Annotated in this window: 35 protein-coding genes; 15 read left to right on the forward strand and 20 right to left on the reverse strand. The window is 66.5% G+C overall.

All coding sequences use genetic code 11. From position 1 onward, the window contains the following. Positions 1-314: 314 nt before the first annotated feature. The gene (locus AACH00_RS12275; RefSeq protein WP_341399426.1) at positions 315-2,102 is read left to right on the forward strand and encodes a diguanylate cyclase; all 1,788 of its coding nucleotides are present in this window, start codon (positions 315-317) and stop codon (positions 2,100-2,102) included. A gap of 10 nt (positions 2,103-2,112) precedes the next feature. Here the strand turns inward: AACH00_RS12275 and AACH00_RS12280 are convergent, their stop codons facing one another. Both AACH00_RS12280 and AACH00_RS12285 read right to left on the reverse strand, forming a co-directional pair. Then, positions 2,113-2,946: a thymidylate synthase gene (locus AACH00_RS12280; protein ID WP_341399469.1), complete on the reverse strand. Its 834-nt coding sequence runs from the start codon at positions 2,944-2,946 to the stop codon at positions 2,113-2,115. Positions 2,947-3,004: 58 nt separating this feature from the next. Continuing rightward, on the reverse strand, positions 3,005-4,828 hold the full coding sequence (locus tag AACH00_RS12285) for an ABC transporter transmembrane domain-containing protein (RefSeq protein ID WP_341399427.1): 1,824 nt from the start codon (positions 4,826-4,828) through the stop codon (positions 3,005-3,007). Positions 4,829-4,973: 145 nt separating this feature from the next. Here AACH00_RS12285 and AACH00_RS12290 point away from each other — a divergent pair, with 145 nt between their 5' ends. From AACH00_RS12290 to AACH00_RS12305, 4 genes are read left to right on the forward strand one after another with little or no spacing between them, the layout of a single operon-like run. Further along, complete coding sequence (locus AACH00_RS12290) at positions 4,974-5,477, forward strand: MarR family winged helix-turn-helix transcriptional regulator (protein ID WP_341399428.1); 504 nt, start codon at positions 4,974-4,976, stop codon at positions 5,475-5,477. Further along, on the forward strand, positions 5,474-6,919 hold the full coding sequence (locus AACH00_RS12295) for an efflux transporter outer membrane subunit (RefSeq protein WP_341399429.1): 1,446 nt from the start codon (positions 5,474-5,476) through the stop codon (positions 6,917-6,919). The genes AACH00_RS12290 and AACH00_RS12295 overlap by 4 nt, the downstream gene beginning before the upstream one ends. 59 nt (positions 6,920-6,978) lie before the next feature. Continuing rightward, positions 6,979-8,232, forward strand: coding sequence for an HlyD family secretion protein (locus AACH00_RS12300; RefSeq protein WP_341399430.1), 1,254 nt, complete (start codon positions 6,979-6,981; stop codon positions 8,230-8,232). Positions 8,233-8,244: 12 nt separating this feature from the next. Beyond that, a complete protein-coding gene (locus AACH00_RS12305; protein WP_423221927.1) occupies positions 8,245-9,873 on the forward strand; it encodes a DHA2 family efflux MFS transporter permease subunit in 1,629 nt (542 codons plus the stop codon). A gap of 41 nt (positions 9,874-9,914) precedes the next feature. Here the strand turns inward: AACH00_RS12305 and AACH00_RS12310 are convergent, their stop codons facing one another. From AACH00_RS12310 to AACH00_RS12325, 4 genes are all read right to left on the reverse strand, one after another. Beyond that, positions 9,915-10,130 carry a type II toxin-antitoxin system antitoxin gene (locus AACH00_RS12310; protein ID WP_341399432.1) on the reverse strand — a complete coding sequence of 72 codons (216 nt, stop codon included), beginning with the start codon at positions 10,128-10,130 and terminating at the stop codon, positions 9,915-9,917. Positions 10,131-10,134: 4 nt separating this feature from the next. Further along, positions 10,135-10,638, reverse strand: coding sequence for a hypothetical protein (locus tag AACH00_RS12315; RefSeq protein ID WP_341399433.1), 504 nt, complete (start codon positions 10,636-10,638; stop codon positions 10,135-10,137). A gap of 28 nt (positions 10,639-10,666) precedes the next feature. After that, entirely contained in the window at positions 10,667-11,548 is an 882-nt protein-coding gene (locus AACH00_RS12320; protein ID WP_341399434.1) for an SPFH domain-containing protein, read from the reverse strand. Positions 11,549-11,632: 84 nt separating this feature from the next. After that, entirely contained in the window at positions 11,633-13,768 is a 2,136-nt protein-coding gene (locus AACH00_RS12325) for an acetyl-CoA hydrolase/transferase C-terminal domain-containing protein (RefSeq protein WP_341399435.1), read from the reverse strand. A gap of 217 nt (positions 13,769-13,985) precedes the next feature. On the opposite strand from AACH00_RS12325, the gene AACH00_RS12330 reads away from it, so the two are divergent. After that, the gene (locus AACH00_RS12330; RefSeq protein ID WP_341399436.1) at positions 13,986-14,789 is read left to right on the forward strand and encodes a GGDEF domain-containing protein; all 804 of its coding nucleotides are present in this window, start codon (positions 13,986-13,988) and stop codon (positions 14,787-14,789) included. Between the two features lie 16 nt (positions 14,790-14,805). Here AACH00_RS12330 and AACH00_RS12335 read toward each other — a convergent pair whose 3' ends face one another. The 5 genes from AACH00_RS12335 to mutL all read right to left on the reverse strand — a co-directional run bounded on the left by AACH00_RS12335 (position 14,806) and on the right by mutL (position 21,513). Then, positions 14,806-15,576: an oxygen-binding di-iron domain-containing protein gene (locus AACH00_RS12335; RefSeq protein ID WP_341399437.1), complete on the reverse strand. Its 771-nt coding sequence runs from the start codon at positions 15,574-15,576 to the stop codon at positions 14,806-14,808. Between the two features lie 43 nt (positions 15,577-15,619). Continuing rightward, positions 15,620-16,591, reverse strand: a complete 972-nt coding sequence (gene miaA / locus AACH00_RS12340; protein WP_341399438.1) for a tRNA (adenosine(37)-N6)-dimethylallyltransferase MiaA — start codon at positions 16,589-16,591, stop codon at positions 15,620-15,622. Then, entirely contained in the window at positions 16,575-17,822 is a 1,248-nt protein-coding gene (locus AACH00_RS12345) for a Bcr/CflA family efflux MFS transporter (RefSeq protein ID WP_341399439.1), read from the reverse strand. The genes miaA and AACH00_RS12345 overlap by 17 nt, the downstream gene beginning before the upstream one ends. A 2-nt stretch (positions 17,823-17,824) precedes the next feature. Beyond that, on the reverse strand, positions 17,825-19,384 hold the full coding sequence (locus AACH00_RS12350) for a pseudouridine synthase (protein ID WP_341399440.1): 1,560 nt from the start codon (positions 19,382-19,384) through the stop codon (positions 17,825-17,827). Positions 19,385-19,545: 161 nt separating this feature from the next. Continuing rightward, the gene (gene mutL / locus AACH00_RS12355; protein WP_341399441.1) at positions 19,546-21,513 is read right to left on the reverse strand and encodes a DNA mismatch repair endonuclease MutL; all 1,968 of its coding nucleotides are present in this window, start codon (positions 21,511-21,513) and stop codon (positions 19,546-19,548) included. 59 nt (positions 21,514-21,572) lie between these two features. On the opposite strand from mutL, the gene AACH00_RS12360 reads away from it, so the two are divergent. Then, complete coding sequence (locus tag AACH00_RS12360; protein ID WP_341399442.1) at positions 21,573-22,217, forward strand: DedA family protein; 645 nt, start codon at positions 21,573-21,575, stop codon at positions 22,215-22,217. A gap of 12 nt (positions 22,218-22,229) precedes the next feature. Here AACH00_RS12360 and AACH00_RS12365 read toward each other — a convergent pair whose 3' ends face one another. Next, positions 22,230-23,582: a hypothetical protein gene (locus tag AACH00_RS12365; protein ID WP_423221929.1), complete on the reverse strand. Its 1,353-nt coding sequence runs from the start codon at positions 23,580-23,582 to the stop codon at positions 22,230-22,232. A 223-nt stretch (positions 23,583-23,805) separates the two neighbouring features. On the opposite strand from AACH00_RS12365, the gene AACH00_RS12370 reads away from it, so the two are divergent. Continuing rightward, complete coding sequence (locus AACH00_RS12370; protein ID WP_341399444.1) at positions 23,806-25,791, forward strand: chorismate-binding protein; 1,986 nt, start codon at positions 23,806-23,808, stop codon at positions 25,789-25,791. A 42-nt stretch (positions 25,792-25,833) separates the two neighbouring features. Here the strand turns inward: AACH00_RS12370 and AACH00_RS12375 are convergent, their stop codons facing one another. Both AACH00_RS12375 and tsaE read right to left on the reverse strand, forming a co-directional pair. Then, positions 25,834-27,249 (reverse strand): N-acetylmuramoyl-L-alanine amidase, encoded by a 1,416-nt coding sequence (locus AACH00_RS12375; protein ID WP_341399445.1) that lies wholly within the window; start codon positions 27,247-27,249, stop codon positions 25,834-25,836. Then, positions 27,246-27,743 carry a tRNA (adenosine(37)-N6)-threonylcarbamoyltransferase complex ATPase subunit type 1 TsaE gene (gene tsaE, locus AACH00_RS12380; protein ID WP_423221930.1) on the reverse strand — a complete coding sequence of 166 codons (498 nt, stop codon included), beginning with the start codon at positions 27,741-27,743 and terminating at the stop codon, positions 27,246-27,248. The genes AACH00_RS12375 and tsaE overlap by 4 nt, the downstream gene beginning before the upstream one ends. Here tsaE and queG point away from each other — a divergent pair. Continuing rightward, positions 27,729-28,838: a tRNA epoxyqueuosine(34) reductase QueG gene (gene queG, locus AACH00_RS12385; protein ID WP_341399447.1), complete on the forward strand. Its 1,110-nt coding sequence runs from the start codon at positions 27,729-27,731 to the stop codon at positions 28,836-28,838. The two genes, tsaE and queG, sit on opposite strands and share 15 nt — an antisense overlap. A 26-nt stretch (positions 28,839-28,864) precedes the next feature. Here the strand turns inward: queG and AACH00_RS12390 are convergent, their stop codons facing one another. Continuing rightward, the gene (locus tag AACH00_RS12390; RefSeq protein ID WP_341399448.1) at positions 28,865-29,767 is read right to left on the reverse strand and encodes an AEC family transporter; all 903 of its coding nucleotides are present in this window, start codon (positions 29,765-29,767) and stop codon (positions 28,865-28,867) included. Positions 29,768-29,905: 138 nt separating this feature from the next. Between AACH00_RS12390 and AACH00_RS12395 the strand changes: the two genes are divergently transcribed. Beyond that, entirely contained in the window at positions 29,906-30,856 is a 951-nt protein-coding gene (locus tag AACH00_RS12395) for a tripartite tricarboxylate transporter substrate binding protein BugE (RefSeq protein ID WP_341399471.1), read from the forward strand. A gap of 65 nt (positions 30,857-30,921) precedes the next feature. Then, positions 30,922-31,818: a site-specific tyrosine recombinase XerD gene (gene xerD / locus AACH00_RS12400; RefSeq protein WP_423221928.1), complete on the forward strand. Its 897-nt coding sequence runs from the start codon at positions 30,922-30,924 to the stop codon at positions 31,816-31,818. Between the two features lie 90 nt (positions 31,819-31,908). Here the strand turns inward: xerD and AACH00_RS12405 are convergent, their stop codons facing one another. Next, positions 31,909-32,862 (reverse strand): porin, encoded by a 954-nt coding sequence (locus AACH00_RS12405; RefSeq protein WP_341399449.1) that lies wholly within the window; start codon positions 32,860-32,862, stop codon positions 31,909-31,911. 228 nt (positions 32,863-33,090) lie between these two features. On the opposite strand from AACH00_RS12405, the gene AACH00_RS12410 reads away from it, so the two are divergent. Further along, positions 33,091-33,690, forward strand: coding sequence for a MarC family protein (locus tag AACH00_RS12410; RefSeq protein WP_341399450.1), 600 nt, complete (start codon positions 33,091-33,093; stop codon positions 33,688-33,690). A 3-nt stretch (positions 33,691-33,693) separates the two neighbouring features. Here AACH00_RS12410 and AACH00_RS12415 read toward each other — a convergent pair whose 3' ends face one another. From AACH00_RS12415 to AACH00_RS12425, 3 genes are all read right to left on the reverse strand, one after another. Beyond that, positions 33,694-35,013, reverse strand: a complete 1,320-nt coding sequence (locus AACH00_RS12415) for a L,D-transpeptidase family protein (protein WP_341399451.1) — start codon at positions 35,011-35,013, stop codon at positions 33,694-33,696. A gap of 40 nt (positions 35,014-35,053) precedes the next feature. Beyond that, positions 35,054-36,232, reverse strand: a complete 1,179-nt coding sequence (locus tag AACH00_RS12420) for a nuclear transport factor 2 family protein (protein WP_341399452.1) — start codon at positions 36,230-36,232, stop codon at positions 35,054-35,056. 148 nt (positions 36,233-36,380) lie between these two features. After that, positions 36,381-38,231, reverse strand: a complete 1,851-nt coding sequence (locus AACH00_RS12425) for a TolC family outer membrane protein (protein ID WP_341399453.1) — start codon at positions 38,229-38,231, stop codon at positions 36,381-36,383. A 204-nt stretch (positions 38,232-38,435) separates the two neighbouring features. On the opposite strand from AACH00_RS12425, the gene AACH00_RS12430 reads away from it, so the two are divergent. Genes AACH00_RS12430 through AACH00_RS12440 form a run of 3 tightly spaced genes read left to right on the forward strand, consistent with a single transcriptional unit; the run spans position 38,436 to position 42,113 of the window. Next, complete coding sequence (locus AACH00_RS12430) at positions 38,436-39,152, forward strand: transglutaminase-like cysteine peptidase (protein ID WP_341399454.1); 717 nt, start codon at positions 38,436-38,438, stop codon at positions 39,150-39,152. 58 nt (positions 39,153-39,210) lie between these two features. After that, a complete protein-coding gene (locus tag AACH00_RS12435) occupies positions 39,211-41,115 on the forward strand; it encodes a bifunctional diguanylate cyclase/phosphodiesterase (protein WP_341399455.1) in 1,905 nt (634 codons plus the stop codon). Beyond that, positions 41,112-42,113 (forward strand): hypothetical protein, encoded by a 1,002-nt coding sequence (locus tag AACH00_RS12440; RefSeq protein ID WP_341399456.1) that lies wholly within the window; start codon positions 41,112-41,114, stop codon positions 42,111-42,113. The genes AACH00_RS12435 and AACH00_RS12440 overlap by 4 nt, the downstream gene beginning before the upstream one ends. Before the next feature lie 90 nt (positions 42,114-42,203). On the opposite strand, the gene AACH00_RS12445 is transcribed toward AACH00_RS12440, so the two are convergent. Beyond that, the coding region (locus tag AACH00_RS12445) for a type I secretion C-terminal target domain-containing protein (RefSeq protein ID WP_341399457.1) at positions 42,204-44,630 on the reverse strand (2,427 nt) is incomplete at its 5' end.

Below are 44,630 nucleotides of genomic sequence, written 5' to 3' on the forward strand. Positions count from 1 at the left end.
AGAACGTTTCTTTCACGCAACTTTGCTGTCCGCTGTAAGGAAACCGATCATCCAACGACCAAGACCTTCACGGGGCCGCCTGCGGTGGTCCGGTTCACGAGGGGCCAGAGGTGCACATGCAGCGGACCGAAAGTGTTTGGCCATTGGCCGGGGCTGGCATCGCCGAGATGGCGGTGCGGTGTCTGGCCAGTGCGCAACAAGTGGTCGCGCAACGAGTGCTTGTGCGAGGCGCGCTTTGCCGGTGGCCCGCAATGCTTGCCGCCCTGTTGCTTTTGAACCTGGTTCAGCCCGCGGCGGCTGACACCCGACAAGCAATGGATGAAGCCCTGCAGCGTTCACTGACCAGCGCTTCGGCGGCGGTGGTTGATGCACGCCGGCAGGCGCGCAGCCCTGCCGCGCAGGTGCGCGCCGAGCAGGCCGCCTCTGAGCAGATCCTGCTTTATGGCGACCTGCGCGATGTGTCTGAACTGCTGTCGCGGTGGGATGTGCAGCCCGAGCTGAAGAACGACCCTGTGCTCGGCGTAGAGCGCAAGCTGCTGCAGGCCGCCAAGGCCGCGGCAGAAGGGCAGCATTTCGCCGCTGCGCGCTTGCTGTTGCCGCTGCAGAAGGGCTTGCCGGCGGCCGCGGACGATGTGCTGCGGTGGCGCGTCAAGCTGGTTGCGGCGACGAACGCCAGTGAACTTGGCCAGAGTGAGGAGGCTACCCGCGCCCTCACCGAGGCGATACAAGAGGCGGCTCGGATGGGGTGGGCTGATCGCGAGGCTTTGGCCTGGGTGGCGCTGGGCAAGTTGCAGGAGCTCCTGCGCGATTACGCCGAGGCCCTGCGCTGCCACCAGCAAGCCCTGAAGGTGGTGCCGGCATGGGCCGTGCAGACCAAGGCCTATGCCCTGCTCGGCGAAGCGCAGATGCGCAATGCGCTGGGCCAGCGCAAAGAGGCGCTGGCGCTGCTCGCCCAACCCGAAGCCTTGTTCGCCGACAGCGGCCATGACAAGGGGACGGCTGACCTGCTGCTGATCAAGGGCTATGTGCTGCGCATGCTGGATCGCCACAAGGAAGCCATCGCGCCACTGAATCAAGCGTTCGAGATCCGGGCGAGGCTCGGGCGTCTCGCAGATCAAGTCAACAGCTTGACGCACCTCGCCAGTGTGACGCGCGACATGAAAGACTTTGAGCCGGCCACCGCTTACGCGCGTCGCGCGGTTGCGCTCGCCGAGGCGACTGACAACCGATTCCTGTTGTGGGACGCCAGCTATTGCCTGGCTACCTCGCTGTCAGGGCTGGGGCAGCATGCGGCAGCCTATGACGCCATGTTGAAGGCATCACGGGCCTTGAAGGAAGCCTCCAAGTTCGAGCAGATCCACCAGTCTGCCCTGATCCGTGAGCGCTTCGAAACCGACCGGCAGACGCTGGAGAACGCGCACCTTCAAGACCGGCTCGCCTGGGAGCAGGGCGAGCAGCAGCGCCTGTCCGGCCTGATCTGTGCGATGGCCGCCTTGCTGATGCTGCTGGTCTTGAGCGTGGCCGCGCTGGTGTATCTCTACCGCCATACACGGCGCCATGCGCGCACCGATGGGTTGACCGGCCTCTACAACCGCCTGCACACGCTGGAGCGCTGCGAAGCCGAAGTGGCACGCGCTCACCGACATGCCTTGCCGTTGGCCGTGCTGATGTTCGACCTGGACCTGTTCAAGCGCATCAACGACGAACATGGCCACGCCACCGGGGACCGGGTGCTGCAGGAGGTGGCCCGGCATGTGCGCGGCGCGCTGCGCGTGGCGGACACCGCAGGCCGCGTGGGCGGCGAGGAGTTCTTGCTGGTGCTGCCGCACACCGGGGCGCAAGCCGCCTGGCAATTGGCGGAGCGCTTGCGTGTGCTGCTGGCTGCCCAGGTGCAGGTGGTGCCGGGCTGGCCAGTCACAGCCAGCTTCGGCGTGGCATTGCTGCAGCCGGGGCAGGGTGCTGCGGCCTTGATGCAGCAGGCCGATCAGGCGCTTTACCGCGCCAAGGCCCGGGGGCGCAATCGCGCTGAAATGGCGGAGGGCTCGCTCGATGGCCCGGCGCTGGGGGCGGCGGATGGCCCGCTGATGCCTGCGGGCGCTTGAGCCGCTCGGTTCAGACGGCCACCGGCGCCTTGATCGGCGCGTGGTGCTGGTACTCGAGCACTTCGAAGTCCTCGTAGACGTAGTCAAAGATCGAGTCCGGCTTGCGCTTGATGTTCAGCACCGGGTAGGGGTGCGGGGCGCGCGCCAGCTGGGTTTCAACCTGCTCGAAGTGGTTGTTGTAGAGGTGGCAGTCGCCGCCCGTCCAGATGAAATCGCCGACGTCCAGATTGCATTGCTGGGCCAGCATGTGGGTCAGCAGCGCGTAGCTGGCGATATTGAAGGGCACGCCCAGGAAGATGTCAGCGCTGCGCTGGTAGAGCTGGCAACTCAGCTTGCCACGGCCACCGGCCTCGGTGGGCGGCGCCACATAGAACTGGAAGAAGGCGTGGCAGGGCATCAGCGCCATCTGGTCGAGCTCGGCCACGTTCCAGGCGCTGACGATGATGCGGCGCGAATCCGGGTTGGTCTTGAGCTGCCTCACGACCTCGCTGATCTGGTCGATATGGCCGCCGTCGGGCTTGGGCCAGTTGCGCCACTGCACGCCGTACACCGGCCCCAGGCTGCCGTCTTCACGGGCCCATTCGTCCCAGATGGTGCAGCCGTTGTCCTGCAGCCATTTCACGTTGGAATCGCCACGCAGGAACCACAGCAGTTCCACGATCACGGCCTTCAGGAAGACCTTCTTGGTCGTGACGAGGGGGAAGCCTTCGTTCAGATCGAAGCGCATCTGGTGGCCGAACACGCTGCGCGTGCCGGTGCCGGTGCGGTCACCCTTGGCCACGCCATGCTCGTAGACATGGCGCATGAAGTCTTCGTATTGCGAGCGTACTGGGCGGGTCACGATAGGCGGCTGGGTTGGGTCTGGAAGGCGGGGCAGCGGCGCTGCCTCCGGAGGTTCGCAATTATCCCTGCGTTGGAGCACTGGTGATGGCCGGCATGGGCAGGCCGGTCTGGAACTGCATCGCGGCCAGACGGGCATACAGCCCGCCTCGGGCCACGAGTTCGGCGTGTGTACCTTCCTCCACGATGCGGCCCTGGTCAAGCACCACGATGCGGTCGGCGCGCTGCACCGTGGCCAGCCGGTGGGCAATGACCAGGGTCGTGCGGTCCTTCATCGCGGTTTCCAGCGCGGCCTGCACCATGTGTTCACTCTCTGCGTCGAGTGCGCTGGTGGCTTCGTCGAGCAAGAGCAGCGGCGGGTTCTTCAGCATGGCGCGGGCAATGCTGATGCGCTGGCGCTGGCCACCGGACAGCCGCACGCCACGCTCGCCCAGGAAGCTGTCGTAGCCGCCGGGCAGGGCCAGGATGAAGTCGTGCGCATAGGCGGCCTTGGCGGCGGCGATGACTTCGGCGTCGGACGCTTCGGGGCGGCCGTAGCGGATGTTCTCCAGCGCGCTCGCCGAGAAAATCACGCTGTCCTGCGGCACGATGCCGATGCGCTGCCGCAGGGCGTGCATGTCGGCCTGGCGCACATCCACGCCGTCGACCGTGATCTGGCCATGTTGGGTGTCATAGAGGCGCAGCAGCAGTTGCAGCACGGTGGACTTGCCGGCGCCGCTCGGGCCCACCAGCGCCACCGTTTCACCAGCCTTGATGTTCAGCGACAGCGACTGCAAGGCCGGCTGACCGGGGCGCGACGGGTAGGTGAAGTTCACTTCCGACAGGCTCACCTCGGAGCCACCGCTGGCAGGCGGCAGCGCCACCGGGTGCGTCGGGTTGGTCACCGGTGATTCGGCATGCAGCAATTCCATCAGGCGCTCGGTGGCGCCTGCGGCGCGCAGCAGGTCGCCATAGACCTCGGAGAGGACGGCCACCGAACTCACCAGCACGGCCACGTACAACACGGTCTGGCCCAGGTGGCCTGCGGTGATGTCCCCACTCAGCACGGCCTGCGTGCCCTGATACAGGCCCCACAGCAGCGCGCCAAAGGTGGCCGTGATGATGAAGGCCACCAGCACCGCACGGATGCGGGTGCGCTTGCGGGCGGTGTCGAAGGCGCTTTCGGTGCTGGCATCGAAGCGGCGGGCCTCAGCGCCTTCCTGGGTGTAGCTCTGCACCACGGGCACGGCGTTCAGCACTTCGCTGGCGATGGCGCTGGCGTCGGCCACGCGGTCCTGGCTGGCGCGGCTGAGCTTGCGCACCCGGCGCCCGAAATACACGGCCGGCAGCACCACCAGCACCAGCATGCCCAGCACCTGCAGCATCACGCGCGGGTTCGTGATCACCAGCATCAACAGCGCACCCGAGCCCATGACGGCATTGCGCAGGCCCATGCTGAGTGATGAGCCAACGACGGTCTGCACCAGCGTCGTGTCGGTGGTCAGGCGGCTCAGCACTTCGCCGGTGGCGGTGGTTTCGAAGAACTCGGGGCTCTGGCGGATGACGTGGGCGTACACGGCGTTGCGCAGGTCGGCGGTGACCCGCTCACCCAGCCAGCTGACCATGTAGAACCGCGACGCCGAAAACACGCCCAGCGCAGCGCCCACCGCAAACAGGGCACCGAAATGCTCGCGCAGGCCCATGACACGCTGACCGGGGTCAGCAGCCACCAGGCCCTGGTCGATCAGGCTCTTGAGCGCCGCCGGCAACACCAGCGTGGCCACGGCGGCCAGCACCATGAACAGCACGGCCAGGGCGATGCGCCCGCGATAGGGCCGCAGGAACGGCGACAAGCCGGACAGCGAGCGTGGCGTGGCAGCGGCGGGCCGCTCAGAGTTTTTGGACATGGGGTGTTGGCAAGGCGGGCAGGAGCAGTAGCGGGGCAGTGTAGGCAAGGTGGGGCTGGCGGCGGTGCCTGCAAGCCCCCAGAAAATCATAGGCTATTCAATTATTGTTCAAACAATCATTGCCTATGCAATTAATATGGCGGCCATGCCAAGCACGCCCCCCAAGTCCGTCACCTTCTACCGCCCGGGTGAATACAGCCCGGAAGAGAGCGTGGGTTACCTGATGCGCCAGGTGTTGAGTTCGGTGGTCAACCAGGCCGATGCCCGCCTGGTCGATTGGGACCTGACGCATGCCCAGTGGTTGCCGCTGTTCAAGCTGCGTGCCGACGCCAGCCACACCGTGGCCAGCTTGGCGCGCACCCTTGACACCGACCCCGGCGCCATGACTCGCTCACTCGACCGGCTGGAAGCCAAGGGCCTGGTCGTGCGCGAGCGGTCCACCACCGATCGTCGGGTGGTGCATCTGCGGCTCACGACCGAGGGGCAGCGCGTGGCAGACCAGGTGCCCCCGGTGCTGGCCGGTGTGCTCAACGGCCACCTGGCCGGTTTCACGAAAGCCGAATGGCAGACGCTGCTGCAACTGCTGACCCGCATGCTGGCCAATGGCGAAGCGATGCGCGCGTCCACCACCCCAACCACCAACGAATGAACATGCTGAATCTGCACAACTCTGCAAGCGCCCCGGGTGGCGTGCGCCTGGCCTGCCTGCTGGCGCTGGTCGGTGGCTTGGCTCTGGGCTTGTCAGGCTGCGCCTCCACCGGTGACGCCCCCACGGCCCTGACCATGAAGGCCCCTGCCGATGCGGGCCTGGCGCCCACCGACACCGGTGTGGTGGCCGCGCGCTGGTGGCTGGCGCTGGGCGACCCACGGCTGAATGCCCTGGTCGATCAAGCGCTGGCCAACCAGCCCAGCCTGGCCGTGGCGCAAGCCCGGGTGCAGCGCGCCCAGGCCCTGGCCGGGCTGACCGATGCCGTCAGCGGCCCGCAAGTGGGCTTGCAGGTGGATGTGGCCCGGCAGCGGTACACGGCCAATGGTCTGGTGCCCAAGCCGGTGGCTGGCAGCGTGTACGACAGCGGCACGCTGCAGGTCGGCGCCAGCTGGTCGCCGGACTTTTTTGGCCAGCACGCTGCCGAACTGGCAGCTGCGCTCGGCCAGGTGAAGGCGGCCCAGGTTGAGGCCAGTGGCGCCGCGCAATGGCTGGCTGCCCAGGTGGCCCGCAGCTACGTGGGGCTGGCCCGCCTGCAAGCGCAGCGTGAGGTGAGCGAGGCCGCGCTGGCGCAGCGCCAGGCCATGCTGGCCTTGACACGTCAGCGCGTGGCTGCCGGCCTCGACACCCAGGTGGAGTTGACCCAGGCCGACGGCGCCTTGCCCGACACCCGCAACCAGCTGGCGCAGCTCGATGAGCAGATCACGCTGGCGCGCCATCAACTGGCCACGCTGACGGGCCAGGCGCCGGGCGCGCTGGCCACCTTGTCGCCAACCCTGGCTGGCCTGACGCTGCCGGCGGTGCCCGAGCAGGTGGGCGCCGATCTGCTGGGCCGTCGGCCGGATGTGGTGGCAGCCCGCTGGCGGGTCGAGGCCGCACAGCAGGACGTGGCCGTGGCCCGCGCGCAGTTCTATCCGAACGTGAACCTCACTGCCTTTGTCGGCCTGAACGCGCTGGGCCTGGACAACGTGCTGCAGGGCAGCAGCCGCCAGATGGGCGTGGCCCCGGCTTTGCGCCTGCCACTGTTTGACGGCGGCCGGCTGCGCGCGCAGTGGCAAGGCCGCCAGGCGGAGCGTGATGTGGCGGTGGCCCAGTACAACGGCCTGGTGCTGGACGCGGCCCGCGAAGCCGCCGATAGCCTGAGCACCCTGCATTCACTGCAACTGCAGCAGCGCGAGCAGGCCGCGGCACTGGCCAGCGCCGAGCGCGCCCATGAGTTGGCCCGCCAGCGCTATGCCGCCGGTCTGGGCAACTACCTGATCGTGCTCAGCACCGAATCCCCCTTGCTGGCGCAGCGCCGGCTGGCCGCAGATCTGCAGGCCCGCCAGCTGGATGCCCGCATCGCCCTGATGAAGGCACTGGGCGGCGGTTGGTCTGACAGCTAAAACGCGCGCCCCGACGCCCTGCCGAACACCTCTGAACCCCATTTGAAGCACACCCAGCCATGAGCGAACTCAACCAAACCGAAGCCAGCAATGCCCGCCGACGCGGCCTGACCCTGATTGCCGCAGCCGCCGTGCTGGCCGGCCTGGGCTGGGGTGGCTGGCACTGGTGGCATGGCCGCCACCAGCAAGCCACCGACAACGCCTATGTGGCGGGCAACGTGGTGCAGATCACGCCGCAACTGGCCGGCACGGTGGTGGCCATCCAGGCCGACGACACCGACTACGTCAAGGCGGGCCAGGTGCTGGTGCGCCTGGACCCAGCCGATGCCCGCGTCGCACTGGAACAAGCCCAGGCCCAGCTGGCGCAAACGGTGCGCGAAGTGCGCACGCTGTTCGCCAACAACAGCACCTTGTCGGCGCAGGTGAAGACCCGCGAAGCGGATGTGGCCCGCGCCCAGGCTGAACTGGCCCGCGCACAGGATGACGTGAACCGCCGCAGCCCGCTGGTGGCAAACGGCGCCGTGGGCAAGGAAGAGTTCCAGCACGCCACCGCGCAGCTGGCAGCCGCCCGCAGCACGGCGGCTGCCGCCCAGTCGGCCCTGCAGGCGGCCCGTGAACAACTGGCCGCCGGCCAGACCCAGACCGACGGCATCAGCCCGGAGCAGCATCCGCAAGTGCTGCGTGCCGCGGCCCGCGTGCGTGAAGCGCACCTGGCGGTGCAGCGCGCCGATGTGGTCGCGCCGGTGGATGGCCACATTGCCAAGCGCGGTGTGCAGATCGGCCAACGCGTGCAGGCCGGCGCGCCGCTGATGACGCTGGTGTCGCTGAACCAGCTGTGGGTGGATGCGAACTTCAAGGAAAGCCAGCTGCAGGCGCTGCGCATCGGCCAGCCGGCTGAGCTGGAAGCCGATGTGTACGGCCAGAAGGTGGTGTTCCACGGCACCGTGGTGGGCCTGGGTGCCGGCACGGGCTCGGCGTTCGCCTTGCTGCCTGCGCAGAACGCGACTGGCAACTGGATCAAGGTGGTGCAGCGCGTGCCGGTGCGCATCAGCCTCGACCCCAAGGAGTTGGCCGAGCATCCGCTGCGCGTGGGTTTGTCGATGGAAGTGACGATCGACACCGCTGACCAATCCGGCAAGTCGCTGGCGGATGTGCCGCGCACGGCGGCTGGGGTGAGCACCTCGGCGCCCGAATCGCAGCAGAAGCAGGCGGACGCCGACGTGGCCCGCATCGTGTCGGCTGGCCTGGGCCGCAAGGTGGCGATGCGCATGGATGCGCCCGGCCAAGCCGGCGCTGCCGTGGCACACCCCTGATCGGGCTCGTCGATGAGTGACATCGCTCAACCCGCGCCCGGTATCCCGGCGTCGCATGCAGGCCCGGCCGCCCCCGCACAGCCGCCTGCACCTGCCGAGGCGCTCGCACCACTGACCGGCATGCCGCTGCTGCTGGGCACGCTGTCGCTGTCGCTGGCGACCTTCATGAACGTGCTCGATTCGTCGATCGCGAATGTCTCGATTCCGGCGATTGCCGGCGACTTGGGCGTGAGCCCGGGGCAGGGCACCTGGGTCATCACCAGCTTCGGGGTGGCGAATGCCATTTCGGTGCCCTTGACCGGCTGGCTCACCCAGCGCTTCGGTGCGGTGCGCCTGTTCACGGCCAGCGTGCTGCTGTTCGTGCTGACGAGCTGGCTGTGCGGCTTTGCCTCATCGCTGGAAATGCTGGTGCTGTTCCGCGTGCTGCAAGGCCTGGTGGCCGGCCCGATGATTCCGCTGTCGCAGACGCTGCTGCTCTCCAGCTACCCGCGCACCAAGGCCGGCATGGCGCTGGCGCTGTGGGGCGTGACAACGCTGGTGGCGCCGGTGGTGGGGCCGCTGCTCGGCGGCTGGATCACCGACAACGTTTCATGGCCGTGGATCTTCTACATCAATGTGCCGGTGGGCCTGCTGGCCGCAGGGCTGACCTGGGGCATCTACCGCCACCGCGAAACACCCGTGCGCAAGCTGCCGATCGACACCGTGGGCCTGGCCTTGCTGGTGCTGTGGGTGGGCGCGCTGCAGCTGATGCTCGACAAGGGCAAGGAGCTGGATTGGTTTGCCTCCACCGAGATCGTGGTGCTGGGCTTGACCGCGCTGATCTCTTTTGCCGTGTTCGTGGTGTGGGAGCTGACCGACGCGCACCCGGTGGTTGATCTGCGCCTGTTCAAGCGACGCAACTTCGCCTTCGGTGCGCTGGCGCTGTCACTGGCCTACGGCCTGTTCTTCGGCAACGTGGTGTTGATGCCGCTGTGGCTGCAACAGTGGATGGGCTACACGGCCACGAGTGCGGGCATGGCGCTGGCGCCGGTGGGTGTGCTGGCCATTTTGCTGACGCCGCTGGTGGGCAAGAAGGTGGCGGTGTGGGACCCCCGCAAGATGGCCACGGGCGCCTTCATCGTGTTCGCGCTGGTGCTGGGCCTGCGTTCGCAGTTCAACACCCAGACCGACTTTGCCCATGTGCTGGTGCCCACGCTGCTGCAGGGCGGCGCGATGGCCTTCTTCTTCATCCCGCTGACCACCTTGACCCTGGCCGGGCTGACGCCGGACCGCATTCCGGCGGCGGCGGGCTTGAGCAACTTCGTGCGGATCACGGCAGGCGCGATGGGCACGTCGATTGCCACCACCTTGTGGGACGACCGGGCGGCGCTGCACCATGCCCACCTGACAGAAACGCTGGTGGAGGGACAGGGCGTCTTTGCCCAGACGCTGGCCCAGTTGCAGCAGGCGGGCTTGTCGCTGCCGCAGGCCTTGGCGCAGGTCAACCGCCTGCTGGACCAGCAGGCCTATACCCGCGCGGCAGACGACATCTTCCTGGGCTCGGCCTGCCTGTTCCTGATGCTGATCGGGTTCATCTGGCTGACGCGACGTCCGCCCCGCACGCCGGGAGCGGCTGCGGTGGATGCCGGTGGCGCACACTGAGGGTGTGAGCACTGAGGACGCGCGCTGACACCGCAGGGCGTTCAGCCCTCGGTGCCTGCGTCGGTGCCAATGTCCGTTTCTGAAGATGGGTCAGCAGCCGGATCCGGCAGCCGGCCTCGGCGGGCCAGAGCCTCCCGCAGCAGGTACTCGATCTGGGCATTGGCGCTGCGCAGCTCCTGCGCCGCCAGCCGTTCGATCTGGGCCCACAGCGCGGGGTCGATGCGCAGCGGGTAGCTCTTCTTTCCGGGGCTGGCCATGCTGCTAGACCTGACTGCGGGGCGCCGCCTTCACCCCTGCCGCTTCCAGTGCGCGCAGCAGCCCGGTCGGGTCATTGGTGCCCAGCCGGAATGAGCGGCCGCTGGCGTCATCCACGCGAACGGCGTCGCAGCCTTCCACGTTGTAGAGCCAGCCACGGGCGGTGTAGCGAATGCCCCAGCCCTCGAGCCAGGTTGACCGCGTGGCGGCCACGCCTGACAGTTGCCCCAGCGGCCGTTGCCACTGCGGAAAGCCCAGCCAGCCCATCGACCACCGCAGCCGGTCGCGCTCGACGGTGATCGTCATGCTGCCAAACACCAGCACCCCCAGGCCGCAGAACAGCGCCGCCAGCGCCAATGCGGTGGGCTTGTCGACCCACCACCACACCGGCAACGGCTCCGGCAGTCGTGCGATGTAGCCAATACCCAGCAGGCCGCTGACCAGGCTGAGGGCCAGCCCGAAGCGGCTGATCTGGCGGTGGCGATAGCGGTACTCGTTGGTCGTCGACATGGCGTCTCCTTCCAGCCCCAGGTGGGGGTCAGTTGTAGAGGGTGCCGGTGTTGACGATGGGCTGGGTGTCCTTGTCGGAGCACAGCACCACCAGCAGGTTGCTCACCATCGCGGCCTTGCGCTCGTCGTCCAGCTCCACGATGTGGCGTTCGGACAAGCCCTTCAGCGCCGCCTCGACCATGGTCACCGCGCCGTGCACGATCTTCGTGCGGGCGCTGATGATGGCTTCGGCTTGCTGGCGACGCAGCATCGCCTGGGCAATCTCCGCGCTGTAGGCCAGGTGGGTCAGCTTGGCGTCGAGGATGGTCACGCCGGCACCGGCCGCGCGAGATTGCAGCTCCTGCTGCAAGTCCTGGGCCACTTCGTCGATGCTGCCGCGCAGGGTGAGTTCGTCGGTTTCGGTGCTGTCGCCCGCGTCATAGGCATAGCGCGAGGCCAGGTGGCGCAGCGCGGTTTCGGCTTGCACCTTCACGTACAGCTCGAAGTCGTCCACCTCGAACACGGCCTGCGCGGTGTCGTCCACCTGCCAGACCACGGCGGCGCTGATGTCGACCGGGTTGCCGCGTTTGTCGTTCACCTTCAGCGTGGGCATGGTCAGGTTGCGTGCCCGCAGCGAGATGGTGCGCTTCACATACAGGGGGCTGGCCCAGCGCAGGCCGGTCGAGCGGTCGGTGCCCCGGTATGCGCCGAACTGGGTGAGCAGGGCGGCGGTGTTGGGTTGCAGCATGTAGAGCCCCGAGAGCACCACCGCGCCAGCCACCGTCAACAGCGCCGTGACGTACCAAGGCGTGGCGTCAAAAGCAAAGGTGCGGCTGGCGATACCTGCCGCAATCAAGGCCACCCCAGCAGCCACCGCTGCGTAGCCGCTCAGAGACTGGAAGCCGATTTCCGAATGTTGCTTGCGTGACATGGTCGTCCCTCACAAATCAAAGTGATATCACTTTGAGCTCATCGAGCGGCCTTGTCAAGCGGCATCCCAGCCAAACCTGAACACTTACAAATTGCCGGCGAACAGCTTGCGGATGAACATCTGCTTGAAGCTGGTGGCGTCGTCCAGCCCCAGGCGCTCCAGGTAAGCGGGCGGCGCTTCACGGTCGCTGACCAGCGCCTTGAGCACCATGCCCACCAGTTCCACCGGGTGCTCTGTGGCGTTCTTCAGCCGCTTCAAGGCCCGCACGATGATCAGCTCGTCCGCATTCAGATCGGTGCCAAACGGGAAGTCGGGCAGCACGCCGGCCTCGCTCCAGGGGTGCAGGGCGGCGTCCAGCGTGGCGGGCAGGTTGTGGCGGTGCGCTTCGGGCACTTCCCAGTTCGCTTCCAGCTTGCCGTGGCTGCGGGCGCTTTCCACGAGCTCTGGCTGGAAGCGTGAGTCGGCAATGCAGATTAGCCGCTGGATGACCTCGGTGTCGGTCTGGCCGCGCAGATCAGCCACGCCGTATTCGGTGACCACCACATCGCGCAGGTGCCGCGGAATGGTGGTGTGGCCGTAGTTCCAGACGATGCTGCTCTTGAGCCCGTGGCGGTTTTCATGGGTGGCGCGCAGCATCAGCACGGAGCGCGCATCAGGCAGCGCATGGGCCATGGCCACGAAGTTGTATTGGCCGCCCACGCCCGACACCACCTGGCCGTTTTCCAGGCCGTCTGACACGGCGGCGCCCAGCAGCGTCACCATCATCGTGGTGTTGATGAAGCAGGCGCGCTGGCGCTGGGCGGCGCGCAGTTCGCTGTCGCCCGGGCGGGCGCCGTAAAGCTGGTTGATGACGTCGATGCGCGTCATGTCGATCTTCGCAAGCGCTTCAGCCGGCAGGGTGCGCAGGCGCTCGTAGAAGTCGTTCGGGCCGAGGAAGAAGCCGCCGGTCATGTGCACGCCGCCCGCAAGCTGGCGGCCCATGAAGTGCTGCGCCAGCGTGGCCAGGGCGTCGGGTGCGTGCAGGTCGTTCGCGGCGCGATGGCTGCCCAGCACCAGCTCGTCGCCCATCAGTGCCACACCGGGTTTGAAGATGCCGAAGCGCGTCAGGAAGGTGATGTCGCTGCCCTGCAGCGGGCTCTGGATGCGCCCCGACCGGTGCAAGGCGCGCAGCGTGTCGGCATCCAGTTGCTGCGGGTGAATTTCATCGCGGTTGATGAGTTGCTGCAGCGCCAGGTCGTCAAACACGGCCCGTTTGACGATGCCGGCGTCCATCAGCTGCATGAAGCCGTTGACGAACATCTCCGAGCAGCCATACAGGCCCTCCTTCAGCGGGCCGAGCTCACGGCCGGCCGTTCCGTCGGGGCACAGCCTGGACAGGATCTGCGCGTACGCATCACCGTACCGGTGCCGCACGATCAGGGCTTGAGCGATGGCGTCGCCGAGTGAGCCGATGCCGATCTGCAGCGTACCGCCGTCGCGCACCAGGCTGGAGGCATGCAGCCCGATGGCGTAATCGGCCGTGCTGACCTTGCCATTGGGCGGCGCAAACAGCGCGTGGCTGGCGGCCGGGTCGGTGACCACGGCATCAAAAAAGCCGGGGCTGATGGCCGCATGGTTGGGCATGAATGGCAGCCGCTGATTCACCACGCCGATCAGCAGCGGTGGCCGGCCTGCTGCGGTCAGGCGCTCGACCAGCTCGGCCGTCAAGTCCGGGTTGCTGGAAAAGGACAGCTGCCAATCCGGGCTGACGGCGCCCTGGCTGGCCACCGCCTGCGCAATCACGTTCACGCCCTGCAGCACCATGTCGCGGGCCGCAAAGGTGTAGTTGGTGCAGATGTAGCCCTGCTGGGCCGGCGCGTTGCCGAGGTAGTCGCCTGTCTTCAGGAAGAACTCGCGCACCTCGATGTTGGCGGGCAGGGTGCCGGCGCGCAGGTCTTTCACATAGGCTAGATCGGGGTAGTCGCCGAAGACGCGTTCTACCAGCGGCGCCAGAAAGTGCGCTTCCAGATCGCTCTTGCCGCGGGGCAACTCGAGCGAGAGCGCGGTGACGATGCGCAGCCGGCGCACGCCGTCCGCCTTGATGCGCTGGTACAGGGCATTGACCAAGGGGTTGGGCTTGCCGATGCCCAGCGGAATCGCCAGCACGATGTCACCGGAAATGCGTTGCAGCACGAGGTCGACGGCGTCGTCGGTGCGGGTCATCAGCAAAGGGCTGTTCATGGGGGGCTCTGGGTGCGGTGGCAAAGTTTGGAGGATGATCGCGCAGAAGCTGATTGCACAGAAGGCGGTGGCCCCGCGCCGGGGCGCCGGCGCTTCGGCCTGCTGGCAGCGGTGAGCGGCGAGACTGAAGTCACGAAGCCCTGCTTTTCACTTGACCGAAGACCCGGGCATTTATGATCGAATCAAGGTCTTCCGAATATCTGGACACGTCACTCCGATGAACAAGCTCGACTCCGGCTGGAGTTCCCGTCTGGTCCGCGCCGTTGGCCGGGTTGGCGTCGGCTCCGCCTGGCTGTTCCAGATGGGCGTGGCCTTGACCGTCGGCCTGGCAGTGGCCGGCTTGCTGGTCTGGCTGGACGGTGCCTCCTGGAGCACGGCCGCCCTGGCGGGCAGCCTGGCGCTGGTGCCGGCCCTGATCGCCGGCTCCGTGGCCATGCACCTGGCCCGCGCGCTTGCCGAATCTACCCAGCAGCAGGCGCTGCTGAGCGCCGATGACGAGCTTTCCGGTGTCAGCAACCGCCGGCAGTTTCTGAGGCTCGCCGAGCGCGAATGGTCGCGCTGCCGCCGTTATGGCGATGACGGTGCCTTGCTGCTGATCGACACCGATCACCTGCGGCGCATCAACGACAACCTCGGGCAGCGCTGCGGCGACGCCATCCTGCATGAAACCACCCGCCGGGTGAGCGCCACGCTGCGCCAGTCCGACGTGCTGGCCCGCTTTGGCGGTGCCGAACTCGCGGTGTTTCTGCCACACACCGACCCGCTGGGCGCACTTGATGCCGCCGAGCGCATTCGCCAGCAGGTGGCTGCCGCCCCGTTCCGCTGGGAGCAGGCGCATGTGGTGGCCACGGTCAGCGTGGGTGTGGCGCATGTGCATGCCGGCCAGATCGCCCTCGACAGCCTGATCCAGGAGTCCGAGGTGGCCTTGCAGGCCGCCAAGGAAGCTGGCCGCAACTGCGTGCGTGCCGCGCCCATCCTGCCCCGCCAGAGCGACCCGTCGCGTACGGTGTCGCCGGGCTGATGCCACACCGGCCGCGTCAGGCCGGCACACGGTAATTGGCCGGCCCCATCAGGTCGATGCCGCAGGGCAGCTCCCGCGCCCAGGCAATGAACTCCTGCACCGCCGGGCCGACCAAGGGCGCGCCATGCTGCGGCGCCATCATGTCGATCTCCAGGCCGCTGACCATGTCGGCCCACAGGCGCATCACCTTGTTCGACACCATGTAGCGCCGGTGGAAGGCTTCCATGCGCGGCAACATCGGTGCGAGCGAGGTGATTGGCTGCTTGGCGGCTTCACCGCCCACCAGCGACACGCCCAAGTCACCCGAGAACAGGATCTTGGCCACCGGGTCGTAGAACTGGAAATTGCCTTCGGCGTGCAGGAAGTGCGCGGGCAGGGCGATCAGGTCACTCCGCCCGATACGGATGCGCATGCCGGCGTCGTCGATGCCGTGGATGCGGCCCGCCGTCTTGCCGGGCTTGCAGAAGTGCGGGACGAAGCGTTCCCAGATCTTCGACACATAGATCTTCGCCTGGGTGCTGGTGGTCCAGCGGTCGAGGGCGCCGATGATGTCGGGGTCGGCGTGCGAGGCCAGCAGGGCCGACAACTTGTGCGGCGGAAAGTGCCGCGTCATCGTCAGGTAAAGCTCGCTGTACGCCAGATTGCCCCCCGGGTCGATGATGGCCCCGGTGTCCTGATCGATGATCAGGAACTGGTTGGATTGCACCGCCTCACCCGCATGGTCGTCCGACAAGTCGGAGAACATCAGGCACTGGTGACCGTCTTTTTGATACAGCGTGACTGGCATCCGCCGATTCTAGAAATCGACGTGCGGCCGGCCTTGATCCCGCTCAAGGCGCGGCGTGCAAGGCGCGCAGCACCAGCCCGAGCACCTGCTCACCCACATCCGCGCTCTGGGCCGGCACGGCTTGGCGCTGCATGCTGCGCAGCCAGGTGATCTGCCGCTTGGCCAGCTGCCGCGTGGCCGCAACCCCGCGCTCGATGACCTCGGCGTGCAGGGCGTCGCCCGAGAGGCCCGCGTCCAGCGCTTCCCAAGCCTGGCGGTAGCCCACGCAGCGAATGGACGGCAGTTCGGCGTGCAGGCCCGGCTGCGCGCGCAAGGCCATCACCTCGTCGATGAAGCCGGCGTCCAGCATCTCCCGGAAGCGCTGGGCGATGCGCCGGTGCAGCCAGGCGCGGTCATCGGGCTCTACTGAGACCAGCAGGTGGTCGGCGGGCGCTGCACCTTCTGCGCCGGCCTTGCCGCGCGTGTGAAAACTCGACAAGGGCTGGCCCGTCAGCGCACGCACTTCCAGCGCACGTTGCACGCGTTGCGAATCGTTCGGCGACAGGCGCGCAGCGGTGACGGGGTCGATGCTCGCCAGTCGGTCATGCATCGCCGGCCAGCCGATGGCTGCGGCTTCGGCATCGAGGGCCGCGCGCACGCCTGCGTCGGCGGGCGGCAGCGGGTCAATGCCGTCGATCAGCGCCTTGAAATACATCATCGTGCCGCCGACCAGCAGCGGCAGGCGACCCCGGCTGCGAATCTCGCTGATCAGGCGCTCTGCGTCGATCACGAACTGTGCGGCCGAGTAGCTCTCGGACGGATCAATCAGGTCGATCAGGTGGTGCGGCGCCGCAGCCTGCTCAGCCGCGCTGGGCTTGGCGGTGCCGATGTCCATGCCGCGGTAGACCAGCGCGGAATCGACGCTGATGATCTCGACCGGCAGCACGCTGGCCAGTCGAAGGGCGATGGCGGTTTTGCCCGCGGCGGTTGGTCCGGCCAGACCGACCCAGCGTGGCCAATCAGGCAACTGACTCATGGGGAGAAGGAAGGAGTTTTTCAGGATGACCGTGCCGCTGCACCAGGGTCCAGGCAATCAGGCTGGTGACCACCGACGCTGCGCACAAGGCGCCGGCCAGCGGCAGCAGCGCGCCCGTCATGTGCCCGCCCAGCCACAAGCCGACCAGGAAGGCGGTGAGCGCCAGCACGAAGCCCGACAAAGCCGAGGCCACGCCCGCTTGCCGCGGGAAGGCGCTGACGGCGCCGGCTTGCCCGCAGGGCTGGTGCACGCCGTGGCCGAAGGTGAACAGCCAATGGCAAGCCAGCACGGCCAGCACCGGCGGGGTCGGGCCCAGTGCCAGCGCCAGCATGCCGGCGCCGCCGGCCAGGGTGAAGAAGGCGCCGCGCTTCACGGCGCCGGGCAGGCCGTGCAGGCGCAGCAGCCGCCGGCACCACAGGGTGCCGCACAGGTAGCTGAGCGACGCCGAGGCCATCGCCAGGCCGTAGGCCCAGGCCGGCAAACCGAAGTTGCCGATGTAGACGAAGGAGCTGCCGGCCAGCAGCACGAACAGCCCGGCATAGGTGCTGGAGATGAGCGCCGTCCAGGCCCGGAAAGCCGGGTGCCGCGCCACTTCGGAAAAGCTTTTTGCCAGCGCGCGGCCGTCGAGCGCCGACGGGTTCAGCCGCGGGGCGGTTTCAGGCAGCCGCCACACCACGAAGGCGAGGGTAACCACGCCCACCGCCGTGACGGCGCCAAGCGCCGCCCGCCAGCCGGCCCAGGCCGCCAGCAGCCCGCCGCTGAAGGGCGCCAGGATGGCGATGACCCCCAGGCCAGAGAGCCCGCGCGCCATCACCTGCGCACCTTCATGCGGCTCGAACAGGTCGCGCACCATGGCGCGGGCACACACCACCGAGGCGGCCAAGCCCGCGCCCTGCACCACGCGGGCAGCGATGAGCGTGTGGATGTCCGGCGCCAGCGTGGCGGCCAGGCTGGCGGCGCTGTACAGCGACAGGCCGCCCAGCAGCACCGGCCGGCGGCCGAAGCGATCTGACACCGGGCCCATCACCAGCTGCGCCAGGCCGAACGACAGCAGCAGCGCCGACATCGTCAGCTGCGCCAGCGACATCGGCGCTGCCAGATCACGCGCCAGCAAAGGCAGCGCTGGCAGGTAGAGGTCGGTGGTGACGGGCTGCAAACCCAGCAGCAAGGCCAGCGCCAGAGCCACCAGCCCCGGGCTCAGGCCACCGGGGCGTGCGGTGGATACAGGCATGGTCAGAAGCGCTCGTCCTCGCGCAGGTAGCGCCACTCGCCCATCGGCAACTTGCCGAGCACCACGCTGCCGATGCGCACCCGCTTCAGGCCCACCACCTTCAGGCCGACCAGTTCGCACATGCGGCGGATCTGGCGCTTGCGGCCTTCACGCAGCACAAAGCGCAGCTGGTCTTCATTGGCCCAGCTCACCTTGGCGGGCTTGAGCTTGTGGCCGTCGAGCTCCAAGCCGTGGTTCAGCAGGTTCAGGTCGGACTCGGGCAGGGTGCCTTCGCGCTGGTATTCCACCCGCACGAGGTATTCCTTCTCCACGTCGGAGTCTTCACCGATCAGGTGCTTGGCGATGCGGCCGTCCTGCGTCAGCACGAGCAGGCCGGTGGAGTCGATGTCGAGGCGTCCTGCCGGGGCCAGACCACGGGCATGGCCCGGGTGGAAGGGCTTGCGCGACGTGTCGTCTTGCCAGTGCTTGTCTTGCGTGACGAGCACGCTCGCGGGCTCATAGCCGTCTTCGGCCTGGCCCGACACATAACCGATCGGCTTGTTGATCAGGATGGTGACGCGCTTGGCCTGCTGCTGATGAGCAGCAGGGTCCACCTCGATCTTGTCGGAGGGTTGCACGCGCTGGCCCAGCACGGCCATCTGGCCGTTCACCAGCACCCAGCCGGCGGCGATCCAGTCATCGGCTTCGCGGCGCGACGCCAGACCGCGCTCGCCCAGCACCTTCGAGAGGCGATGGCCGTCTTCGCTGGCCGGCGGGCGCACTTGCGGTGCGGCTGGCCCGGAGCGCGGTGCTTCATAGGTGCGGGTGTCGCGGTGCTGGTCTTGCCGGAACGGCCGCTCGTCGCGTTGGCCTTCGAAGCGAGGGCGATCACCCTGGGGGCGATCCTCACGCGGGCGGTCGAAGCGCGGGCGGTCGCCTTGGGGGCGGTCGCCGTACGGACGATTAAAACGCGGACGGTCATCGCGCGGGCCGTCAAAACGCGGGCGGTCACCCTGGGGGCGATCCTCACGCGGGCGGTCGAAGCGCGGGCGGTCGCCTTGGGGGCGGTCGCCGTACGGGCGTTCGAAACGGGGGCGGTCATCACGCGGGCCGTCGAAACGGGGGCGGTCACCTTGAGGGCGATCCTCACGCGGGCGGTCGAAACGCGGACGATCGCCTTGGGGGCGGTCGCCGTAAGGACGATCAAAACGCGGGCGGTCGTCACGCGGGCCGTCGAAACGGGGGCGGTCACCTTGAGGGCGATCTTCACGCGGACGGTCGAAGCGCGGGCGGTCGCCTTGGGGGCGGTCGCCGTACGGACGATCGAAACGGGGGCGGTCATCACGCGGGCCGTCGAAACGGGGGCGGTCACCCTGAGGGCGGTCGTCACGGGGGCGGTCATAACGCGGGCGGTCACCCTGCGGGGCGCCAAATTCGCTGCGCGGGGCGTAGCTCACGGGCACATTGAAACGGGCGCCTTCTTCAGGCGCCTGGCGCTTGTCGTCGGCTTGAACCGGCGTGTTGGCATCGGTGCCAGCCACGGGGCGGCGCGGGGTGCGCTGGATGTCGCGATCGGAACGCATGGCGGCCCCTTCAGCAAACGGCCGCGGCGCGCATCGAGCGCGCCAGCAGGGCCAGGGGTGGGTGGGCCGGCGCACTCACGGCGGCGGGCATCAGGTCAACTTCTTGGAAACACATCCCCCGATTGTCGCCGTTCCGCGTCGGGCTTGCGCGTTTACCCGCGTCAGCGTCCGCGGAGGAATAGCGTATCGAGGTCTTTCATGCTGACCTGGCGCCAGGTCGGGCGGCCATGATTGCACTGGTCGGCCCGGTCGGTGGCCTCCATCTGGCGCAGCAGACCGTTCATTTCTTCGAGCGTCAGCCGGCGGTTGGCGCGCACCGCGCCGTGGCAGGCCATGGTGGCCAGCAGGTCGTCGCGGGCACGCTCGATCAGTCGTCCGGCGTCGGCTTCGTCCAATTCGTTGAGCTCAGCCAGCACCGAGCGGGCCAGGGCCACCGGATCGGCGTCGGGCAGTGCAGCGGGGCGTGCCCGCACAGCCAGGCTGGTGGCGCTCAGCGGCGTCACATCCAGGCCCAGGGCCAGCAGGTCTTCATGGCGCGCCTCGGCCAGGGCCACTTCGGTGTGGGTGGCGGCGAAGCTGGCCGGGATCAACAGCGGCTGCGATGCCAGCGGTGCCTCGCGGGCCAGCGTCTTCAGGCGCTCATAAACGATGCGCTCATGGGCCGCATGCATGTCGACCACCACCAGGCCCTGGGCGTTTTCCGCCAGCACATACACACCGGCCAGCTGGCCCAGTGCCCGGCCCAGCGGCCAGTCGTCGGTGGGCGCGGGGGCTTGCGTGTCGGTGGCGGCCAGCCAGGCGGCGGGTTGCTCACGGACGGTGGGGCGCGCATCGCCGTCGAGTGGCGTCAGGCGCGGCCCGCCGGGCTCGGGGGCATACAAAGCCGACAGATCAGCCAGGCTCAGGCGCTGCTGGTGGGCCGTGGGCGGCAAGCCGGCGAAGCGGAATCCGCCAGAGCTGCTGCTGCCAGCATCGGCAGATTCAGTCAGCGGGTTCTGCCGTGGTGCGGGCCAGGCGGGGGCGGATTGGTCAGCCGGCGAGCCGGCGGTGGGCAGGTGCGTGGCAGCGGCGACGGTCGCATCACCGGTGGGGCGGATCGGCTGCGCACCACCCGGCACGGCCAGCGTCTGCTCCACGGCGCGGCGAACGGCGCCGTACACCTCACCGGATTCCCGGAACCGGACCTCGATCTTGGTCGGGTGCACGTTCACGTCGACCCGCGTCGGGTCGATGTCGATGAACATCACATAGGCGGGTTGGCGCTGGCCGTGCAGCACGTCTTCGTAGGCGGTGCGCAGGGCGTGCGCCACCAGTTTGTCCTTCACGAATCGGCCGTTCACGTAGGCGAACTGGTGGTCGCTGCGGGCGCGGGCGGCTTCGGGCAAACCGATGCGACCGAGCACGCGCATCGGCCCGGCCATGGTGTCTACCAGGCGGCTGTTGGCCACGAAGTCGGCGCCCAGCACGTCCGACATGCGGGTGTCGTGGCTGGCCTGGCGCCATTGCTGGATGAGTTTGCCGTCGTGCCAGACGGCGAAGCCGACATCTGGCCGCACCAGCGCGTGGCGCTTCACGGCTTCCACCGCATGGGCCAACTCGGTGGCATCTGACTTCAGGAACTTGCGGCGCGCCGGCGTGCTGAAAAACAGCTCGCGCACCTCGATGCTGGTGCCCACCGACCGCGCGGCCGGCGACAACTCACCGCTGCGCGCATCGATGCGCTGGCCGTGCGCGGCATCGGCCGTGCGGCTGACGATGCTCATGTCAGACACCGAGGCGATGGCGGCCAGCGCCTCGCCACGGAATCCCATGGTCTGCACGCCTTCGAGCTCTTCCAGTGAGCGGATCTTGCTGGTGGCGTGCCGCTTCAGTGCCAGCGGCAGCTCTTCCACCGGAATGCCGCCGCCGTCGTCTTCAACCACGATGGCGCGCACGCCACCGGCCGTCAGGCGCACGGTGATCTGGCGCGCGCCGGCATCCAGCGCGTTGTCGACCAGCTCACGCACCACCGAGGCCGGCCGCTCGACCACCTCGCCGGCTGCAATCTGGCTGACCAGCTCATCCGGCAGTTCGCGGATGGCGCGGCGCGCGGGCAGGGAAGCGGTGTCGGGGCTGATCGGCGAATTCATCAGCCAGATTGTAGGGATGCGGCCGGCGCCGTCATGGGGCGCCGTGATAATGCCCGCCCATGGACTACCTGCCCCTGCTTCTGGATTTCGTGCTGCATGTTGACAAGCACCTGGCGACCTTCGTGGCGACCTACGGTGCCTGGGTGTATGCCTTGCTGTTCCTCATCATCTTTGTCGAAACCGGCGTGGTGGTGATGCCCTTCCTGCCGGGCGATTCGTTGTTGTTCGTGGTGGGCGCCATGTGCGGCACCGGGCTGATGGAGCTGCACATCGCGATGCCGCTGCTGCTGGTGGCGGCGGTGGCCGGCAACCAGAGCAACTACACCCTGGGCCGCTATTTCGGCCCCAAGGTGTTCCAGTGGGAGAACTCGCGCTTCTTCAACAAGCAGGCCTTCAATCAGGCCCACGCGTTCTATGAAAAGCACGGCGGCATCACCATCGTGATCGCGCGCTTCATGCCCTTCGTGCGCACCTTCGCACCCTTCGTGGCCGGTGTGGCCGCGATGACCCGCAGCAAGTTCACGTTCTATGACGTGACCGGCGGCGTGCTCTGGGTGTGCGGCCTGATCGGCGTGGGCTACGCCTTCGGCAACGTGCCCTGGGTGCAGCAGAACCTGGAGAAGATCATCTGGGCAATGATCATCGTGCCGGGCCTGCTCATCATCGCTGGCAGCCTGCGCGCGAAGTTCAAGGCGCGCGGCTGATCGGCCTGCGCCTCAGCGCTGGCGCGGCGTGACGCGCTCGTCGAGCTCGGCTGCCCGGTAGTCGGGCAGGAACTTGCAGGTGCCGCCGAACTTGGCCTGGCTGGCCGGGCAGCGGCTCGCAATGCTCTGGGGTGTGGGCTTCTCGCCGCGCTCGATCCAGTTCAGCAGGGCGTCCATGGCGGCGGGGTATTCGGCGTCGCTCAGGTAGCTGTGGTCGGCGTAGTCGGCATAGTTCTGCACCAGCCATTGGCTGCGCCCCTGGCGGGCCACCTGGGCGCGGAAGACGCTGTCGAGTTCCACAAAGGCGATTGGATCGTTCACGCCGCGCACGCTCACCACGGGCATGCTGATGCGGCCTTGCGGGTCGGTATCAGCCGCCAGCTTGGCTACGGCCTGGGCATCAGGGGCGTAGCGGGCCACCCGCTGGTTCAGACCGGCCTGGTCGATGGCGGCGGTGTAGACGGCACCCATGTTGCCAAACGGGTTGCGGCCGCCGGTGCGCTTCAGGGCAATGTCCTGGAAGTGCCAGGTGGCCCAGTTCATGTGGCCGATCAGCGAGCGCTCAGGCAGCTTGGCCTGGCGCAGCAGGGTGTCCAGCGCGGCGGCTTGTTTCGGGCTGCGCTCGGCCGCCGGCAACTGCACGCCGGTGCAGGCATTCACCCGACGGGCCAGCTCGGTGCGGGTCAGGCTGCTGCCCTCGGGCAAGCCCATCCACAAGGGGTACTGCGGCTCGTCGGCGCGCGGGTGATCACCGCACACGGCCTGGTAGACCACGCGCAGGTCGAGGCGGAAGTCGTAGGAACGCGTGCCGCCGCCCAGCACACCGCTGGTCAGGAACACGCCGTCATACGACGCGGGGAACATCTCGGCACCGATGGCCGCCACACTGGCGCCCCAGCTTTGCCCATGCAGCACGGTGCGCCGCGGTGTTGCAACGTGGCGGCTGAACAGCGTGCGCAGGCGCTCGGTGTCTTCAGCGGCCGCGCGCACTTCCACGCCGCCTTGCCGGTAGGTGGACCCCGCCCAGGCATGGCCCGCCTTCACCATGATGGACCAGCGTTGCAGGTCTTCGGCGCTGCGCTCGGGCTTGGGGCTGCCCAGCTCCGGGCCGCCGTGTGCATGCATCACCAGCACGCCGGTCCAGGGTGTGGGCACGGCAATCCACCAATACGCGCCGGCGTCATCTCGGCCGGAGAGGCACCGGGTGGTTTCTGGCAGGCCAGTCGGGCAGACGGCATGTTGCGGATGCGTAGCGTCGAGGGCCTGCTTGATGACCGGTGGGCTGTTGGCTGCATCACGCGGCGCGGCGCAGCCTCCCAGCACGGCCAGCCCTACCAGCCCCGCAGCGAACAGCGTGGGCCGCATCGGGTGGCCCTGGAACGGAGTCATCAAGGTGGTCGGCAAGGGGCGGCGGCGGAAGGCGGTGGTGGTGCTCATGCACCGATGTTGCCGTGCCAACTGCCGCTTGCGGGTGCGTGGATACGCGTAGCGCGTGCAGGCGGGCTAGGCCCCGGTTCTGCATGGGTGCAGGGGCTGTCGGACAATGGCGGCATGAACTCGTTGTCGCGCCCCGGGCGCACCTTTGACCATGCATGCTGAGGCTGCGCCGTTGGGGCCATTCGCGCTGCTCGACGACCGCCGCGCCGGCATGAGCCGCCTCTACACGGCCTTTGTGCTTGAGCACCGCTGTGACGACCCCGCACAGCTGGCGGCGGTGTGGGCTGCGGTTGAAGCGGACCAGCAACGTGGCCTGCATGCGGTGCTGCTGGCTGACTACGAATGGGGCGCGCGCCTGCAGGGGGCGGGTGCTCAGGCCTGGCCGGGCGAACACGCTGGCGGATCGAAGCAAGACCGTGCCACCGACTGCGCACGCGACGACGACCACGACAACAACAACAACGCCGGCGCCCTGCGCGTGCTGATGTTCCAGCAACTGCAGCACCTCGATGCTGCAGCCACCGATGCCTGGCTGCAGCAGCACGATGGCAGCCAGGCGCAGCCCGGCCCGGCAGGCGTGATGGGCTGGCAGCCCGAAATTGACGAAGCCGGCTACACAGCCATGATCGACGCGGTGCAGGCGGCCATCCGGGCGGGTGAAACCTACCAGGTCAACGCCACGTTCCGCGTGGCCGGCTTGGCGCATGGCACGCCACTGGCCTTGTTCCGCCGTCTACGGGCTCGCCAGTCGGTCGCGTTTTCGGCCTGCGTGGCCTTGCCCGGGCCCGGTGAAGCGCGCCATGTGTTGTCCATGTCGCCCGAGCTGTTCTTGCAGCACGAAGCTGGCGTGCTCACGGCGCGCCCGATGAAGGGCACTGCGCCGCGCGAAGGCACGCCGGAGCTAGACGCAGAAGCGGCCGGCCGCCTGCAGCGCGACGTGAAAAACCGCGCCGAGAACCTGATGATCGTGGACTTGCTGCGCAACGACCTCGGCCGCATCGCTGACATCGGCAGCGTCAAGGTGCCCGCCTTGTTCGCGATCGAGGCCTACAGCACCGTGTTCCAGATGACCTCCACAGTGCAGGCCCGTCTGAAGCCGGGGTTGGGCATGCCGCAGATCCTGAAGGCCACCTTTCCGTGTGGCTCGATTACCGGCGCACCCAAGCACCACACGATGGACCTGATCCGTGGCTACGAGCACTCGCCGAGAGGCTTGTACTGCGGCGCTATCGGCTGGGTGGATGCGCCGGGCCCTGATGCCCCGGCTGGCGCACCCGGCGCTTTCTGCCTGAACGTGGCCATTCGCACCCTGGTGCTGGAGGCGCCTCGCGCCTCTGACGGCCTGCGACCCGTGAAGATGGGCCTGGGCGCCGGTATCGTGCTCGACAGCGTGGCCGCTGACGAGTGGCAGGAGTGTTTGCTCAAAGGCCGCTTTGCCACCGATGTTGACCCGGGCTTCACGCTGTTTGAAACCATGAAGCTGGAGCGGCAGCCCGATGGGGCGGTGCTTGCACTGCGGCTGGACGCACACCTGGCCCGTCTCGCTCGCAGCGCGGCGGCGTTGGCTTTTGCCTTTGATGCCGGTGCGGCGGTAGCGGCCTTGCGCGGCGAGTTGGACGCAGCGCAAGCTGAGGCGCCAGACGCGTGGCGGCTGCGCCTTGATCTCTCTTTTGACGGCACGTTGCGCACCAAGCGGGCGCCCATGTTGCCTTTGGCCGCTGAGTTGCTCGACACCCAGCAACGCGTGGGCCTGTGCCTGGCCAGCCAGCGCTTGCCCGCGCAAGACGCGCTGCGCGCCCACAAGACCAGCCACCGGCAGCTCTATGACCAGGCGATTGCAACTGCCGAAGCCGCCGGTGCGTTTGACGCCTTGTTCATCACCGAGGATGGGCGGGTGGCGGAAGGCGCGCGTTCCAGCGTGCTGGTGCGCCAGGGCGATGTGTGGTGGACGCCTCCGGTTGCCGACAGCGCCTTGCCCGGCGTGATGCGTGCAGCCTTGCTGGCATCAGGCCTCGACGGGCTGCCGGTGCGCGAACGCAGCCTGCGCTGGCCCGATGTGGCGGCGGCCGATGAGCTGGCTGTGTGCAACGCTTTGCGAGGCGTTCTGCGCGCCCGCTGGGTAGGCCCTACGCCTTGATCTGCCGCTGGGCTCATCCAGACCGAGGATGAGCCAGGGCACTCAGGTGGTGCTGCGGTTGCGCGCCAGCGGCGGGTTCTTCGCGAAGTAGCGCTCGATGCCGCTGAACAGGGCCTGCACCAGACGTTGCTGGTAGTCGGCGTCGCGCAGCTTGTCTTCTTCTTCCGGATTGGAGATGAAGGCGGTTTCGACCAGGATGGACGGAATGTCCGGCGCCTTGAGCACGGCAAAACCGGCTTGTTCCACCTGCCGCTTGTGCAGCTTGCCGACCTGTCCGATGCGGCTGAGCACCTCGTTGCCGACGCGCAGGCTGTCCTTGATCTGTGCCGTGGTGCTCATGTCGAGCAATGCCTTCAACACCGTCGCATCCTTGGTGGCCACATTCACGCCACCGACCACGTCGGCGGCATTTTCCTTCTGCGCCATCCACCGCGCTGCGGCGCTGGAGGCGCCGCCCTGGCTGAGCGCGAACACGCTGGCACCACGGGCTTCCGGCGTGAAAAACGCATCGGCGTGGATGGACACGAACAGGTCAGCCTGAACGCGGCGGGCCTTGTTGACGCGGTCGTGCAGCGGCACGAAGAAGTCGGCGTCCCGCGTCAGCATCGCGCGCATGCCGGGTTTGGCATTCAGGCGGTCGCGCAGTTGCAGGGCCACCTGCAGCACGACGTCCTTTTCCTTCAGGCCGGTCGGGCCGATGGCGCCGGGGTCTTCACCGCCATGGCCGGGGTCGATGGCGACGATGATCAGGCGGTTGAAGCGGTCACGTTGCTCGGCGGTGGGCGGCGGGGCAGGAGCGGCCGTCTGGCCTGGCGGCGCCGGAATGCCGGGGCCGCCTGCCGTGATGGTGGGCGGCGTTGCAGTGGGCGTCGCGATTGACGGCATCGGCGCTCCCCCAACTGGCTTGGCTGGCAGGCCGGGCGCGGCGTTGAAGGGGCGGTCCACTTTGCCGATGAACTCGCCCAGGGCGTCGTCCACGGCCTTCACGGCTTCGCGTTCGGCCTCGACCTTGTCGCGCACCAGGCTGAGCAGCGGGTCAACGGCTTCGGTCGGATACAGATCAAACACGAGCCGGTGCTGGTAAGCCGCGACCGGGGGCAGGGTGAACTGCTGCGGCTTGATGGCTTGCTTCAGGTCGATCACCAGGCGCACCACACGCGGCTGGTTCTGGCCGACCCGCACGCCGGCGATGTAGGGGTCATCGGAGCGCACCTTGCCGACCAGCTCACGCAGGGCCGGGCTGAGTTCGAGGTTGTCGATATCGACGACCAGGCGCTGCGGGTTCTCGGCCAGGAAGTGGTTGGCCGACAGCGGCTTGTCCGACTCGATCGTGACGCGGGTGTAGTCGCTCGCCGGCCACACACGCACCGACACGATCGCCGCGCCGAAGGCCAGCTCGGCAGCGCCGAGGCTGAGCACCAGGACGCCGGTGTGGCGGAGGGCATCACGGCGGTTCATGGCAACAGGCTCAGTCCGGCCGCGGTGAAGGCGTCGACCTGCACGCGGCGTTCATCGGCGTCGCCGACGGGCTCGATGTGGATGACGAGATCAGCCACCGGCAGCACGCTGCGGGCCTTGTCGGCCCACTCGCAGAGCTTGAGGCCGGGGGCCGCGAAGATGTCGCGAAAGCCAGCGTCTTCCCACTCGCGTGGGTCGTTGAAGCGGTAGAAGTCGAAGTGCGACACGGCGCAGGTGTCGCCGTCGGGCAGGGCTACCTCATAGGGCTCGACCACGGCGTAGGTGGGGCTCTTGATGCGGCCTTCCACACCGATGGCGCGCAGCAGGTGGCGCACGAAGGTGGTCTTGCCGGCGCCGAGCGGGCCCTCGAGCTCGATCACGGCTTGGTGGAGTGCGGCATGCGCTGCCAGCGCCGTGGCGAATGCGGCACAGGCCGATTCATCAGGCCAATGCAGCAGGCGACTTTCTAGAATGGCTGGATGGCTCAAGATCAGGTGGACATCTCAGAGATTGCGACTCGCCTCCCGGGCTGGGCGCGTGAGCTTGGATTCTCACAGATTGGCGTGGCCGATGTGGACTTGTCGAGCGCTGAAGCGGGCCTGCTGGCCTGGCTGGACGCCGGCTTTCACGGCAGCATGGGCTACATGGCCAGCCACGGCCTCAAGCGGGCCCGGCCTGCCGAGCTGGTGCCGGGCACGGTGCGGGTCATCACGGTGCGCATGGACTACCTGCCCGCCGAGCTGCCCGAGGGCTGGCAGGCGATCGAATGGCAAGGCTTGAGCACGCCCGAGCAGGGGCAGTTGTCGCTCTACGCGAGGGGCCGGGACTATCACAAGGTGCTGCGCAGCCGCCTGCAGAAACTGGCTGATCGCATCGGGCTGGCAGTGGGCCCGTTCGGGCACCGCGTGTTCACCGATTCAGCGCCGGTGATGGAGGTGGAACTGGCCAGCCGCAGTGGCCTTGGCTGGCGGGGAAAACATACGCTGACGCTGTCGCGCGATGCCGGTTCGATGTTCTTCCTGGGCGAGCTGTTCGTTGACTTGCCGCTGCCGCTGACCAACCCCGCGCAGGCGCATTGCGGTGCCTGTGACGCCTGCCTGACCTCGTGCCCTACAGGGGCCATCGTGGCGCCGTATCAGCTGGATGCCCGGCGTTGCATTTCCTACCTGACGATTGAGCATGACGGCGCCATTCCGGTGGAGTTGCGGCCGCTGATGGGCAACCGCATTTATGGCTGCGACGACTGCCAGCTGGCCTGCCCCTGGAACAAGTTCGCCCAGCGCGCCGTGGTGGCTGACTTCGATGTCCGGCCACACTGGCAGCAGCCCGGTTTGCTGACGCTGTGGCAGTGGGGCGAGGAGGAGTTTCTGCGCCGCACCGAAGGCACCGCCATTCGCCGCATCGGGCCTGCACGGTGGCGCCGCAACCTGGTGGTGGCGATGGGCAATGCGCGTGCGGCTGGCAGCTCGCAGTCAGACGCTTTTGGTGCCGTGTTGAAAGCGGCTCGCGCCGATGCGGACGCCATGCTGGCCGAACACATTGATTGGGCGTTGGCGCAAGGGCCTGTGGCCGCGATGGAGGCGCTGTAATTGACCCGCTCCGTGGACGACGCGTTTCAGCTGAATGCTTGAAGCGCCGCCAAGGCCATCGGCAGCCCCACCATGCCCAGCAAGGTGGACAAGCTGACCAGCCCCGCCACAAACGGCCCGTGCCCACCCATGCGGGCCGCCAGCACGTAGGCGCTGGACGCGGTGGGCAGGCTGGCGAAGGCCACCACCACCACTTGTTGCGCCGGTGGCAGCCCCACCAGGTGCACCAGCCCGATGGCCACCAGCGGCAGCACGAAGTGGCGAATGCCCAGCAGACAAGCCGCCAGGCCTGGAGCATCTTTCAGCGCACCCAGTTGCAGCCCAGCGCCTACTGCCATCAGGCCGAGTGGCAGGGCGGCGCTGCCCACCCGGGTCATGGTGGTGGTCAACACATCCGGCAAATGCAAGCCGAGCAAGTTGGCCGCCAAGCCGCTCACGGTGCCGATGATCAGCGGATTGCGGATCAACTCAGCCCCAAAGTTCTGGCGCGAATGGCGGGCCAGCGGAAACACCGCGGCCACGTTGCACACGGGCACGCACACGGCGATCAACAGGGCAATCCAGGCCACGGCCTGCACGCCGCCCAGGCGCTCTGCCAGCGCCAGGGCCACGTAGGAGTTGAAGCGGAAGGCGGTCTGCGCGCCTGAGGCGTGAGTCAGCGGATCAACTCCGGGCCAGCGGCCGAGGGCGTAGGCCAGCGCGATGCCGGTGCCAATGACGGCCAAGCCGCAACCCGCGAAGGTGAGCAGGGCACCGAACTCCAGGGGCTGCCGGATGATGGCGACGAAGAGCAGGACCGGGAAGAGCAGGTAGTACACCAGCTTCTCGACGCCGTCCCAGACGGACCGACTCAGCGCGGTATGGCGGCACAGCAGATAGCCACTGACGATCAGCAGGAAATCAGGGAGCAACAACAGCAATTGAGGCATTGATGCCAGTGTGCCATGCGTGAAAACCTGTGCCTGCACTCGGTGTATCCCGTGCGTTTGGCTCGCGGCCTTCCGCTATGCTCTCAACGAGTTCATGACCCAGGAGCGTCCAAGATGCAAAGTCGTCGTCGTGGTTTGATGGTTCTGCCCGCAGCCCTGCTGTGCCTGCCCGTTGTGGCCTTGGCCCAGGCCTTTCCCGCCAAGCCTGTTCGGCTCGTGGTGCCGTTTGCACCGGGCGGCACGACCGACATCGTGGCCCGCGTGGTGGCCGAGCGCATTGCGCCCGCGCTGGGGCAGACCCTGGTGGTTGAGAACAAGGCGGGTGGCGGCGGCTCGGTAGGCGCCACCGAAACCGCCAAGTCTTTGCCCGATGGTTACTCCCTGGGCATGGCCACCGTGTCGACGACGGCGGCCAACCCGGCCATCAACCCCAAGCTCAGCTACAACCCGCTGACCGACTTCACGCCCATCATCAACATTGCCGCCACGCCCAATGTGATCGCGGTGCATCCGTCGTTCCCGGCGCGTGATTACAAGGGCTTCCTCGCAGAGATCAAGAAGAACCCGGGCAAGTACAGCTTCGCAACCTCCGGCACGGGCGGCATCGGCCACCTGCAGATGGAGCTGTTCAAGAGCCTGTCGGGCACGTTCGTGACGCACATCCCGTACCGTGGGGCCGGTCCGGCGTTGAACGACACGGTGGCGGGTCAGGTGCCGATGATCTTCGACAACCTGCCTTCCGCGCTGCCCTTCATCAAGGATGGCCGCCTGATTGCCATCGTCGTGGCCTCGTCCCAGCGGCTGGCAGCTCTGCCGAATGTGCCGACTTTCAAGGAAGTGGGGCTGGAACCCGTCAACCGCATGGCCTTCTATGGGGTGTACGGCCCCAAGGGCATGCCGCGTGATGTGGTCGACAAGATTCACTCGGCCATCAAGAAGACGGCGGAACTGCCTGAAGTGCGCAAGCGCATCGAGGACACCGGATCCCTGCTGGTGCTGAACACGCCCGAGCAGTTTGCCGAGCAGATCAAGGCCGAGTTTGATGTCTACAAGCGCGTGGTCGCGCAGCAGAAGCTCACACTCGATTGAAGACCGAGGCGGAAGCGGCGGGCCTTGAGCTCGCCACGGCGGCTGTGTCAGCGGCTGATCAACAGTTGGTTCAGGCCTTCTCCGATGCGATCTGGCTGGAGGACGGTCTGGCCAAGAACACACGCGAGGCCTACAGCCGCGACCTGACCTTGCTGGCGCGCTGGATGGCGGGGCAGGGGAGTGCGACGTTGCTGGACGCGACGGAAGTCACCTTGCGCACCTACATGCTGGCGCGGCATGACGCTTCGCGAGCGACCACCTTCAACCGTCGTCTGGCGGTGTTTCGCCGCTTCTACCGCTGGGCGCTGCGTGAGCGGATGATCGAGGCCGACCCCACCCTGCGGCTCGACAGTGCACGCCAGCCCGTGCGGGTGCCAAAGGTGCTGAGCGAAGCGCAGGTGGAAGCCTTGCTGGCGGCACCTGACGTGAACCAGCCACTCGGCCTTCGTGACCGCTGCATGCTCGAGCTGATGTACGCCAGCGGCCTGCGTGTCAGCGAACTGGTGTCGATGAACGCGGTGCAACTGAGCTTGTCCGAGGGGTTGGTGCGGGTCTCGGGCAAGGGCGCGAAAGAGCGCATGGTGCCGTTTGGCCAGACAGCGCATCTCTGGCTGGCCCGTTACCTCGCCGAGGGCCGAGAGCAGATCCTGAATGGCCAGGTGGCACCAGCCCTGTTCGTCACCGCGCGCGGCGGCCCCATGACCCGCCAGATGTTCTGGACCTTGGTGAAGAAGCATGCGCTGCAGGCCGAGGTGCGGGTGCCCCTGTCACCGCACACCTTGCGCCATGCGTTTGCAACGCACTTGCTGAACCACGGGGCTGACCTGCGGAGCGTGCAGTTGCTGCTGGGCCATGCAGACATCTCGACGACCACCATCTACACGCACGTGGCGCGCGAACGTCTGCGCAGCCTGCATGCGGCGCATCACCCCCGCGGAGGGCAGGTCAGCGGCCCGCGTTGAGCGAGCTCCGCCACCGTTCAGACGAAAAAAAGCCGACTCGAAAGTCGGCTTTTTTGTACTGCTGACAAAAGGCCCTTGCGGGCCGCGTCATCAGAAGTTGTGGCGGATGCCAGCAGCGATCGACGAGAAGTCGCCACCGTAGGCGCCCAGGTTGCCGTCGTTCACCTTGGTGTAGTAACCGTACAGCTTGGTGCGCTTGCTCAGGTTGTAGTTGTAGCCCAGGGTGTACTGGGTGGCGCTGGAGCCGTCAGCAGCGATGCCGAGAGCCTTGGCCTTGCCAGCAGCGCCGACGTTCACGTGGAACTCGCTGGCGCCCAGAGCGTACATGCCCGACACGCGATAGATGTCGCGCTTCACGGTCACGGAAGCCACGTCAGCTTCGTTGTGGATGTAGTAAGCGCCAACGGTGATGGCACCCAGTTCATACAGACCACGCAGACCGAATTCCTTGGCTTCGCCAGGGCCGGTCAGGTAGGTGCCGCCCAGGTGCAGAGGACCCGCGTCGTAGTTGCCGGTCAGCACCACGGTGTTCTTGGTTGCCGAAGCTTCCTTCAGACCGAACTGAGCATCGATCACCAGGCCGCTCAGGCTCGGCGACGTGTAGGCGATCATGTTCTTGGCGTTGCCCGGGTAGGCGTAGAACGCATCCGACGACGTGCCCGTGTCGTGGTTGTGCATGCTGATGTAGTCAGCAGTGGTGAAGTAGGCGTTGGTCGGGCCCATGTTGCCCAGGCGAACCTTGCCGAAAGCGCCTTCCAGGCCCACATTGCTTTCACGACCCCAGAAGGTCGAGGCAGCTGCGCCGGTGTCCGGGCTGAAGCCGTGCTCGATCAGGAAGAAAGCCTTCAGGCCGCCACCCAGATCTTCCGTGCCCTTGAAACCGATACGCGACGAGTTGTTCGTCAGGTTGGTGACCGAGCCAGCATCCGTCTTCTGACGCTCAGCGGTCAGGTTCAGGCGGCCGTAAACGGTCACGCTGCTTTGTGCGAATGCCGGGGCAGCCATCGAAGCGGCCAGAACGGTGAGAGCGAAAATTTTCTTCATGAGAAGGACCCTTTGCTTGGGGATTTAACGGGGGGTGTCATTCCAGAGTCACCAAACTGAAGGTGTTCGAGACTGCACCCGGGTCGCCGTTGTCGGCGCCGTGAGGAAAGTTTAGCGGGGTATCACCGCCGGACTACTGGAAAGCCCGAATCCATGGGCCAGTCACCGCAGGTTTCGTTGCCGCTGCGCAACGATTGCCGCTTGCTGCGCCTGTAAGACAATCGGGCGATGGATCACACCTTCATCTCCGCATTTGTCCTGCTGCTGCTCGTTCTGGACCCGTTTGGCAGCTTGCCGATCTTCATTGCCGTGCTGCGCGGCGTTGCGCCGGAACGTCGCACGCGCGTGGCTGTGCGGGAGGTGGGCATCGCTTTTGGTGTGCTGCTGGCGTTCATGTTCACCGGCGACAGCTTCCTCAGCCTGATGCACCTGTCCGAGCGATCGCTGGAGGTGGCGGGCGGCGTGATCCTGTTGATCATCGCCATCCGAATGATCTTCGCGACGGGCGGTGAGATCTACGCGGCCGACGGCCAGCGTGAACCGATGATCTTTCCGCTGGCTGTGCCGCTGCTGGCCGGGCCCTCGGCGATGGCGACCGTGCTGCTGCTGGCGTCGCGCCAGCCTGAGCGCATCATGCACTGGGTCGGTGCACTGACGCTGGCCATGGCTGTCAGCGGCATCGTGCTGCTGTCGGCCGAGCGCATTCGCAAGCTGCTTGGCACACCCGTGGTGTCAGCCCTGGAAAAGCTGATGGGCCTGGTGCTGACGGCCATTGCCGTCGAGATGATTCTTGCGGGCCTGAAGCGTTACTTCTTCGATCCGCTCTGAACTTCAGCGAACCGGGCCCTCGGCGGCGATTTTCCATTCGTCGCCGCTGCGGCTCCAGTACTGGCGCATGACACGGTCTCGCTTCTGGGCGGGGCCGGCCAGTTCCTTGAACGTCACGACCATCATCTCTTTGTCGTCGTGCCAGGTCAGTACGCTGAGATCAGCGAAACCGGCCGGCGGCGATGCCACGCGTTGCTTGAAGCGCAACTCTGCTGCGCCGTCGGCCGGGCCGCCGGTTTCTGTGTAGAGCGCCTGCAGGGCATTCTGATCGGCCATGGTTCTGGCCTTCTGCCAGCGTTGCACCCACGGCATGAAGTTGCTGGCGGCCTTGTTGGCCTGCTGCTCACCCGGCGGAACCCAGGTCAACTTCTTGGTGATGATGATGGGCGTGTCCCGCTGCGGCAGCATGTTCGAGAGCCGCAGCAGATCTTCGTTGGCCATCGCTACACATCCGTCGCTGTCGAGTGGCGGACGCGAATACGTGCTGGCGGTGACGCCGTGCAGGAGAATTCCGCTGCCGGTGCGCCCACGCACCTTGTCGTAGGCGTTGGGGTAGTTCAGCGGCAGGGCGCCAGATCCGAATCTGTCTTCGAGGGAGCGAGGGTCCAGCCGATCGGTAGTGAAGTACACGCCCAGCGGTGTCTTCTGGTCACCTTCGACAAACTTGTCGACACCCTGTTTGCCCACCGAGACATAGAAGTCTTCGACCAGCGACAGGCCGTCCGGCCCGTTCTGGAAGAGGTAGAGGCGCGAGCGGGAGGCATCCACCGCGAGCACATGCTTGATGCTGCCCGGCAGCAGCACGATTTCGCTGGGCAGCCAGCCCGGCTTCTGACGTTCCTTGATGGCGGCCAGCCGGAGCCGTGCCTCATCCCGCAGTACGCTCAAATCGTTGGCGGCTTTGCCTTCGGCTGCGGCTGCCGCAGCGCCGAACTTCTGCAACGGCGTGGTGCGCGCTGACAGCAGGTCAGCCTGCACCAGCTGCGCCAGGCGGAAATTGGGATGCGACCGCGTCAGCGCTTCAGCGGCCTGGAGGGCGGCATCAGGCTCGTTCGCGGCAATCAATCGGTAAATCGCGATGAGGCGGCTCTCTGGTGAGCCTGCCAGCGCATCCACGGGTGCCCGCTTGACCGCCGGCCCGGCATCGGGCGCCAGAGTCAGGGCGGCAGAAGGCGTGCCGCCCATCAAGTGTGCCGGGCTCCAGCTGGAGCTGGCCAGCGCTTGCCAGTGGCCGCTGCCGTAGGCAATGCCCGCTGCAACGGCAGCGAGTGCCAGCGAGGTCAGCGTGCGGCGCGTGAGCGGGGAATCAATCTTCGGGATCATCACCTGCTATTCTGCCCGCTCGACAGGGCAAACGGCCCGATCATCCGCCCGATGTTTCCTGCTTGATCACCCACTTGCCGCTGGAAGTGCGGCTGAGTTCGAGTGTCTTGCGACTGTTCGTCGACAACTTGTCTGAGCTGTAGGCTTGTCGGAAGCGCGCGGTGGCCTTGTCGCCATTCACCGTCACCTTGAGGTCAGAGATGGAGACCTTGATGTCTTTGCGGGTGCTGATGCGGTCGCGGCGGTCTTGCTCCCAGGCCTTGCGCGAGCCGGCACTGCCGTTGAAATCGGATGAGTAGGCTGCGAAATAGCCATTCATGTCGCGGCGGCTCCAGGCTGATGCCCAGCTTTGCACTGCCGATTCGATGTCTGCAGCTGGGTTGGCTGCTGGCTTGGTCTGCGCTGCCGGAGCAGGCTTGGTAGCGGCTGCAGCGGCACTGGCCACTTGAGCCGGTGCGGGTGTTGGCGCAGCCGTGGGCGCTGCTGTCGGCTTGGCAGCAGCCACCGTGGTGGATGCTGGCGGTGTTGCCACCGGGGCCGGGGTTGGCGCAGGCGTTGGTGACGGCTTGGCAGCAGCCACCTGGACCGGGGCCGGATCCTTCTTGGCTGCCGCGGCGGCGGTCGGCGTCGTTGCCGGACCGGAGGTCAGTTCGCGCAGCAAGGCGAGCTTTGGCGGCACGGTGGCATCGGTCTTGTCGAGCTGCAAGGCCTTGGAATAGGCCTGGCTTGCCAGCTGCGCGTAGACATCACCCAGGTTCTGGTAGGCCGTGGCGTACGCGGGGTTGGTGCGAATGGCTCGCTCCAGGGCGCCGCGTGCCTTGTCGTAATCACCTTGCGCGCCGTACAGCACCGCCAGGTTGTTGTACGGGGCCGGCATTTCCGGATGGTCGTCCACCAGCTTCTGGAACACAGCCAGGGCTTCAGCCTTGCGGTCGAGCATGGACAGGGCCACACCACGACGGAAGCGCATCTGCGGATCCTTCGGGTTTCGCGCCAGAGACTCGTCGATCAGCTTCAAGGCCTGGCCGTGTTGACCTTCCTTGATGAGTCGCTGGATCTCCACGCTGTCGCTGGCAGTCGCGCTTGCGGCCGGCGTTTGCGCCATGGCCGTGTTGTTCAGCGTGGCGGCACCGAAAGCGAGTGCCAAGGCGATCTGGAGGATCGAGGACGCTGCCAATTGGGAACGACGTGGTGCCAGCTGCATGGTGGAAAGTTGCATTGAGTGAACGGGCCAAATGCCGCACAAGCTCGAAATTTCGCCCAGTCTATCCAAATTTGGACATGGCCCGGGCGCCGATTCGAACATAAGAAAAAGGGCGCGATCACGCGCCCTCCCGATCAGAAGCTGACGCTTCGTGTCCGTCACATCAGCGGTTGCTTTCCTTGACGATGACCCACTTGTCGCCGGTCAGCGCCCAGGTCAGCGTCTTGGTCATCGTGTCGCTGTAGTCCTTCGACGCATAGCGCTGCTCAAAGGTGGTTTCCACGCGGGTGGGCGACACGGTGTTGGACTTGATGTTGTTGATGTCGACCTTGATGTCGCCGGCCTTGGTGACCAGACGCTTGCGGTCAGCCATCCACTTGGCACGGTCGGCCTTCAGCGGGCCGAAATTCTGGCCGTAGAAGCCGTAGTAGGCGGTCAGGTCCTTGGACATCCAGGCCGCGGCCCAGTCACGCAGACGCTGCTCGGCCAGGCCGGCCGGCGCGCTGGCAGACGCAGGTGCCGGGGCCACAGGGGCCACCACCACTGGAGCAGCAGCCGGCATCGGGGCAGGGGCTGCCTTCGGCGTCATGTCGCGGACGCGCGCATCCAGCTCTTCGCGCGAGGCACCGGCCATCTCGGTGGCGCTCAGCGGGCAACGCGAGGCGGCATCTTCACCAGCGGCCCAGCTGCCGGCTTCCGGAGCCTCGGCGCTGGTGTCTGCGCGCTTCAGGCCGAGCGCAGCCGTCAGCTGGCCAATGCCGGCGTGGGTGCGTGCTTCGGCGATGCGCTTGTCGAAGAGGGCCAGGGCGTAGGAGCGGCGGGCGGTGTAGAGCTCGTTCTCGGCGTTCAGCAGGTCCAGCAGGCTGCGTTGGCCGATGTCGAACTGCTGGCGATAGGCGTCGCGGGCGCGTTCGATGGCGACCACGTTGCGGTCCAGGTAGCCGAGCTGTTCATCCAGCTTGCGGTTGTCGTTGAAGGCGATGGCCACGGTTTGACGGGTGTCGCGGCAGGCCTTGTCGCGCAGGTCGGCGGCCTGGTTCAGCAGGTTGGCGCTCTGGCGCTGGCGAGCATCGTCAGAGCCACCGTTGTAGAGGTTCCAGGCCAGCGTGACCTGTGCGTTCACGTCGCGCTTCTGGTCTTCAACGCCGTCGAAGTTGTTGCCGGCACCAGCGCGCAGTCGAGCTTCAACGCGCGGCTGGTAAGCGCCCTTGCGGCTCTCAGCCTGGGCACGGGTGGCGCGCAGGTTTTCGATGGCGGCGGCCACCGTCGGGCTGTTCATGGCTGCGGCCGACAGCGCTGCGTTGCCGCTGTTGGGCAGGCTGCGCAACAGAGTGGCGGGCGACGAGCTGGCTGGGGACGCATCAGGTTGCGCGCCCACGACACGGCGATAACGCTCGGTCACGTCGTGCAGGTTCGCCTTCTCGGTGATCAGGTTCGATTCGGCCAGGGCCAGACGCGCGCCAGCTTGTTCAGAGTCAACACCGCGGGCCACGCCAGCCTTCACTCGGGACTGGATCTGGTCGAACGCGTACCTGTGCTGGACGTAGTTGTCTTGTGCCAGCGAGACCAGGCGGCGATATCGCTCCACATCGTGATACGCCCGTACCGCTTCCAGAGCGGTTTGCTCGGTGGCGTCAACGAAGTCGAAATAACGCGCCATGCGTGCATGGCCCAGTCGTGCCACTTCACCCGTGGTGGCGCCGCCATCCCACAACAGCTGGGTGATCGAGAGCGCTGCCCCGGTGCGGTTCAGGCTTTGGGTCTGTGGGTTGCGGTTGGTCAGTCGGTCGTTGGTGCGGCCAGCCTCAGCGGTCAGGTCAACCCGTGGGCGCAGTGCGCCGTTGGCAATGTCGATCTCATCTGCCGCTGCCTTGAAGGCATTGAACTTCGCGGCAACTTCCGGGCTGGTCTCGATGGCGCGCTGGGCAACGCCGGCGATGCCGGTGCTGTTCTGTGCAAGTGCCGCGGTGCACGCGATCGAAAGAAGGCTGAGGCTGAGCAGATTTTTCGTCATGGAGATCTTCTTGGGGGCGGGTTATCGGCACTTGGACGGGACGAAATGTATCGCAAAACAAATTGATACAAATTCGGTTTCGACCCGTATGCGTGACCTCTGAAACATCTCGCTCTGTGGGTTCGTGGAGGATCCCAGCCACACCGTTCCATTTTTGCAACAGTTGACGCTTGATTTCCACGGTCGGCTGCCGATACAGACGCCATGGTGCGTTGTGTCGAGGGCGGTTCAGGCCTGGAACGATTGGCTGGCCCGGCGCTTGTCCGGGCCACGCGCGCTTGGGCGTTTGTGTTTCTGGTCCTGGTTTCGGCCGCGGCTTGTCTCAGTTGGGCTGCGCCTTGGGACGCGAACCGCATCCTGACCGCAGCCAGCCGGCACGGCGACGCAGCGGTTGCCGGCGTCCGCGCTTTGCAGGCCAACCTTGCCAAGGTGCCACCGCGCGACGATGCCAGCCTGCTGGCCACGGTGAACAGCTTCTTCAATCAGCGCATCGCGTTTCGCGAGGACCTGGAAAACTGGGGCCAGGTCGACTACTGGGCCAGTCCGCTGGAGTCTCTGCAAAGGGGAGCAGGGGATTGCGAAGACTACGCCATTGCGAAATATTTCACGCTGATATCGACCGGCGTGCCTCATAAGCGGCTTCGTCTGGTTTATGTCCGGGCTGCCGTGAACGGGTTGGTGGTTCCTCACATGGTGCTGGCGTTTTACCCGTCCGCTGATGCGGATCCGCTCGTGCTCGATAACCTCGTGCCGGACATCCGGCCTGCCAGCCGTCGCCCGGATCTGACGCCGGTTTTCAGCTTCAACGCCGAGGCGATCTGGGAAGGCGTTGGCACAGCGAACGTGGGAGGCAGCCCTGGCGAGCGGCTTTCTCGCTGGCGCGATGTGCTCATTCGAGGAAAACAGGAAGGCTTTCTTTGATTTTGACCTCTGATTCATTGCCCTGGCGCCGGGGTATAAACCGCGGCATGGAGTGCGCATGTCCTTGATTCGACAGGTCTGGTTGTTGTTGGGTGTCACGCTGGCCTTGGCCATTGCGGGCGGATTCGGTATTTCGGTCGAATCATCCCGCCGCTATCTCGCCGCTCAGCTCACGATGAAGAACAACGACATGGCGCAGTCGCTGGGCTTGTCGCTGTCGCAGCAGCGTGGCGACGCCACCGCGATGGAGTTGCTGCTCGCCAGCCAGTTCGACACCGGCTTTTATGAGCAGATGCGCCTGGTGGCGCCTGACGGCAAGGTTCTGATCGACCGCAGCGCGCCGCTCAACAAGAGCAACGCACCGGCCTGGTTTGTAAGCTGGATGGGCCTGTCACCGGATGTAGGCATTGCGCTGGTCAACGATGGCTGGAAGCAAGTCGGCCGGCTGGAGGTACGGAGCCAGAGCAGTTTCACGGTTGATCAACTGTGGCGCAGTACCTTGCTGGCGGCTTGGCTGCTGGCATTCCTGGCGCTGATGGCGGGGGCCGTCGCGCGCTACGGCCTTGCACGAATCAAGGCGCCTTTGTCTGCCACGGTGCAGCAGGCGATGGCGCTGACCGAACGTCGTTTCGTGACGGTGGCCGAGCCCCAGGTGCCAGAGTTGCGCGAGGTGACGCGTGCCATGAACCTCATGGTTGATCGGCTGCGGTTGATGTTCGACGAGCAGGCCGGTCAGGTGGAAGTGCTGCGTCGCCAGGCGCACTGTGATGATTTGACGGGCGTATTCAACCGGCCGCATTTCCTGGGTCGCCTGAAAGGCCTGCTCAGCGCCGAGGACGGCAGTGCCTCTGGCGTGTTGGTGCTGGTGCGCATCTGCGATTTGCAAGGCATCAATCGCATGCTTGGCCGCGCAGAGGCTGACGCGCTGTTGCGTGAGACGGCGGCTGCCATCGAAGAGTCAGGACGGCGCTCTGTTCGCCACGAGATCGGCCGGCTCAATGGTTCGGATTTCGCGCTGGTGCTGCCTGATGTGCAGAGCCTGCGTGAATCGGCGGTGGATGTGGCGGCCAAGTTGCGTACGCTTTTCCGGACGCGTGAGGGCGATGCCTTCGCCGTGGTGGGTGCCGTGCGCTGGTGGCACGGTGCGTCGGCATCGTCATTGCTGGCGGCCGCAGACCAGGCTTTGGCCCGAGCAGAAGCGAGAGGAGCCTTTGCGGTTGACCTTGATGACGCGGGTGATGGCCTCGTGCTGGGTGAAGATGCCTGGCGGGTTCGGCTGGAACAGGCGCTGGCCCATCGGTGGGTTGAATTGGCCAAGTTCGCGATGGTCGACGTGCATGGTGACGTGATTCACTTCGAGTGCCCGTTGCGGCTGCGTCTTGATAGCGACGGTGCCCCCGTGCCGGCTGCCCAATGGCTGCCCATGGCTCGACGCACGCAACTCACCTGGCGCATCGATCTGCTGGCGGTGGATGTGGCGCTGTCGGCCATTGCCGTTGACGGACTGCCGCGCTCGGTGAATTTGAGCCCCAGTTCGCTGGCGGATGACGGCTTCTTGCCTGCGTTGCGCCAGTTGTTGCTGCAGCACCGGGCATCTGCGCCAGGCTTGTGGCTGGAAGTTGCCGAGGCCGGTGCCATGCGCAGCATCGAGCTGGTTCGCGCACTGGTGGATCAAGCGCATGCGATGGGGGTCAAGGTCGGGCTTGAGCATGCTGGCGAACAAGTCACCGAATCAGGCCGCCTGCTCGAAGCGGGCCTGGACTTCGTCAAGCTCGATGCCAGCCTGGTGGATGGCATCGCCGAGAGCGCGGCACGTCGGCAGCACATTGCGAGCATGTTGCTGATGTTGCACGGCATTGGCATGGCTGTTTACGCCGAGGGCGTGAACGAAGAAGCGGACGCCCAGGCCTTGTGGGATTGCGGCATCGACGGCGTGACCGGGCCCGTGGTCAAACGGGCATGAGTGGTCCGCGCTGGCTGATCCACTGTCAGCCTGATGACCTCGAAGAAGGTTTGTTCGGGCAGGTGGTGCTTTGGGTGTTTGAGCTGTTGCCCGGCCTCGCGGCCAAGGGTGTGCAGCCAACGTGGGACATACGTTCACGGCTGTACGGTGATGCACCGGACTTTCGTGTATTGCCCGGGGTGTTTGACACCGTGCCCATTGCCGGTGACCCGGCCACTGCACGGCGCCGCGGTTTGCTCTCGCTGCGCTCGCGTGGTGTCAGTGTGCTGGGCAATGATTGGCAGGGGCTTCACCGCCTATGGCATGCAAGTTTCCGGGTGCCGGCACGCATCGAGGCTGCCGCAGATGCCGCCGGCTTGACGGCGAACACGCTGGGATTGCACTTTCGCGGTACCGACAAGAATCTGGCCTCACTCGATACCAACCCCGTGAGCGCGGATGACTTCCTGCGACTGGCTCAGGACCACCTCCAGAGCCACCCTCAAATCGATGCGATTTTCCTGGCAACCGATGAGCCCGGTCTGGTTGCGAAGGTTCGGGAACGGCTCGCACCGTTATCAGTGATTCACCTCGGCGATGTGCCGTTTCACAAGTCGACAGATGGCGACTCGCAGCGCAGCGCTCGTGCGGATCGGGCCTTGCTGGACTGCGTGTTGTTGTCGAGGTGTGCTTCGGTGCTGAAGTGTTCGTCGGCGTTGTCTGGCTTCGCCAAGGTGTTGAATCCGGAGTTGCAGATCTATCGGGTCGCTGCTTGCAAGCTGTTCAGCGACGTGCCGTATTTCCCGGATGCGTGGATACCGCCGATGCACAGTACCGAGCCTGAGTGTCAGCGGATTCTGCAGAGGCAGATGCAGGGTGACTGGCTGACGAGCGGACATCCCTTGGCTGCGCGCGGTGAGCCGTTTGTCAGTCGTCTGCGTGGCACGCTCAGCCAGCGGCTCGTACTTCGGGTCAAGTACCTGGTCTCGTTGGCGCTGGGGCGCCCTCGAAAGGCTTGATCACCTCAACGTGACCTTGCAGCGCCAATAAAAAAGGCGAGCCCTGTGGCTCGCCTTTTTCATGGGGCGCCATATGGCGCTTGTGGCGCATCAATCGGTGATCAGCTTGCCCTTGTTGAGCAGGTCTTGAATGATCGCCGCATCGGTGGCACCCGTCAGCGTCACACCCGTCAGGGTGATCGTCTGATCGGTCTTCGTGGCGTCGAAGGTGGCGCCGTAAGCGCCGGTGCTGCTGATGTTGATGACCGTGTCACCGCCCGACGTCGTGAAGTGCAGGTACTTGGTCAACGTGGCACCGGTTTCCCCTTGCAGCAGGTCACGCAGATCCAGCACGTCGCCACCGGCCGTCGAAGCGGCGGTATTGAAGTCGGAAATGATGTCCTTCTCTGGCGCACCTGCGGTGCCGTGGTCTGCGAGCTTCCAGGCGAAGGTGTCACCACCCAGGCCGCCCGTCAGCACATCGTTGCCCTTGCCGCCTTCGATGTAGTCAGAGCCGTCACCGCCGTTGATGTTGTCGTTGCCGCCACCACCACGGATGGTGTCCTTGCCATCGCTGCCGACAATCTTCTCTGCCGTGTCGGTCCCGGTGTAGTCCTTGCCGGTCCGGATGGCGTAGGTGCCATTCGTCGAGGTTTCGACGATGTCCTGGTTGGCGGCCAGGGTCGGCACGTCACCCGGCGCAAACAACGCGAACTCGTCCGTACCGATGATCTTGTAGGTGCTGTCAGCTGCACCGGAGGTCTTCACCTCCACGCGCAGGCTGGCGGCGCCGCCCTGATCCCAGTAGACGATTTCGATCAGCTGCATGCCTTCCGACAGCACCTTGCCCGTGAAGGTGTTGGTGGTCGTGGACTGGATCTGGTCGACCTGCGCGACGGTCTGGCCGCCGATCAGGACGCGGTAGCCGTCGTCACCCGTGATTCGCAGGTCATACGTACCACCCGCCGGGATGTAGATGTAGCCCACCATGCGGATGATGGCGTCTGAAGTGGCACCCACGCCGGAGGTGGCTTTCAAGCCGTCGACGTTGTTGCTGGCAGTGTTCAGGAAGGTGTACAGGTTGTTGCCCGTGCCCACCGTATTGCCTGCCGTGACAGCGTTGTTGCGGCCGAGGTTGTCACCGAAGTATGGCGTCGTGGACCCGGTTGCCAGACCGAACTCGACCTTGTTGGCAGAGAAGGTGGCATCGGCTGCATTCGGGTTCGACTTCACGCCCACGCCAACGATGTTGGTGTTGGCATTGCGGCCTTCGATGATCGACTCGGCATCTGCCAGGTTGTCCAGGTTGGGACTGGTACCTGCGGCGCCGAACTTGGCACTGCCGTCGTCTGAATGCAGGCGATTGGCGCCCGAATAAAGCGGGTCGGTCGGTGTGCCCGTCCGGGTGTCGTTGTAGCCGAAGTATTCGCCAGCCAGGCCGAGGTTCAACGAGGTGATCGTGCTGGTCGTGCTGACCAGCGTCACCGTTTGCGGCGGCAGCACATTGATGGTCAGCGTCGATCCAGCCGTGTCGCCATCGTTGTCGATCAGCGTGTAGCCGATGGCTTCGTTGTAGGCCGTGGTGGTGGTCGGTGGCGCCGTGTAGGTGTACTTGCCATCGTCCATGTCGACCACGAACTTGCCGCCGGCCAGTGTGTTCACCGTCCAGGTGTTGGTCGCCGCGTCGTAGGTGCCACGGTTCGTGCCGCCGGTCGGCGTGCCCGAGCCATAGGCGTAGGTCGTGCCGTTCAGCGTGAAGTTGGCCAGGTGGCCGCCATCTGCGCCGATGCCGGAGCCTGCGCCCAGGGTGCCATCAGTCAATGCGCCGCCGGCAGGGGTGACGATGGAGTCACGCAGGATCGGGGGCAGCTGGTTGATGTCCGACACCACGATCGAGTTGGTGTCCGTCTTGGTGATGCCGTTGTAGGCGACCGGATCCATGTTGGCCTGTGTGGCGCCGGTGCCCATGCCGTAGGCAAAGGAGTTGATGGCGTTGTCCGACAGGAAGGTCTTCCACAGAGCCTCTTCGCCAGGCTGGATGCCGTCTTGTGCAGGCAGCGGGCCGGTGCCGTCCCAATCCTGATTGCCGTTTGGCGTGCCATCGGTCAGGAAGTAGGAGACATTGGTGGCGCCTGCAATCTTGCCGGCCGAGGTGAAGGCCGTTCGGGCCGTCAGCAGTGCAGCGTCGTAGTTGGTATTGCCGCCCGCGGTCAAGCCATTGACGTAGGTTTTCGCGTCCGCAACCGAAATCCAGGTGGTCTGGTAGGCGGCGGCCGAGGTCGAGAACGTCACGACCCGAACCTTGACGTCGCCGAGGTTGTCGTACTGGTCGAGCATGGCCGCGACCGACTGCTTCATGACATCGAGGCGCGTCGGGCCACCAGCGACGCCGTCGGCGTCGGTGGACATCGAGCCGGAAATGTCCAGCATCAGCATCACGTTGGTGTCCTGATAAGGCAGGCGCACGGTCTGGGTGCTGGCGATGGCGGTCGGCGAGTCGTCCTCGACATTCACGGTCAGGCTGCCGCGCGTGATGTT

The organism is Ideonella margarita (assembly GCF_038066635.1).
Classification (GTDB): Bacteria; Pseudomonadota; Gammaproteobacteria; order Burkholderiales; family Burkholderiaceae_C; genus Ideonella; species Ideonella margarita.

Bases quoted from the DNA above. Each gene is read 5' to 3' on its own strand.
- AACH00_RS12275 (WP_341399426.1), top strand. From the start codon at position 315: ATGGATGAAGCCCTGCAGCGTTCACTGACCAGCGCTTCGGCGGCGGTG.
- AACH00_RS12285 (WP_341399427.1), bottom strand. From the start codon at position 4,828: ATGTCCAAAAACTCTGAGCGGCCCGCCGCTGCCACGCCACGCTCGCTG.
- AACH00_RS12290 (WP_341399428.1), top strand. From the start codon at position 4,974: ATGCCAAGCACGCCCCCCAAGTCCGTCACCTTCTACCGCCCGGGTGAA.
- AACH00_RS12295 (WP_341399429.1), top strand. From the start codon at position 5,474: ATGAACATGCTGAATCTGCACAACTCTGCAAGCGCCCCGGGTGGCGTG.
- AACH00_RS12300 (WP_341399430.1), top strand. From the start codon at position 6,979: ATGAGCGAACTCAACCAAACCGAAGCCAGCAATGCCCGCCGACGCGGC.
- AACH00_RS12305 (WP_423221927.1), top strand. From the start codon at position 8,245: ATGAGTGACATCGCTCAACCCGCGCCCGGTATCCCGGCGTCGCATGCA.
- AACH00_RS12310 (WP_341399432.1), bottom strand. From the start codon at position 10,130: ATGGCCAGCCCCGGAAAGAAGAGCTACCCGCTGCGCATCGACCCCGCG.
- AACH00_RS12315 (WP_341399433.1), bottom strand. From the start codon at position 10,638: ATGTCGACGACCAACGAGTACCGCTATCGCCACCGCCAGATCAGCCGC.
- AACH00_RS12320 (WP_341399434.1), bottom strand. From the start codon at position 11,548: ATGTCACGCAAGCAACATTCGGAAATCGGCTTCCAGTCTCTGAGCGGC.
- AACH00_RS12325 (WP_341399435.1), bottom strand. From the start codon at position 13,768: ATGAACAGCCCTTTGCTGATGACCCGCACCGACGACGCCGTCGACCTC.
- AACH00_RS12330 (WP_341399436.1), top strand. From the start codon at position 13,986: ATGAACAAGCTCGACTCCGGCTGGAGTTCCCGTCTGGTCCGCGCCGTT.
- AACH00_RS12335 (WP_341399437.1), bottom strand. From the start codon at position 15,576: ATGCCAGTCACGCTGTATCAAAAAGACGGTCACCAGTGCCTGATGTTC.
- miaA (WP_341399438.1), bottom strand. From the start codon at position 16,591: ATGAGTCAGTTGCCTGATTGGCCACGCTGGGTCGGTCTGGCCGGACCA.
- AACH00_RS12345 (WP_341399439.1), bottom strand. From the start codon at position 17,822: ATGCCTGTATCCACCGCACGCCCCGGTGGCCTGAGCCCGGGGCTGGTG.
- AACH00_RS12350 (WP_341399440.1), bottom strand. From the start codon at position 19,384: ATGCGTTCCGATCGCGACATCCAGCGCACCCCGCGCCGCCCCGTGGCT.
- mutL (WP_341399441.1), bottom strand. From the start codon at position 21,513: ATGAATTCGCCGATCAGCCCCGACACCGCTTCCCTGCCCGCGCGCCGC.
- AACH00_RS12360 (WP_341399442.1), top strand. From the start codon at position 21,573: ATGGACTACCTGCCCCTGCTTCTGGATTTCGTGCTGCATGTTGACAAG.
- AACH00_RS12365 (WP_423221929.1), bottom strand. From the start codon at position 23,582: ATGCGGCCCACGCTGTTCGCTGCGGGGCTGGTAGGGCTGGCCGTGCTG.
- AACH00_RS12370 (WP_341399444.1), top strand. From the start codon at position 23,806: ATGCATGCTGAGGCTGCGCCGTTGGGGCCATTCGCGCTGCTCGACGAC.
- AACH00_RS12375 (WP_341399445.1), bottom strand. From the start codon at position 27,249: ATGAACCGCCGTGATGCCCTCCGCCACACCGGCGTCCTGGTGCTCAGC.
- queG (WP_341399447.1), top strand. From the start codon at position 27,729: ATGGCTCAAGATCAGGTGGACATCTCAGAGATTGCGACTCGCCTCCCG.
- AACH00_RS12390 (WP_341399448.1), bottom strand. From the start codon at position 29,767: ATGCCTCAATTGCTGTTGTTGCTCCCTGATTTCCTGCTGATCGTCAGT.
- AACH00_RS12395 (WP_341399471.1), top strand. From the start codon at position 29,906: ATGGTTCTGCCCGCAGCCCTGCTGTGCCTGCCCGTTGTGGCCTTGGCC.
- AACH00_RS12405 (WP_341399449.1), bottom strand. From the start codon at position 32,862: ATGAAGAAAATTTTCGCTCTCACCGTTCTGGCCGCTTCGATGGCTGCC.
- AACH00_RS12410 (WP_341399450.1), top strand. From the start codon at position 33,091: ATGGATCACACCTTCATCTCCGCATTTGTCCTGCTGCTGCTCGTTCTG.
- AACH00_RS12415 (WP_341399451.1), bottom strand. From the start codon at position 35,013: ATGATCCCGAAGATTGATTCCCCGCTCACGCGCCGCACGCTGACCTCG.
- AACH00_RS12420 (WP_341399452.1), bottom strand. From the start codon at position 36,232: ATGCAACTTTCCACCATGCAGCTGGCACCACGTCGTTCCCAATTGGCA.
- AACH00_RS12425 (WP_341399453.1), bottom strand. From the start codon at position 38,231: ATGACGAAAAATCTGCTCAGCCTCAGCCTTCTTTCGATCGCGTGCACC.
- AACH00_RS12430 (WP_341399454.1), top strand. From the start codon at position 38,436: ATGGTGCGTTGTGTCGAGGGCGGTTCAGGCCTGGAACGATTGGCTGGC.
- AACH00_RS12435 (WP_341399455.1), top strand. From the start codon at position 39,211: ATGTCCTTGATTCGACAGGTCTGGTTGTTGTTGGGTGTCACGCTGGCC.
- AACH00_RS12440 (WP_341399456.1), top strand. From the start codon at position 41,112: ATGAGTGGTCCGCGCTGGCTGATCCACTGTCAGCCTGATGACCTCGAA.